This is a genomic window from Burkholderia sp. BCC0405 (assembly GCF_902833075.1).
Lineage (GTDB): Bacteria > Pseudomonadota > Gammaproteobacteria > Burkholderiales > Burkholderiaceae > Burkholderia.
In genome coordinates, this window is sequence record NZ_CADFEO010000004.1 from 57,672 (window position 1) to 112,336 (window position 54,665).

60 protein-coding genes, 1 tRNA gene and 1 pseudogene (2 of these 62 cut by a window edge) are annotated in these 54,665 nt (G+C 66.3%); 19 read left to right on the top strand and 43 right to left on the bottom strand.

Annotated features, from left to right (window positions below; all coding sequences use genetic code 11):
- From ureE to HWX36_RS07530, 6 genes and pseudogenes are all read right to left on the bottom strand, one after another.
- Positions 1–204, bottom strand: the 5' end (the start) of a protein-coding gene (gene ureE, locus HWX36_RS07505) for an urease accessory protein UreE (protein ID WP_175951544.1). Its footprint begins 432 nt before the window's first position; the window shows 204 of its 636 coding nt (coding positions 1–204); its start codon is at positions 202–204; the stop codon falls past the left edge of the window.
- 18 nt (positions 205–222) lie between these two features.
- On the bottom strand, positions 223–1,929 hold the full coding sequence (ureC, locus tag HWX36_RS07510) for an urease subunit alpha (protein WP_175951545.1): 1,707 nt from the start codon (positions 1,927–1,929) through the stop codon (positions 223–225).
- A gap of 35 nt (positions 1,930–1,964) precedes the next feature.
- The gene (locus tag HWX36_RS07515) at positions 1,965–2,270 is read right to left on the bottom strand and encodes an urease subunit beta (RefSeq protein ID WP_175951546.1); all 306 of its coding nucleotides are present in this window, start codon (positions 2,268–2,270) and stop codon (positions 1,965–1,967) included.
- A 10-nt stretch (positions 2,271–2,280) separates the two neighbouring features.
- Positions 2,281–2,583, bottom strand: a complete 303-nt coding sequence (gene ureA / locus HWX36_RS07520; protein WP_006406310.1) for an urease subunit gamma — start codon at positions 2,581–2,583, stop codon at positions 2,281–2,283.
- Between the two features lie 235 nt (positions 2,584–2,818).
- Entirely contained in the window at positions 2,819–3,694 is an 876-nt protein-coding gene (locus HWX36_RS07525; RefSeq protein WP_175951547.1) for an urease accessory protein UreD, read from the bottom strand.
- Between the two features lie 143 nt (positions 3,695–3,837).
- A pseudogene (locus HWX36_RS07530) lies at positions 3,838–4,215 on the bottom strand (ATP-binding cassette domain-containing protein); the annotation flags it as partial.
- Positions 4,216–4,949: 734 nt separating this feature from the next.
- Between HWX36_RS07530 and argP the strand changes: the two are divergent.
- Positions 4,950–5,852 carry an HTH-type transcriptional regulator ArgP gene (gene argP, locus HWX36_RS07535; RefSeq protein WP_175951548.1) on the top strand — a complete coding sequence of 301 codons (903 nt, stop codon included), beginning with the start codon at positions 4,950–4,952 and terminating at the stop codon, positions 5,850–5,852.
- A 58-nt stretch (positions 5,853–5,910) separates the two neighbouring features.
- Here the strand turns inward: argP and HWX36_RS07540 are convergent, their stop codons facing one another.
- Genes HWX36_RS07540 through HWX36_RS07585 form a run of 10 tightly spaced genes read right to left on the bottom strand, consistent with a single transcriptional unit; the run spans position 5,911 to position 17,304 of the window.
- Positions 5,911–6,474, bottom strand: a complete 564-nt coding sequence (locus tag HWX36_RS07540; protein ID WP_175951549.1) for an NAD(P)H-dependent oxidoreductase — start codon at positions 6,472–6,474, stop codon at positions 5,911–5,913.
- Positions 6,471–7,124, bottom strand: coding sequence for a hypothetical protein (locus tag HWX36_RS07545; protein WP_175951550.1), 654 nt, complete (start codon positions 7,122–7,124; stop codon positions 6,471–6,473). The genes HWX36_RS07540 and HWX36_RS07545 overlap by 4 nt, the downstream gene beginning before the upstream one ends.
- A complete protein-coding gene (locus tag HWX36_RS07550; protein WP_175951551.1) occupies positions 7,118–8,419 on the bottom strand; it encodes a homoserine dehydrogenase in 1,302 nt (433 codons plus the stop codon). Before HWX36_RS07550 ends, HWX36_RS07545 begins: the two co-directional genes overlap by 7 nt.
- Positions 8,420–8,427: 8 nt before the next feature.
- Positions 8,428–9,273: a transporter substrate-binding domain-containing protein gene (locus HWX36_RS07555; RefSeq protein ID WP_175951552.1), complete on the bottom strand. Its 846-nt coding sequence runs from the start codon at positions 9,271–9,273 to the stop codon at positions 8,428–8,430.
- Complete coding sequence (locus HWX36_RS07560; RefSeq protein ID WP_175951553.1) at positions 9,251–10,033, bottom strand: alpha/beta fold hydrolase; 783 nt, start codon at positions 10,031–10,033, stop codon at positions 9,251–9,253. Before HWX36_RS07560 ends, HWX36_RS07555 begins: the two co-directional genes overlap by 23 nt.
- Positions 10,033–10,602: a gamma carbonic anhydrase family protein gene (locus tag HWX36_RS07565; protein ID WP_175951554.1), complete on the bottom strand. Its 570-nt coding sequence runs from the start codon at positions 10,600–10,602 to the stop codon at positions 10,033–10,035. The genes HWX36_RS07560 and HWX36_RS07565 overlap by 1 nt, the downstream gene beginning before the upstream one ends.
- Positions 10,599–11,756 (bottom strand): MupA/Atu3671 family FMN-dependent luciferase-like monooxygenase, encoded by a 1,158-nt coding sequence (locus HWX36_RS07570; protein WP_175951555.1) that lies wholly within the window; start codon positions 11,754–11,756, stop codon positions 10,599–10,601. Before HWX36_RS07570 ends, HWX36_RS07565 begins: the two co-directional genes overlap by 4 nt.
- On the bottom strand, positions 11,749–14,769 hold the full coding sequence (locus tag HWX36_RS07575; RefSeq protein WP_175951556.1) for a type I polyketide synthase: 3,021 nt from the start codon (positions 14,767–14,769) through the stop codon (positions 11,749–11,751). The genes HWX36_RS07570 and HWX36_RS07575 overlap by 8 nt, the downstream gene beginning before the upstream one ends.
- 3 nt (positions 14,770–14,772) lie before the next feature.
- Positions 14,773–16,656, bottom strand: a complete 1,884-nt coding sequence (locus HWX36_RS07580; protein ID WP_175951557.1) for a non-ribosomal peptide synthetase — start codon at positions 16,654–16,656, stop codon at positions 14,773–14,775.
- Positions 16,657–16,671: 15 nt separating this feature from the next.
- Positions 16,672–17,304 carry a LysE family transporter gene (locus tag HWX36_RS07585; RefSeq protein ID WP_175951558.1) on the bottom strand — a complete coding sequence of 211 codons (633 nt, stop codon included), beginning with the start codon at positions 17,302–17,304 and terminating at the stop codon, positions 16,672–16,674.
- A 425-nt stretch (positions 17,305–17,729) separates the two neighbouring features.
- Between HWX36_RS07585 and HWX36_RS07590 the strand changes: the two genes are divergently transcribed.
- Complete coding sequence (locus HWX36_RS07590) at positions 17,730–18,086, top strand: TolC family protein (protein ID WP_175951825.1); 357 nt, start codon at positions 17,730–17,732, stop codon at positions 18,084–18,086.
- Positions 18,087–18,193: 107 nt separating this feature from the next.
- On the opposite strand, the gene urtE is transcribed toward HWX36_RS07590, so the two are convergent.
- The 9 genes from urtE to hemN form a co-directional block, all read right to left on the bottom strand.
- On the bottom strand, positions 18,194–18,886 hold the full coding sequence (gene urtE / locus HWX36_RS07595) for an urea ABC transporter ATP-binding subunit UrtE (protein WP_175951559.1): 693 nt from the start codon (positions 18,884–18,886) through the stop codon (positions 18,194–18,196).
- 4 nt (positions 18,887–18,890) lie between these two features.
- A complete protein-coding gene (gene urtD, locus HWX36_RS07600) occupies positions 18,891–19,748 on the bottom strand; it encodes an urea ABC transporter ATP-binding protein UrtD (protein ID WP_175951560.1) in 858 nt (285 codons plus the stop codon).
- Positions 19,745–20,932 carry an urea ABC transporter permease subunit UrtC gene (gene urtC, locus HWX36_RS07605; protein WP_175951561.1) on the bottom strand — a complete coding sequence of 396 codons (1,188 nt, stop codon included), beginning with the start codon at positions 20,930–20,932 and terminating at the stop codon, positions 19,745–19,747. The genes urtD and urtC overlap by 4 nt, the downstream gene beginning before the upstream one ends.
- A gap of 1 nt (position 20,933) precedes the next feature.
- Positions 20,934–22,553, bottom strand: a complete 1,620-nt coding sequence (gene urtB / locus HWX36_RS07610; protein WP_175951562.1) for an urea ABC transporter permease subunit UrtB — start codon at positions 22,551–22,553, stop codon at positions 20,934–20,936.
- A gap of 150 nt (positions 22,554–22,703) precedes the next feature.
- Entirely contained in the window at positions 22,704–24,011 is a 1,308-nt protein-coding gene (gene urtA, locus HWX36_RS07615) for an urea ABC transporter substrate-binding protein (protein WP_175951563.1), read from the bottom strand.
- 415 nt (positions 24,012–24,426) lie between these two features.
- A complete protein-coding gene (locus HWX36_RS07620; RefSeq protein WP_011351193.1) occupies positions 24,427–24,750 on the bottom strand; it encodes a rhodanese-like domain-containing protein in 324 nt (107 codons plus the stop codon).
- 14 nt (positions 24,751–24,764) lie between these two features.
- Positions 24,765–25,418 (bottom strand): protein-L-isoaspartate O-methyltransferase, encoded by a 654-nt coding sequence (locus tag HWX36_RS07625; RefSeq protein ID WP_175951564.1) that lies wholly within the window; start codon positions 25,416–25,418, stop codon positions 24,765–24,767.
- Between the two features lie 104 nt (positions 25,419–25,522).
- Positions 25,523–25,780, bottom strand: a complete 258-nt coding sequence (locus HWX36_RS07630; RefSeq protein ID WP_175951565.1) for a hypothetical protein — start codon at positions 25,778–25,780, stop codon at positions 25,523–25,525.
- Positions 25,781–25,859: 79 nt separating this feature from the next.
- On the bottom strand, positions 25,860–27,251 hold the full coding sequence (hemN, locus tag HWX36_RS07635) for an oxygen-independent coproporphyrinogen III oxidase (protein ID WP_175951566.1): 1,392 nt from the start codon (positions 27,249–27,251) through the stop codon (positions 25,860–25,862).
- Between the two features lie 172 nt (positions 27,252–27,423).
- Between hemN and HWX36_RS07640 the strand changes: the two genes are divergently transcribed.
- From HWX36_RS07640 to HWX36_RS07650, 3 genes are all read left to right on the top strand, one after another.
- Positions 27,424–27,741, top strand: a complete 318-nt coding sequence (locus tag HWX36_RS07640; protein WP_175951826.1) for a YkgJ family cysteine cluster protein — start codon at positions 27,424–27,426, stop codon at positions 27,739–27,741.
- Positions 27,738–28,319 carry a DUF1439 domain-containing protein gene (locus HWX36_RS07645; protein WP_175951567.1) on the top strand — a complete coding sequence of 194 codons (582 nt, stop codon included), beginning with the start codon at positions 27,738–27,740 and terminating at the stop codon, positions 28,317–28,319. Before HWX36_RS07640 ends, HWX36_RS07645 begins: the two co-directional genes overlap by 4 nt.
- A gap of 80 nt (positions 28,320–28,399) precedes the next feature.
- Positions 28,400–29,230 (top strand): undecaprenyl-diphosphate phosphatase, encoded by an 831-nt coding sequence (locus tag HWX36_RS07650; RefSeq protein WP_175951568.1) that lies wholly within the window; start codon positions 28,400–28,402, stop codon positions 29,228–29,230.
- A gap of 114 nt (positions 29,231–29,344) precedes the next feature.
- Here HWX36_RS07650 and trmB read toward each other — a convergent pair whose 3' ends face one another.
- Entirely contained in the window at positions 29,345–30,112 is a 768-nt protein-coding gene (gene trmB / locus HWX36_RS07655) for a tRNA (guanosine(46)-N7)-methyltransferase TrmB (RefSeq protein WP_175951569.1), read from the bottom strand.
- A 134-nt stretch (positions 30,113–30,246) separates the two neighbouring features.
- Positions 30,247–30,321, bottom strand: a tRNA-Gly gene (locus HWX36_RS07660).
- A 367-nt stretch (positions 30,322–30,688) separates the two neighbouring features.
- Here HWX36_RS07660 and HWX36_RS07665 point away from each other — a divergent pair.
- From HWX36_RS07665 to HWX36_RS07675, 3 genes are all read left to right on the top strand, one after another.
- A complete protein-coding gene (locus tag HWX36_RS07665; RefSeq protein WP_175951506.1) occupies positions 30,689–30,862 on the top strand; it encodes a hypothetical protein in 174 nt (57 codons plus the stop codon).
- Positions 30,859–31,764, top strand: a complete 906-nt coding sequence (locus tag HWX36_RS07670) for an Imm72 family immunity protein (RefSeq protein WP_175951570.1) — start codon at positions 30,859–30,861, stop codon at positions 31,762–31,764. The genes HWX36_RS07665 and HWX36_RS07670 overlap by 4 nt, the downstream gene beginning before the upstream one ends.
- Positions 31,765–32,273: 509 nt before the next feature.
- Positions 32,274–32,618, top strand: a complete 345-nt coding sequence (locus HWX36_RS07675) for a cupin domain-containing protein (protein WP_152864713.1) — start codon at positions 32,274–32,276, stop codon at positions 32,616–32,618.
- A gap of 122 nt (positions 32,619–32,740) precedes the next feature.
- On the opposite strand, the gene HWX36_RS07680 is transcribed toward HWX36_RS07675, so the two are convergent.
- Positions 32,741–32,893, bottom strand: a complete 153-nt coding sequence (locus HWX36_RS07680; protein WP_175951571.1) for a hypothetical protein — start codon at positions 32,891–32,893, stop codon at positions 32,741–32,743.
- 226 nt (positions 32,894–33,119) lie between these two features.
- On the opposite strand from HWX36_RS07680, the gene HWX36_RS07685 reads away from it, so the two are divergent.
- Entirely contained in the window at positions 33,120–34,280 is a 1,161-nt protein-coding gene (locus tag HWX36_RS07685) for an enolase C-terminal domain-like protein (RefSeq protein ID WP_175951572.1), read from the top strand.
- Here the strand turns inward: HWX36_RS07685 and HWX36_RS07690 are convergent.
- The 3 genes from HWX36_RS07690 to HWX36_RS07700 form a co-directional block, all read right to left on the bottom strand.
- A complete protein-coding gene (locus HWX36_RS07690) occupies positions 34,266–34,910 on the bottom strand; it encodes a LysE family transporter (RefSeq protein WP_175951573.1) in 645 nt (214 codons plus the stop codon). The two genes, HWX36_RS07685 and HWX36_RS07690, sit on opposite strands and share 15 nt — an antisense overlap.
- A 124-nt stretch (positions 34,911–35,034) precedes the next feature.
- Positions 35,035–35,376: an SMR family transporter gene (locus HWX36_RS07695; RefSeq protein ID WP_175951574.1), complete on the bottom strand. Its 342-nt coding sequence runs from the start codon at positions 35,374–35,376 to the stop codon at positions 35,035–35,037.
- A gap of 130 nt (positions 35,377–35,506) precedes the next feature.
- On the bottom strand, positions 35,507–36,436 hold the full coding sequence (locus HWX36_RS07700; RefSeq protein ID WP_175951575.1) for a LysR substrate-binding domain-containing protein: 930 nt from the start codon (positions 36,434–36,436) through the stop codon (positions 35,507–35,509).
- Positions 36,437–36,605: 169 nt separating this feature from the next.
- Here HWX36_RS07700 and HWX36_RS07705 point away from each other — a divergent pair, with 169 nt between their 5' ends.
- The 3 genes from HWX36_RS07705 to scpB all read left to right on the top strand — a co-directional run bounded on the left by HWX36_RS07705 (position 36,606) and on the right by scpB (position 40,016).
- On the top strand, positions 36,606–37,928 hold the full coding sequence (locus HWX36_RS07705; RefSeq protein ID WP_175951576.1) for an MFS transporter: 1,323 nt from the start codon (positions 36,606–36,608) through the stop codon (positions 37,926–37,928).
- A 61-nt stretch (positions 37,929–37,989) separates the two neighbouring features.
- Positions 37,990–39,213 (top strand): CaiB/BaiF CoA-transferase family protein, encoded by a 1,224-nt coding sequence (locus tag HWX36_RS07710; RefSeq protein ID WP_175951577.1) that lies wholly within the window; start codon positions 37,990–37,992, stop codon positions 39,211–39,213.
- A complete protein-coding gene (gene scpB / locus HWX36_RS07715; RefSeq protein WP_175951578.1) occupies positions 39,210–40,016 on the top strand; it encodes a methylmalonyl-CoA decarboxylase in 807 nt (268 codons plus the stop codon). The genes HWX36_RS07710 and scpB overlap by 4 nt, the downstream gene beginning before the upstream one ends.
- Positions 40,017–40,134: 118 nt before the next feature.
- On the opposite strand, the gene HWX36_RS07720 is transcribed toward scpB, so the two are convergent.
- From HWX36_RS07720 to HWX36_RS07735, 4 genes are read right to left on the bottom strand one after another with little or no spacing between them, the layout of a single operon-like run.
- The gene (locus tag HWX36_RS07720) at positions 40,135–40,674 is read right to left on the bottom strand and encodes a chromate transporter (protein WP_043181677.1); all 540 of its coding nucleotides are present in this window, start codon (positions 40,672–40,674) and stop codon (positions 40,135–40,137) included.
- A complete protein-coding gene (locus HWX36_RS07725; protein ID WP_175951579.1) occupies positions 40,671–41,282 on the bottom strand; it encodes a chromate transporter in 612 nt (203 codons plus the stop codon). The genes HWX36_RS07720 and HWX36_RS07725 overlap by 4 nt, the downstream gene beginning before the upstream one ends.
- 55 nt (positions 41,283–41,337) lie before the next feature.
- Positions 41,338–41,517, bottom strand: coding sequence for a hypothetical protein (locus tag HWX36_RS07730; protein WP_175951580.1), 180 nt, complete (start codon positions 41,515–41,517; stop codon positions 41,338–41,340).
- Positions 41,518–41,576: 59 nt separating this feature from the next.
- Entirely contained in the window at positions 41,577–42,332 is a 756-nt protein-coding gene (locus tag HWX36_RS07735; RefSeq protein ID WP_175951581.1) for a DeoR/GlpR family DNA-binding transcription regulator, read from the bottom strand.
- An 81-nt stretch (positions 42,333–42,413) separates the two neighbouring features.
- On the opposite strand from HWX36_RS07735, the gene HWX36_RS07740 reads away from it, so the two are divergent.
- From HWX36_RS07740 to HWX36_RS07760, 5 genes are all read left to right on the top strand, one after another.
- On the top strand, positions 42,414–43,013 hold the full coding sequence (locus HWX36_RS07740) for an NUDIX domain-containing protein (protein ID WP_175951582.1): 600 nt from the start codon (positions 42,414–42,416) through the stop codon (positions 43,011–43,013).
- The gene (locus HWX36_RS07745; protein WP_175951583.1) at positions 43,010–43,390 is read left to right on the top strand and encodes a DUF4406 domain-containing protein; all 381 of its coding nucleotides are present in this window, start codon (positions 43,010–43,012) and stop codon (positions 43,388–43,390) included. The genes HWX36_RS07740 and HWX36_RS07745 overlap by 4 nt, the downstream gene beginning before the upstream one ends.
- 182 nt (positions 43,391–43,572) lie before the next feature.
- Complete coding sequence (locus HWX36_RS07750) at positions 43,573–44,442, top strand: Sir2 family NAD-dependent protein deacetylase (RefSeq protein WP_175951584.1); 870 nt, start codon at positions 43,573–43,575, stop codon at positions 44,440–44,442.
- A gap of 193 nt (positions 44,443–44,635) precedes the next feature.
- Entirely contained in the window at positions 44,636–45,022 is a 387-nt protein-coding gene (crcB, locus tag HWX36_RS07755) for a fluoride efflux transporter CrcB (RefSeq protein ID WP_175951585.1), read from the top strand.
- Positions 45,023–45,045: 23 nt separating this feature from the next.
- Positions 45,046–45,396 (top strand): DUF190 domain-containing protein, encoded by a 351-nt coding sequence (locus HWX36_RS07760; RefSeq protein ID WP_175951586.1) that lies wholly within the window; start codon positions 45,046–45,048, stop codon positions 45,394–45,396.
- Between the two features lie 8 nt (positions 45,397–45,404).
- Here the strand turns inward: HWX36_RS07760 and HWX36_RS07765 are convergent, their stop codons facing one another.
- Together HWX36_RS07765 and HWX36_RS07770 are read right to left on the bottom strand one after the other, a co-directional pair.
- Positions 45,405–45,968 (bottom strand): YggT family protein, encoded by a 564-nt coding sequence (locus tag HWX36_RS07765; RefSeq protein WP_175951587.1) that lies wholly within the window; start codon positions 45,966–45,968, stop codon positions 45,405–45,407.
- A gap of 75 nt (positions 45,969–46,043) precedes the next feature.
- Positions 46,044–46,973 (bottom strand): DUF2520 domain-containing protein, encoded by a 930-nt coding sequence (locus HWX36_RS07770; protein ID WP_175951588.1) that lies wholly within the window; start codon positions 46,971–46,973, stop codon positions 46,044–46,046.
- Positions 46,974–47,489: 516 nt separating this feature from the next.
- Here HWX36_RS07770 and HWX36_RS07775 point away from each other — a divergent pair.
- Positions 47,490–47,786 carry a hypothetical protein gene (locus HWX36_RS07775; RefSeq protein ID WP_006488565.1) on the top strand — a complete coding sequence of 99 codons (297 nt, stop codon included), beginning with the start codon at positions 47,490–47,492 and terminating at the stop codon, positions 47,784–47,786.
- 124 nt (positions 47,787–47,910) lie between these two features.
- On the opposite strand, the gene HWX36_RS07780 is transcribed toward HWX36_RS07775, so the two are convergent.
- A complete protein-coding gene (locus tag HWX36_RS07780; RefSeq protein WP_175951589.1) occupies positions 47,911–48,579 on the bottom strand; it encodes a LysE family transporter in 669 nt (222 codons plus the stop codon).
- A gap of 68 nt (positions 48,580–48,647) precedes the next feature.
- Positions 48,648–50,204, bottom strand: coding sequence for a UbiD family decarboxylase (locus tag HWX36_RS07785; protein ID WP_175951590.1), 1,557 nt, complete (start codon positions 50,202–50,204; stop codon positions 48,648–48,650).
- Positions 50,205–50,800: 596 nt separating this feature from the next.
- Between HWX36_RS07785 and HWX36_RS07790 the strand changes: the two genes are divergently transcribed.
- Positions 50,801–51,916, top strand: a complete 1,116-nt coding sequence (locus HWX36_RS07790) for a lytic transglycosylase domain-containing protein (RefSeq protein WP_175951591.1) — start codon at positions 50,801–50,803, stop codon at positions 51,914–51,916.
- A 114-nt stretch (positions 51,917–52,030) separates the two neighbouring features.
- Here the strand turns inward: HWX36_RS07790 and HWX36_RS07795 are convergent, their stop codons facing one another.
- The 4 genes from HWX36_RS07795 to ribBA form a co-directional block, all read right to left on the bottom strand.
- Positions 52,031–53,227: a pyridoxal phosphate-dependent aminotransferase gene (locus HWX36_RS07795; RefSeq protein ID WP_039371039.1), complete on the bottom strand. Its 1,197-nt coding sequence runs from the start codon at positions 53,225–53,227 to the stop codon at positions 52,031–52,033.
- Between the two features lie 72 nt (positions 53,228–53,299).
- A complete protein-coding gene (nusB, locus tag HWX36_RS07800; protein ID WP_021157083.1) occupies positions 53,300–53,737 on the bottom strand; it encodes a transcription antitermination factor NusB in 438 nt (145 codons plus the stop codon).
- Positions 53,734–54,252 carry a 6,7-dimethyl-8-ribityllumazine synthase gene (ribH, locus tag HWX36_RS07805; protein WP_011351235.1) on the bottom strand — a complete coding sequence of 173 codons (519 nt, stop codon included), beginning with the start codon at positions 54,250–54,252 and terminating at the stop codon, positions 53,734–53,736. The genes nusB and ribH overlap by 4 nt, the downstream gene beginning before the upstream one ends.
- Before the next feature lie 53 nt (positions 54,253–54,305).
- A protein-coding gene (gene ribBA / locus HWX36_RS07810) for a bifunctional 3,4-dihydroxy-2-butanone-4-phosphate synthase/GTP cyclohydrolase II (RefSeq protein ID WP_175951592.1) crosses the window boundary here: on the bottom strand, positions 54,306–54,665 show its end. The gene runs 783 nt beyond the window's last position; the window shows 360 of its 1,143 coding nt (coding positions 784–1,143); the start codon falls outside the window, past its right edge; it ends in the stop codon at positions 54,306–54,308.

A 54,665-nucleotide genomic window follows, 5' to 3' on the forward strand; every position in this document is an offset into this window, starting at 1 on the left:
GCCATCGTCGGCGACGAGCACGTCGCCGTCGCGCAGGATCGTGCCGCGCGGCAGCAGGACCGCAACGTCCTCGCCGGTGTCGAGCCTCGCCGCGAGGCGGCTCTTGCAGCGGGCGTCGTAGGCGAGCGTGAGCGTCGGCGCGCGCGCGACGAGCGACGCGGCGAGTTTCACGTTCGGGGCAATGCGTTTGTCGAGGGTGCGCATGAAACGAAAAACCGGATATCAGAACAGGAAATAACGCTGCGCCATCGGCAGCACCGTGGCCGGCTCGCAGGTGAGCAACTGGCCGTCGGCGATCACGTCGTAGGTTTCCGGGTCGACGCTGATCGTCGGGCGCCACGCGTTGTGGATCATGTCGGCCTTCGTCACGTTGCGGCAGTTGCGCACGGGCACGATCCGCTTCGCGAGGCCGTAGCGTTCCGCGATGCCCGCATCGGCGGCCATCTGCGACACGAAGGTCAGCGACGTGCGCGCGAGCGCCCCGCCGCGGGCGGCGAACATCTCGCGATAGTGGACCGGCTGCGGCGTGGGAATCGACGCGTTCGGGTCGCCCATCTGCGCCATCGCGATCATCCCGCCCTTGAGGATCATCGACGGCTTGATCCCGAAGAACGCCGGCTCCCACAGCACGAGGTCGGCCCACTTGCCGGGCTCGATCGAGCCGACTTCGTGCGCGATGCCGTGCGTGAGCGCCGGGTTGATCGTGTACTTCGCGACGTAGCGCTTCGCGCGGAAGTTGTCGTTGCGTGCGTTGTCTTCCGGCAGCGCGCCGCGCTGCACCTTCATCTTGTGCGCGGTCTGCCAGGTGCGGATGATCACCTCGCCGACGCGGCCCATCGCCTGCGAATCGGACGACAGCATCGACAGCGCGCCGAGATCGTGCAGGATGTCCTCGGCCGCGATCGTCTCGCGGCGGATCCGCGATTCGGCGAACGCGAGATCCTCGGCGATCGACGGATCGAGGTGATGGCACACCATCAGCATGTCGAGATGCTCGTCGAGCGTGTTGATCGTGTACGGGCGCGTCGGGTTGGTCGACGACGGCAGCACGTTCGATTCGCCGCACACCTTCAGGATGTCGGGCGCATGGCCGCCGCCCGCGCCTTCGGTGTGGTACGTGTGGATCGTGCGGCCCTTGAACGCGGCGACCGTCGATTCGACGAAGCCGCCTTCGTTGAGCGTGTCGGTGTGGATCGCGACCTGCGTGTCGGTGTCGTCGGCGACGGAAAGACAGTTGTCGATCGCGGCGGGTGTCGTGCCCCAGTCCTCGTGCAGCTTCAGCCCGATCGCGCCGGCCGCGATCTGTTCGACGAGCGGTTGCGGCAGGCTCGCGTTGCCCTTGCCGAGAAAGCCGAGGTTGATCGGCCAGCCGTCGGCGGCCTGCAGCATCCGCTCCATGTGCCACGGGCCCGGCGTGCAGGTCGTCGCGTTGGTGCCGGTGGCGGGCCCCGTGCCGCCGCCGAGCATCGTCGTGACGCCCGATGCGAGCGCCTCGTCGATTTGCTGCGGGCTGATGAAGTGGATGTGCGTGTCGATGCCGCCGGCCGTCACGATCAGCCCTTCGCCGGCGATCACTTCGGTCGCGGCGCCGATCGCGATCGTCACGCCCGGTTGAATGTCCGGATTGCCGGCCTTGCCGATCGCGGCGATGCGGCCGTGCTTGATCGCGATGTCGGCCTTCACGATGCCCCAGTGATCGAGGATCACCGCATTCGTGATGATCGTGTCGGGCACGTCGGCGGCCACGCGCTGCGACTGGCCCATCCCGTCGCGGATCACTTTCCCGCCGCCGAATTTCACTTCCTCGCCGTAGGTCGTGAAGTCGCGTTCGATCTCGATCAGCAGTTCGGTATCGGCGAGCCGGACGCGGTCGCCCGTCGTCGGCCCGAACATTTCCGCGTACGCGCGGCGGCTCAAGCGTAGTGTCATGTCGTGCTGTTCCTGAAGAGAAGCGCGGGAGCGGCTCAGAGCGGCCCCATCACCTTGCCCTGAAAACCGTAGACGGCGCGCTCGCCCGCCAGCGCAACCAGCTCGACGGTGCGCGTCTGGCCCGGCTCGAAGCGCACCGCGGTGCCGGCCGCGATGTTCAGGCGAAAGCCGCGCGCGGCCGAGCGGTCGAACGACAGCGCGTCGTTGACTTCGAAGAAGTGGTAGTGCGAGCCGACCTGCACGGGGCGGTCGCCTGTGTTCGCGACCGTCAGCGTGAGCGTTTCGCGGCCCGCGTTCAGTTCGTGCTCGCCGTCGTCGGTGAGGATTTCGCCGGGGATCATGCGGGGTGCCTCACGGAATCGGATGGTGGACGGTCACGAGCTTCGTGCCGTCGGGGAAGGTCGCCTCGACCTGGATGTCGGGAATCATCTCCGGCACGCCGTCCATCACGTCGTCGCGCGTGAGCAGCGTCGTGCCGTAATGCATGACCTCGGCGACCGTCTTGCCGTCGCGCGCGGCTTCCATCAGCGCGGCGGTGATGAAGGCAACCGCCTCCGGATAGTTGAGCTTCAGGCCGCGCGCGCGACGGCGCTCCGCCAGCAGCGCCGCCGTGAAGATCAGCAGCTTGTCCTTCTCTCGGGGAGTCAGTTTCATGAAAGAAAACGTTCAGGAAGGCGTAATTTTTATCGGTGCGCACGCACCGGGTGGACGCGCGGATCATCGTAGCACCGCGCTGTTTTGCGTGCGTCGTGTATCGGTTATGTAAGGAGCAAGGCGCGTGCCATGTGCATGGAACGCAGCGCGATGCGCGCTCGTGGTGCGCGATGCATGAACAACGTGCGGTGTTCGCCGCGACGCCGCGCCGAAACGGTGCGCGGCGCGATCGCGCTCAGGTTTGCCAGAGGCGCAGCGGTCGTGCGTCGACGCCGTGCACGACAGGCCGCAGATGCAGCCAGCAGTCGGTGAAGTAGCGTTGCAGCGCTTCCATCGAGGTCGACAGCGCGCGCACCAGCACGACGCCCGGCGTCACGCAGGTCGCGCCCGCGCGCAGCGTGGCGTCGAACGGCATCCGCGCGGCGAGCGATTCGGCGAGCGCGGCGTCGCACGCGGCGCCGGTGGCCCACAGCGTGCCGTATGCCGGAAAGCCGGCGAGACCCTGCAGCGCGCCCCGCAGCGGGTCGCGTGCATCGAGCAGTGCGCGTTCGGTCCATAGCGGCCGGCCGCCGGCGTCGACGAGCGCCGAAGTCGACGCGATGCGGCCCGCCGACCAGGTTTCGCCGGCCGCCTGCCGGCCGAGCTGCGACGCGTCCCAGCCGATCGCACTGGCGCCCGCGCCGAGCTTGACCGTGAAGTCGAGCGACGCGTGCGTCGCGTCGAAGAACAGGTTGTTCTGCGGCAGCCAGTCGAGTTTTGCGTGTTCGCCGACCGTGATGCCGATGCGCTGTGTCGCGTCCAGCCCGTTCGACTTGTACCACTTGGTCGCGCCGGGCGTCGTCAGCACCGCGTGCGTGCCGTCGCCGAGCGCGATGTCGATGTCGAGCCGGTCGCCGCCCGCGACGCCGCCCGGCGGGTGGACGATCACCGCATGGCAGATCGCGTCGCCTTCCGGGTACAGCGGCCGCTGCACGCGCAGCGGGCCGTCGTGCAGCCGGTGCGCGAGTGTCGTGCGCGCGCCGTGCCGCTCGAAGCCGAGTTCGAGGCGGCCGCGCCACGACTTGGCGACGGCGGGGCGGGACAGCGAGGCGTGGGAATCGGAGGCGGACATCGGCGGCGAGCGGGGAAACGACGGAAACGGGCGCGAAGAACGTGGATGCTACCGGAACAATAATGCAGATGCCGCGTTCGTTGAAAGCGCCGCGTACGGCCGCACCGCGAACCGGCCGCCCGTACCCGCTGCCGTGCCGTGGGTCACACCGCGATCAGTTCGCGCACGCCGTGCGTTTCCATATCGCGTGCGTTGCCGCCCGCGACGATCTCGCCGCGGCTCATCACCCAGTAGCGGTCCGCGATCGAGCGCGCGAAATCGTAATACTGCTCGACGAGCAGCACCGTCAGGTTCGATTCGTCGACGAGCTGGCGCAGCGTGCGGCCGATGTCCTGGATGATCGACGGCTGGATGCCTTCGGTCGGCTCGTCGAGGATCAGCAACTGCGGCTCGCTCATCAGCGCACGGCCGATCGCGAGCTGCTGCTGCTGGCCGCCCGACAGGTCGCCGCCGCGCCGCGCTACGGTGCCGCTTTTCGCGGCGACGACACCCATCAGGCAACGCAGCAGCGTGAGCTTGCCGTCGTCGGCGCTCAGGTGTCTCGATGCCTGCCCAGGTTAGTTTGCTTCCCAAAGTTTTTCCGCAAGTGTCGGGTAATCGATGTGTGTTGAGCTGCCAATAATGGAGGTATGTAATCGAATTGACGCTTTGAAGATCGAGTTTGGGTCTCTGAAATCCAAGACGAATATGGCCGGGTTATAGCGGATCCGAGTACTGCCCCGAATACCACTTCCGCTTTGCACAAGTGGGATGACTCAGTGTGACAGTCTGAAGCACTTTGTGCCTGCAAGTCTGCATGAACTTTTATCGGTGCTCGATCTGCTTCTATATCAAGTTTTCCAGGTGGTTCCTGGTGTCTTGCAATGCGACACCTTGCCGGGAGGTGGTGTTGTCGAATAAATTGTGGAAATCATATTTAATTAATAAAATTGCGCAAGATAAGGTGTTTCATCTATCCTTTGATGGGCCCAATCTTGATTCAATCAATTTATGATTTGCTTCGTCGATTTATGAGGCGGCACCGAATGCGGATGGTGAGGTTTGAAATTAATTGAAATGTTATGTAATTATTTATTTGTATCTATTTGACCTGCAGCGTGGGCGGCATTCAGGATCATTGATCCGTGGGTCTGGTGAGATGCATATTAATCAGCACATTGGAAATCCATTGTGGTCTGCAATGTTGAGTTTGGTTGAGATGTAACGAGATGTAAAAATTAATGTAATGCTAAAGATGTTCACGAGGGGTGCGATCATGCTTGATCGGTTTCAACTAGAAGCTTTTGCGACTGTAACGGAATACGGGAGTTTCGAGCAGGCGGCCAATGCGCTCAACATTACCCGAGGCGCTGTATCGCAGCGTATCAAGACGCTGGAGGAAGCGCTTTCCACCGTGCTGCTGGTGCGCGAGCGACCTCCAACGCCAACCGCTGCTGGCGAAATCGTGCTGCGGTACGTGAAAACCTTGCGCTTGCTTGAGCACGATGTGTACGTCGGCCTGAAGCTGCGCACGTCGCGGCACAAACGTACGCCCATCGCGATTGCCGTCAATTCGGATTCCCTCGCAACGTGGTTTGACAGGTGCTCGGAAGCGTTGCTCCAGCAACTGCCCGTGGCGCTGGAGATCAGCGTCGACGATCAGGGCCATACGCGGCACATGCTGACGCGTGGGGATGTCACGGGCTGCATTTCCACTGAATGCCAGTCTTCGCCAGGTTTCAACGCTATTCCGCTCGGTGCGATGACGTACCGGTGCGCTGCCGCGCCAGCGTTCGCACGGCACTATTTTCCGCGTGGGCTGACCCTGCATGACGCGAAATCGGTGCCGGCGGTGCTCTTCAATCGCAAAGACTCACTCCACGACACTTTCCTGAAATCGATGTTCGGCGTGGAGCTGAAACAGTTTCCGCGCCACTATTTCCCATCGCCCGCCGCGCTGTTGAGCGCGATCCGAAGCGGCAACGGATACGGTCTCATTCCCGTGCAGCATGCAGAAGTACTGCTAAAGAATGGCCAGCTCGTCGATCTCGCGCCGGGGGGCGGACTCTCCATTCCGCTATTCTGGCATCACTGGCAGCAGGAGCCGCCGCTGGGGCGGCAAGTCACTGGCTTCGTGGTGGAATTTGCACGCACGGCGCTTGATCAGGCCGGGCGGTAATACGCGGCCCCTGGCGAAGTATAGGAAGCCAGCGCGCATCGATCTAGGGCAACGCTGATCAAGGCTGCGCGGATCTGCCGTTGAATGGGCCCGGCGCAGGGGGGCTTGCTGGTGCAATCTGTCGCAGCAGACCGGCAACAACAGAATCGGCTTGCGCCAGTAGATCGTTCGACCAGCGGCCGTTACGCGTATCCCTGTCCTGCGGGCATACGGCCAACTGCTCCACGACGGCCGGCACATGCAGTGAGCGCAGCACATGACGCATGGCCGCCAGGGTGGCCATGCCGCCCCGTGGACTACCTGAGGCCGCAACCAGCGCGGCGGGCTTGCCTGCGACGAGCGTGCTGTCGAGATGATCGAGGAGATTCTTCAGCCCTGCACTGAAACTGCCGTGATATTCCGGGCTCCCGATTACAAGCGCACAAGCGGAGTCGACTGCCTGACGCCAGACGCTCAGATCGGCAGACGCACCATTGTCCAGTCCATAAAAGGGCAGGTCGAGTGTGCCCACGCACACGCGTTGTGTCGAGTAACCGAACTGCAGCAATCGCTGTTCGATTAGGCGCAGTGCTTGGCTGGTCTGCCCTTCGGAGCGCGGGCTGCCGCAAATGATGAGGATCATAATGCGAATCCAGCACGTCGCAGTTTGGAGGCCAGGTTGAATCCCCGTGTCCACGCGCGCCGCTCCTGCACCTGCGGATCGCTCAGCCACGCTGAAGCCGCCGGACTTTCCAGCATAGCCCGTATATGATCTTCGCTTTGCACATCGAACAATTCGTTCATGTCCAGCACCAGGGTCGCGGCGGCAACAGATGCCACCGCGCCATGCCTGTCGTCGTCGAGCGCGCTGCGCAGTCGATGCGCCACGTGTGCGATCGTACTGGCGTCCGTTTCATCGGCACGAAGCGGGGCACTGATGTCCTGTCGGCATAGTGTCAGCAGGCCGCCGCACGCGTCCCGGGCGCGGGCTCGCGCGGACGGCTCGCCGGGCCAGACGCCCGCGTGCGGAAACTGTTCGTACAGCGTCTCGATGATCGTCAGCAACTGGGCGAGGGTTTGCGTGCCCAGACGTACTTCCGGTGGCCGGTGCGTGATCGCGGCTGGGGCGGCATGAGGTGCCGGGGCTTGCGCCGCCAACAGTGCTGGCATGCCAAGGCGATGGCAGATCAGCCAGAGCGGAAACGACCATAGCAGGCTGTCGTCGGGCCGCACATGGATGAGCAGCGCATTGCTGTCCGACGTGTGCTGGTTCGAGAATGCCTCGCTCAGCATCCGCAGTCATCCAGAACGGGAAGCACGACCACGGAATGCCCCGGGCCAGCGGCATCCTGGAGCTGGGGCAGCGTTTTGAGCAGCCGTTCCTCGGAGACCGGGTGAGTGATGACGACCAGGTCCGTCAACTCGCCCTGTGTGGCGTCCTGAAGCAGCGAATGCGCCGAGATATTCGCAGTGGCCAGCACGCGGCTGACCTTGGCGAGCGTGCCCGCGCGGTCGTCGAGGCGAAGCCGGACGTAGAACGCTTCCACGAGGTTCGGTTTCCCGCAGGCCGGAGCCACCGCAGGCGCGGCGTTGCGAAAGCCCATGTTGTAGGCGCCGCCGCCCACGTTGGGCCCGCTGCCGTTGGCCAGTTCCAGAAGATCGGCGAGCACGGCGCTGGAAGTCTGTTTGCCGCCTGCACCCGATCCATAGAGGAACGCCGACCCAAGCAGGTCGCCTTGCAACGCGATGCCATTCATCGAGCCGCCCACCAGAGCCAGCATCGAACGGTTCGGCACCAGGGTTGGTCGCGCGCCGATCACCATGCCATCGTCCACGCGCTTCGCCTGCGCGATGAGCTTCACCTGATGCCCGAGTCGTTTCGCGAATTCGATGTCTTCGCGCTCGATGTCCGTGATGCCCTTGAAATCGACCCTCGCGAAGTCGATCGGCACGCCAAAGGCCAGCGACGCCAGCAGGGTGATCTTGTGAGCGGCATCCTCGCCGTTGATGTCCAGCGTGGGATCGGCCTCGGCATAGCCGCGGCGTTGCGCTTCGGCGAGCGCCGTGGCGAAGTCCGCGCCGTGCTCGCTCATTTGCGATAGCACATAGTTGGACGTGCCGTTGAGGATGCCCACTACCGACGAAATCCGGTTTGCCGCCGCTGCCTCGCGTAGCGTCTTGATGATGGGTATCGACACTGCAACAGCGCCTTCGAACAGCACCCGGCGCCCGGCGTGCGCGGCGGCGGCCATGATCTCCGCGCCGTGGCGGGCCAGCAGCGCCTTGTTGGCGGTGATGACATGTTTGCCCTGCGCGAGGGCGCGCAGCACCAGTTCGCGTCCGATCGATACATTGCCGGTCAGCTCGATCACCACGTCCACGTTCGGGTCTTCCACCAGGGCGCGCGGATCGTCGTCGATCTGGCAGCCGATCGGCACGCGGCCGTGCGCTCGCGATGGAGTGCGTGTGGCGATTCGGACGAACTCAATCGGCGAGCGAGCCTTGGCGAGGATGAGATCGTGGTTGGCCAGGAAGCTCTCGATGGTGGCGGCGGCCACGTTGCCGAAGCCGAGGATGCCTGCTTTCATGTACTTCCTCAAGGATGACTGATAGGGGTTATGCAAAGTTGTCCGGCGCCCAATTCAGGCTCCGGACGGATAAGGTGAGGGAGTTGTCGATCGAAGTCCAGGCCCAGGCTGAACCCGAGACCCGGCAGCGGACGGTCGAACCAGGGAGCGTAGCGACGGACGAAGTCGGGCGCTTCCAGTACGGCGCCGAGCGCTTGGCCCACCGCCTCATGGAACGTGCGATCTCCAGGCCGCATCATGAAACCATAGTGCTCACCGCCGAAACGTTCCTCGATGAGCGTGACGCCGCCCTGGCGAGAGCGGAGCATCAGACCGGCCAGGATGACCTCATCCGCCACGATGCCGTCGATCTGGCCGTCTTCGAGAAAGGCGTCGAAGGCTTCGCCGATGCTTGGGCGGCCAACGAAGTGCGGGGCGCATCCGGGAGCGCTTGCGTCGAGCAGCGCCCGATGGCTGGTCGAACCGGTGATGCCCGTGACTCGGATCGCGCGTGTGCCCGAGAGCGAACGTTCGCCCTTCAACGCCACGCGATGCACAGTATGAAAGATGGGGCGGCTGAAAGCGACATGGCGTTGGCGCTCTTCGGTAATCGTGGTCGAGCCGCACTCGATGTCGATCGCGCCGCTGATCAGTAGTTCGGTACGGGTCGTCGAGGTGACTTCGACGGGCTGGATGCGCAACGGCGTACCCAGACGTACGGCTAGCGCGTCGGCCACCTCGGTCGCTAGTGCGACGGAATAGCCGATCGGCCATTGTTCCTGCGTCGTGTACGAAAACGGCGGGGTATGCCGCTGGAAACCCATGCGGATCTCGCCGCGCAGGCGCAAGTATTCAAGCGTCGGGGCGGAGTGCATGTCGGCATTCCTTGTCGAGAAGTCGGCGCAACAGTGCGAGTGCGGGCGCGGGCCGCGCGCATAGTTCGAGATGCCCGCCTGGCAGCGTGTGAAGCGTGAATTGTCCGGTGATCAAGGCTTGCCAGTGCAGCATGTCCTGCGGGTGCACCAACTGGTCCGACTCCCAGCCGAGGCCGTGGACAGTCAGCGGCAGCGGTCCCGGAAGCGGGCGCTGGGATTCCCTTCGCATCCATGCGATGTCGGCGTCCAATGTTGTGCTCAGTATGGCCTGCATCTCGGGATCGTCCAGCACAGACGGCCAAGGTTCGCCGAGGCTGGCATACCACGCGGGGAGATTGCCCGGACGCCACAGACTGACCCGGGGAGGCACGTTGGGCACCTGAGCGGAAATTACCAGCCGGCAATGCCGGCCGTGGCGTTGCCAGAGGGCGGCCGCTACCCACCACGCGAGGGTACCGCCCATGCTGTGTCCAAAGAGGACAAGGTCCCGGTGCCCGGTGCGATGCAGGGCGGCCGCAATCTCGTACGAGAGCGCTGGCAAGGTGTCGTCGAGCCGTTCCGCATAGCGGTCTTCCCGGCCCTTCAACTGCACGAGGGCGAGATCTGCGTGGAGCTCGGTTTCGGCGGGCCAGCCCGAGAAGCTCGATGCACCCGCTCCCGCGTGGTGGAAGCAGACGAGGAGGCGGGGCCGTCCGCTTTCGTGTGCATTCCCACTCACGCGAAGCAGCGATCGATCCCGCCTGCTGCTATGCAGACCCATCACCGGACACCACCTGCGCGCCGAGACTCCAGCCTGATCTCGTCAGGCCGCAAGGGATGCAGATCGCGGCGATAGGCCTCGGCCAGATCCTGATATTCCCTCGCGGTGTCCCGCAGCCCTCCGATGTCACTGACGCCAAGCGTCATCAGCACGCGAGCCGGATTCCCGGAGATTAGGCTGTTGTCGGCAAACGGGGGACCGGCACCCAACTGCGAACCGGCTGTAACGAGACTGCATGAGCCCACCTTCGACCCATTCAGCAGGATCGCGCCGATGCCAATGACGGAATGCGAGCCGACGTCGCAGCCGTGCAGCATCACGCCGTGTCCGATCGTCACGTTTTCTCCAAGTGTGAGCGGATATCCAGGGTCTGCGTGGAGCATCGCGTGCTCCTGGATATTGCTGCCCGCGCCAATCAGAATGCGGGCCTTGTCGCCACGGATGGTGACCCCAGGCCAGATGCTGACACCCGGCCCTATCTCGACATCGCCGATGATGACGGCATCCTCGAAAACATAGGCATCGGGGTGAATTCGGGGGCGCAGCCCCTGAAATGCGAAGAGTTTCATTTCTGTCGATGTTCGATCAGTTGCGACAGCAGGCGCAGGCTGTCGAGCACGTGGGTCTTGTCGAGGCCGAAGTCCACGAGGCAGGCTACTTCGTCCACACCCATGCGGCAGAAAGCTTCGAGCCGCGTTTGCACTTCCCTGAGATCGCCAATCAGTGAACTCGTGTTGACGTAACGCGAGAAGACCATCTCGACGAAGTCGTCGCGATCGTCGCCCAGGCTTTGGAGCGTGCGCACCTTGTCGTTGGCGTCGGCTTGATTGGCGCTCTGATGCTGGGAAACGAACGACTTCAGGTACTCAGTCAACGCCGGGCGCACCCGCTCGATGGCGCAAGACGCATCCGTATCGACATAGGTGTGCAGCATCAGGGAAACGGTGCCCGTTTCCGGATCCCATCCGGCCGCTTTACGTGCCGCGCGGTAGATTCCGATGCGGCGCTCCAGGTCTTTGGGGCCGAAATTGATCAGCGCGCTCAGCACGTTGAAGCCGCTGCGGCCGGCGAATTCCCACGCTTCCTCTCGCTGCGACGTGGTGAGCCAGACCGGCAACTCCGGCTGCACCGGCCGTGGATAGGTCACGATCGCATGAGGCTCGCCGAAGGCGTCTGGGCGCTCGATGGGCTGACCTCGCCACGCCGCGCGCACCTGCTCAAGATAATCATTGACGATATCGAATTTGTTCTGGAAGTTTTCTGGTTTGAGCACGAAATCCCTCACGTGCCAGCCGGGTGCGATGGCGATGTCGACTCGGCCGTTCGACAACTGATCGACGACAGCCCACTCCTCCGCCACGCGCAGTGGGTCATGCAGCGGCAGGTTGATGCTGCCGGCGCGCAGGCGTACGCGCTGCGTTACGGTGGCCAGTGCCGCCGCGAGCAGCGCGGGATTCGGATAGGCCCCGCCGACCTCGGTGAAGTGCCGCTCCGGTGTCCAGATCGCGTGAAAGCCCGCTTCGTCCACGTACCGGGCGACATCTAGCAGTAGCTCGTAAGGCCCTAGCCCGGAGATGAGTCCGGAAAAGAAAATGACGCCGAGGTCGGGCAGGGCGGCGCACGAAGGGGCCGCCCTGCCCCCGACCTGGGCGGCTCCGAGGCGCTGGAGCCTGGCGGTCAGCCGCGCCAACTGGTCGCAGGACAGCGCGGTGGACTCAGACACTGGCAGACTCCTGAAGCAGTTGACGGGCGATCTCACGTGAGATCGCGGCGATTGAGCTGTGCTCATAGAAGCTTCGCAACGGAATTTCCACCCCGAAAGTTTCCCGCAGTCGATTGACCAGTTGGATGGCCAGCAGGGAATTGCCGCCAAGTTCGAAGAAGCTGAGTTCGGTGCTGAGTTCCGTGCCACCGAGGAATGTTTTATAGATGCCGGCGACGGGGCCTTCCACGGGATTTGACTGGTCGGCATCGACTGTCTGATTCGCTGGCCGTACACCGTTCGCATCGGCGCCATCCGTTGCTGCGGAAGTTTCCCCGGAAAGCTCGGCGCAAGACGGACGGACCGGCTCCGGTTCGATCGACCTACCTTGGCGGCGCGGCTGGAAACCGATCACTGGCTGCACCCAGTGGGTGTCCCGTGCGAAGGGATACACGGGCAGCGAGATCTTCCGCCGACTGTCCGCATGCGGCTCGATGTCAATGTCTGGCGACCGGGTCCAGCCTAGCGCGACCGCCTCCAGGAAATGCGCGTATTCATCGTCGATGCTGGCCATCGCTGGCACGATCACCGCTTCGCGGGCAGCGCTCTCTCGCAGGTTGCCGCGAAGCAGATTGCCCATCGCATGGCCGTGTCCGATCTCGATGAAATGACGCACCCCAAGACCGACCAGCGTGTCCACCGATGCAGCGAACTGAACCGTGCGGACCAGATGGTCGGACCAATACACAGGGTTGCGGTACTCGTACTCGGTAAGCAGTCGGCCCGTGATGTTGGAGACGATGGGCGTGCGCGCAATGCCGAAGTTCACCTCGCGTAGATGGTCGAGGAATGTGCGAGCAGCAAGCGACATCATGGGCGAGTGAAAGGCATGCGAGGTTTTGAGCCGCTGATGTGCGAGACCGCGTGCTCGCGCCAGCGCCTCGGCTTCCTCGATGATCGCGAGCGACCCCGACAGCACATATTGCCGCGGCGAATTGTGTGCTGCGAGTGCGAGCCGCCCAGCATCGAGCATCAACCGGAACGGCTCCAGATGTTCTACGCTGAGCATCGCTCCAGGTTCGCAGGCCGCCATGACGCGTGCCCGCGCTGCTACAAGGGCGCCAGCCGCCTCCAGATCGAAGACGCCGCTGATCGAGGCCGCCACCACTTCGCCGAGACTGTGTCCCATGAGGTAGTCAGGCCGGAGGCCGCTATTGATCAAGGCTTGCGCGAGTGCGTACTCGACAGCAAAGATCAGCGGCTGGGCGACTTCTGTCGGAAGCAGCTCAGCCTCGGATGTGGCCTGCCACAGGCAGGCGTGCAGGCGGGTTTCGCCAGCTGGATCCAGCGCATGGACCGCGTGCTCCAGATGTTCTTGGTACGCGGGCCATTCCGCAGCCAGGGCGCGGCCCATGCCCAGCCGCTGCGTACCCTGTCCGCCAAACACGAAGGCCAGTAGCGGCGGCCGGGCGTGACGACTGCGCAGGAAGTCGCGTGAGCGCAGCCGCGTGGCCGCCTCCGAGGCGTGCCGTGCGACCACGGCGCCGCGCACTGGCAAAAGCGTGCGGGCCACCCGGGACGTGTAGGCTGCATCGGCAATCGAGGTTTCGAGCGCCGCCTCGAACTGGTCGGCAAGCAGCCCGGCCAGCCGCTCAAGGGCCTCGTCGGATCGGGCCGAGAACGTGAACAACTGCGCACGGCTGGCGCTGGCTGGTGCAGCCCGCGGCATTGGGGGCGCACTGCGCAGCACGAGGTGGCAGTTGGTCCCTCCCATGCCGAAGGCACTCACGGCCGCGTAGCGGGTCCGGCTCATGTCCAGTTGAAGCTGGCGGTCTGCGACGAAGAAGCGCGACCCATCCAGTTCCAGTTGCGGATTCACGCGCTGCAGATGCAGGGTACTGGGTACGATACCGTTCCTGAGCACGAGGGCGGTCTTGATGAGGCCGATGATTCCCGCAGCGATGTTGAAATGGCCAAAATGACCCTTCAGCGAGCCGATTGCGCAAGGCGTGCCCTCGGGACCGTAAGCCTGACGGATGGCCTCGATCTCGATGGGGTCGCCGAGCACGGTTCCGGTGCCATGCGCCTCGATGAACTGCATCTCGCCAGGCGATATGCCCGACACTGCCAGTGCATCGGCGAGCACGTCGATCTGGCCGCCCACGCTGGGCGCAGTGAATCCCACCTTCTTCGACCCGTCGTTGTTGATCGCCGACCCGGCGATCACGGCTACGATGTCGTCGCCGTCCTCAACGGCGTCGCGTAGCCGCTTCAACAAAACGAGGCCAAGACCATTGGTAAAGATGGTGCCGCGCGCGTCGGCGTCGAATGGACGGCACAAGCCATCGGGTGATAGCACGCCGTCGGTCTGGTACTTGTAGCCGGCATGTTGGGGCAGGCGGATGTAGACTGACCCCGCAATCGCCTGATCGCATTCGCCTAGTAAGAGACTCTGCACCGCGCTATGGACTGCGACCAGGCCGGTCGAGCAGGACGTCTGGACGTTAACGCTCGGGCCTTGCAGATTCAGCTTGTACGATATCCGGTTCGCCAGAAAATCCTTGTCGTTGCCATGGCGGACCAGCATTTCGCCTAGCGCATCGACCAACTCGACTTGCTCCAGCACGCCGAATAAGTATGAGCTGAAGCCCGAACCCGCAAAGACGCCAATGCGCTGCCCGACACGGGCGGGATCGACGTTACCACGGTTGAGCAGGGTTACGGCGGCTTCCAGCATCATCCGCTGCTGCACGTCGAGTACGTCGGCCTCGCGAGCGCTCATATCGAAATAGGCGGCATCAAACTTGTCGACATCCTCCAGAATGGCGGCGCGCTTGACGTAGTCGGGATGCGATCGCAGCTCCGGCAATACACCGGCGTCAGCGAGCTGGTCGTCGCTCAGATCCTGAATCGTGCAGCGGTTTTCCAGCAGGAGTTCCCAGAGCTTGTCGACGTTGTCGGCACCGGGAATACGGCATTCCATCGCGACAATGGCGATGTCGTTTTCGTGATTTTCGCAGTCAGTGAATGTCATAATTCAAGCCTGAGCGTCTGGGTTATGACGCTCGCTCCGTTGCAATTCCAATTGTCGGGTGCGGCGATGGCGCGCACTCAGGGTGTGAGAACGCACGGTGTGCGGCGTCGCATGCGCTCGCGGCGTTGCGGCGGTGCCGGGATCCGCGTCGTTAGCCAGCATGGCGGCTTGCGAGGCGAGCGTAGCGTGCTCGAAGAGCCGCACGATCGGAAGCCGGATCTGGAACGTCTCTTCGATGCGGGCGTGCAGTTCCACGATCGTCAACGACGTGCCGCCCGACTCGAAGAAGTTGCGATGCTGATCGACCAAGTCCGCTCGCAGTACCTCTCTCCATAGCGACTCGAGCCGTTCCGTGGCAGTTGTGCCGGTTGAGCGAAGCAGCGATGGCACGGGCGACGGCGGTGGACTCGCCGCCGCCAGACGAGACAACTCTGTCCGGTTGAGCTTGCCATTGGGCAATCGGGGCAATGCGGGGAGTGTCAGGATGCGCGACGGCACCATCGCGGCTGGCAGGAGTTCGCGAAGATGAGTCATCAGGCGAGCGGCGACCTCCTGCGCAGCCTCGAGGACGGCCGCGATTCCGCGCTGGTAGCCCGCCCCCGTCGTGCAGACAAAGACGTCCCGAACGCCTGGAAACGAGACGATCGCGGACTTCACTTCCAGCAGTTCGACGCGCACGCCATTGATTTTGACCTGGTCATCGAGACGGCCGCGGATTTCGATCTCGCCATCCGCCTTGCGCAGGCCGAGATCACCGGTGCGATAGACGCTGCGGGCAGGTCCGCCGGAAGGCCGAAAATCCACAAACGGCGCGAGCAGGCCTGCTTCATGCACGTAGCCGTGCGAACGCCAGGGTGTCTCAATGCAGATTTCGCCCACGACTCCCTCAGCGCAGGGACGTAATTGTTCGTCGAGAATATGCGTTGCCGATCCGGGAATCGGATGGCCAACAGGCTGAACGCCATCGAGTGGTTGCGAAGGCACGCGCTTGAAATGCTTCGCGAGCGTGGTTTCGGTCGGACCGTACAGGTTGACGACTTCGCACGCTGGAAAGCGCGTGTGCCATCGCCGCACGAGCACGCCTTCCAGCGGCTCGCCAGCGAAGAAGGCCAGCCGCATCGAGGCGATTGCTGGACGCGCGGGCGCGCTGTTGATCCAGTGGTTGGCGACCGAGGGCACGACGTGTACGGCAGTGATGACATGCGCTTCAAGAAAATCGAAGAGGTCGCGCGCGCCTAGGTGGCGATCACCGGGAATGCACAAGGTTGCACCATTGACAAGTGGCGTGAAGGCGTCCCGCAACCAGACGTCGAATGACATATTGGTCAGATGTGCGAAGCGATCATCCGGTCCAATGCAGAACTCATGGCCCTGCCACTGCACGAAGTGAGACAGACCCTGGTGGCTGCCGAGGATAGCCTTGGGGCGCCCAGTTGATCCCGAGGTGAACGCGATGTAGGCGTGGTCGGTGTCGATGGCCGCGAAGCGGGCCGGTGACGCTTGGGCCAGTTCGAATTGCGTCGCCGCGCCGCAGCGTATCGTCACGGTGGGCGGGACGCTGCCGACCATCAGGTGTTGGCGCTCCTCCGGCAGCTCGTCGTCGATATTCATCAGGACGCAGCCGTGCGAGCAAACGGCCAAAGCCGCCACGATGGTTTCGACGCTACGATGGCCCACGACGGCGACGACGCTGCCGGGCGCGACGGCCTGCGCCAAGCGAGATCGCATCGCGTCAATCCGTTGCGCCAGCACGTCGTAACGGACGGCCTGCCCGGGCTCCTCGATGGCGACCCGACCGGCGTATCGTTCGCAGCTCTGGCGCACCAGTTCGTGCACTGCATGCAACACGGATGGTTCATGCACATGCGGATCGGGATGATGGTTCATGGAAAGGCTCATAGCTCAGTCGACCACGCGCTGGAATGTCGCCAGCACGACGGCTGCCAGCATGAACAGCGAACCAAAGGTCTTGTTCAGCATCGAGACGTGCCGCTCGGTTTTTAGGTAGATGAGTGCCTTCGAGGCAAGCCCCGTATAGCCAGCCATTACCACCAGGTCGGTGAAGGCGAAGGTGAGCGCGATAGCGAGGTACTGAGATGTCAGCGGGGCGTTCGAGTCGATGAACTGCGGAATGACTGCCAGCATGAATAGGTAACACTTCGGGTTCACCGAGTTCAGTGCAATGCCTTTTCCAACGAGCTCGAGGACGCCGATCTTCGGCGCGTCCGAGCGCGAAACATGGATCGGCGAGCCCTTGGTTCGCCACTGACCGAATCCAAGGTAAAAGAGGTAAGCCACGCCAGCCCACTTGATGATATTGAACGTTATGGGCGAAGCCTGAATCATCGCGCCAAGCCCCACCACAACCGCGAAAAATACCGCCCAGAGGCCGAGCACCAGTCCAACGACGCCCAAATACCCACGCTTGAATCCATAGTTCAGCCCGTTGGTCATGGAAAATACGGAACCCGAACCAGGCGATAGCGAGAAGATCCAGGAGGCGAGAAAGCAGGTAATCCAGGTGTCGATTTTCATGGCGGCAGTTTTCTAAAAATAGGTGAAGCGATTGGGCCGTCGAACGCGATATAGCCTGCCGGACCGCCAGGATGGAGTCCGGGGCGTTTCAACGTTTCTGGAGGCAGTGTTTTACTGAGTTCGGCTTCTGTCCGGGCCGTGAGGGGCGGTTTGCGGACGTATCCGCGTAATCCGGTAGCTCAGGCAACAATCCTATCAATGCGGTGACGCGGCAAAGCGAGAGTCAAACACTTTAGTTGGCGGTGAATTTTTCTATACATGCCACGTCGGTGCGCGGCGCCATGCAGCCCGGCAAGCTTATGGCGTCGAACGGTCGCAAGATGGCCGTGCCGGTCTCGCCAAGTTGCACGAAAACTCTGGTCAGCTAGGTGCATCAGGCCGCCGCATCGCTGTCTTGCCGGCAGGGCAGCAGCGCAAGCGGAGAGATGACGGCAACGGTGATTTCGATCGAGAGGCAGCGCGAATTGAGGAATCGGCAGCGTAGGGTACGAGACGTATGGAACGCCTACCCGACGCTTCGTAGCTCGATGCACAATCTTGAGCATAACGAAACGCTGTTATCGATAGCCCGGCGTTCGCACGATGCTGCGGAGCATCGATATTGGATCGGCGGTGGGAGCATTATCGAGTTGCTGAATGCCCAGTTGACACTTGCAGGAGCGAAGCGGCAGAGGATCCACGCACTGGCAGATTGGCGATCGGCGCGGCTTCAGTTGGCGGCGAAGCTGGGCAAGATCGGAATGTGGCGCTTGGGCAGCAGCGATGCTGCAGCAGCAATTTGATCAAGTCTCGTCAAAGTAGATCGCTGCCGATAAGTCGGCAGATATCCCTATCGGCAAGGGGGCCGTCGGGAGCGCGCCGTCGGCGTGCTTTCCGCGCTCCCCGGACGCTACACCGCGATCAGTTCGCGCACGCCGTGCGTTTCCATATCGCGTGCGTCGCCGCCCGCGACGATCTCGCCGCGGCTCATCACCCAGTAGCGGTCCGCGATCGAGCGCGCGAAATCGTAATACTGCTCGACGAGCAGCACCGTCAGGTTCGATTCGTCGACGAGCTGGCGCAGCGTGCGGCCGATGTCCTGGATGATCGACGGCTGGATGCCTTCGGTCGGCTCGTCGAGGATCAGCAACTGCGGCTCGCTCATCAGCGCACGGCCGATCGCGAGCTGCTGCTGCTGGCCGCCCGACAGGTCGCCGCCGCGCCGCGCGCGCATGTCCTTGAGCACCGGGAACAGGTCGTAGATGCGGTCGGGCACCTTCGACGGCGCCTTGCGGCTCGCCGCGCCGACGAGCAGGTTTTCCTCGACGGTCAGCCGCGGAAAGATGTCGCGGCCCTGCGGCACGTACGCGAGCCCGGCCGCGACGCGCGCATACGGCGGCAGCGCGCCGAGCGCCGTGCCGCGCCACGACACGCTGCCGCTCTTCGCGGCGACGACGCCCATCACGCAGCGCAGCAGCGTGCTCTTGCCGACGCCGTTGCGGCCGAGCAGCACGGTGAGCTTGCCGTCGTCGGCGGCGAGGTTCACGTTGCGCAGGATATGGCTGCCGCCGTAGTACTGGTTCAGTGCTTCGATCTTCAGCATCGCATCATCGTCCGAGATAAGACTCGATCACCGCGTCGTCGCGCTTGACCTGGTCGAGCGTGCCCTGCGCGAGCACCGCGCCTTCGGCCATCACCGTCACGCGACCGGTGTCGCCCGCGAGCGCCGCGACGAATTCCATGTCGTGCTCGACGACCATCATCGAGCAGGTGCCGCGCAGCGTGTTCAGCAGCTCGGCGAGCTCCATCGTCTCGTGGTCGGTCATCCCGGCCGCCGGCTCGTCGAGCAGCAGCAGCGCGGGGCGCTGCATCAGCAGCATGCCGATTTCGAGCCGCTGCTTCTGCCCGTGCGACAGTTCGCCGGCCGCGCGGAATGCGTGGCTCTCGAGGCCGATCAGTGCGAGCGTCTCCTCGATCTTCGCCTGCGCGGATCGGTCGAGCCGCGCGCGCAGCGACGCGAGCCAGCCCTTGTCGGTCTGCATCGCGAGCTCGAGGTTCTCCCACACCGGATGCTGTTCGAACACGGTCGGCTTCTGGAACTTGCGGCCGATGCCCGCGCGCGCGATCTCGGGCTCGTTCATCCGCGCGAGGTCGAGCGTCTGGCCGAGAAACACCTTGCCCGCGTCGGGGCGCGTCTTGCCGGTGATCACGTCCATCATCGTCGTCTTGCCGGCGCCGTTCGGGCCGATCACGCAGCGCAGCTCGCCCGCGTCGATCGCGAGCGACAGCTTCTTCAGCGCACGGAAGCCGTCGAAGCTCACCTCGATATCCTCGAGGTAGAGGATCGTGCCGTGCGACGTGTCGATGCCGGGCGGCACCACGCGCCCCATCGATGCGGTGCCGCTGACGGCCAGCAGTTCGTCCTCGGGCGGCGGCGTGAATTGGTAGAGGGCCGTTCCGTTCATGCGCGTTTCCCCTTCGCGAGCACGGTTTCGACGAGGCCCATGATCCCGCGCGGCAGCAGCAGCGGCACGAGCACGAAGATCAGGCCGAGGAAGAACAGCCAGTATTCGGCGAAGTACGCGGTAAACAGGCTCTTCGCGCCGTTCACCGCGAACGCGCCGACGATCGGACCGATCAGCGTGCCGCGCCCGCCCACTGCGACCCAGATCGCCATCTCGATCGAGTTGCCCGGCGACATCTCGCCGGGGTTGATGATGCCGACCTGCGGCACATACAGCGCGCCCGCGATGCCGCACAGCACGGCCGACACGGTCCACACGAACAGCTTGTACGCGAGCGGGCTGTAGCCGAGGAACATCAGCCGCGTCTCGCCGTCGCGCACCGCGGTGACGACGCGCCCGAGCTTGCTCGTGACGATCGCACGCGCGGCGATGAACGCGAGCACCAGCGTCGCGAACGTCAGCAGCAACAGCACCGTGCGCGTGCCGGGCGACGTGATCGCAAAACCCGCGATGCGCTTGAAGTCGGTGAAGCCGTTGTTGCCGCCGAAGCCCGTCTCGTTGCGATAGAACAGCAGCATCGCGGCGAACGTCATGGCCTGCGTGATGATCGACAGGTACACGCCCTTCACGCGCGAGCGGAACGTGAAGAAGCCGAACACCCAGGCGAGCACGGCCGGCACGAGCACGACCAGCAGCAGCGCCCACGCGAGATGCTGCGTGCCGCTCCAGTACCACGGCAACTGGTGCCAGTCGAGGAACACCATGAAGTCGGGCAGGTCGCTGCCGTACTTGCCGTCGCGGCCGATCTCGCGCATCAGGTACATGCCGATCGCATAGCCGCCGAGCGCGAAGAAGAGGCCATGGCCGAGGCTCAGGATCCCGCAGTAGCCCCACACGAGATCGAGCGCGAGCGCGGCGATCGCGTAGCACATCAGCTTGCCGGTGAGCGTCATCGCGTACGCGGACAGATGGAACGCGCTCGACTCCGGCGCGACGAGCGCGGCGAGCGGCACGCCGATGCCGATTGCGACACACAGCGCGATCAGCGCGAGCCACGCGCGCCGCGACAGCAGCGCGGGGCGGGGCGGCAAGCCGAGCGCGAAACCGTCGGCCGCGCGTGCGGCGGCAGCCGGCTGCGACGCATCAGCGGCCGGGTTCGACAACGAGTGGGTGAATGAAGTCACGTCAAGCCTCCGCGCTGCGGCCCTTCAGGGCGAACATGCCCTGAGGACGTTTCTGGATGAACAGCACGATCATCACGAGCACCGCGATCTTCGCGAGCACGGCGCCCCAGAACGGCTCGATCGCCTTGCTCGCGAGGCCGAGCCCGAAGCCGCCGAGCACGGTGCCGGCGATCTGGCCGACACCGCCGAGCACGACCGCCATGAACGAATCGATGATGTAGTTCTGGCCGAGGTCGGGGCCCACGTTGCCGATCTGCGACAGCGCGCAGCCGCCGAGGCCCGCGATGCCCGCGCCGAATGCGAACGCGTACATGTCGACGCGCGCGGTCTTCACGCCGACGCACGCGGCCATCCGGCGGTTCTGCGTGACGGCACGCACGAACAGGCCGAGCCGCGTCTTCGTCAGCACGGCCCACGCGACGAACACCACCGCGAGTGCGAACGCGAGGATCGCGAGCCGGTTGTACGGCAGGATCAGGTTCTGCATCACGGTCACGCCGCCGCTCATCCACGACGGGTTCACGACCTGCACGTTCTGCGCGCCGAACAGCATCCGCGTCGCCTGGATCAGGATCAGGCTCACGCCGAAGGTTGCGAGCAGCGTCTCGAGCGGGCGGCCGTACAGATGGCGCAGCACGAGCCGCTCGAGCACGATGCCGACAAGCGCGGCCGCCGCGAACGACGCGGGCACCGCGACGAGCGGATACCAGTCGAACGCGCCGGGCGCGTAGCGCTGGATCAGCGTCTGCACGACATAGGTTGCGTACGCACCGATCATCAGGAATTCGCCGTGCGCCATGTTGATCACGCCGATCAGCCCGTACGTGATCGCGAGGCCGAGCGCGGCGAGCAGCAGCACGCTGCCGAGCGACAGGCCGGCGAACAGGGTGCCGACGATCTCGCCGCGGCGCTGCAGCGTGTGCAGTGCATCGAGCCCTTGCTGCGCGGCGTCGCGCACGCGCGCGTCGGGCTCCGCATAGCTGCCGTCCGCGTTCTTCGCGACGAGCGGGCGGAGTTGTTCGATCATGTCGAGGTCGCGGCGCGCGGCCACCACCTGCACGGCTTCGAGGCGCTTCGCCGGATCGGCGTCGTGCAGCGCGGCGATCGCCCACAGTGCGTCGAGGCGGCGCTTCAGCGCGGGATCGGTTTCCTTTGCGCGCGCGCGGTCGATCATCGGCTTGAGCGCCGGGTCGGGCGACTTCAGCAGCGCGTCGATCGCGTCGCGCCGCGCGGCGACGTCGGGCGATGCGAGCGCGAGGCCCGACAGTGCGCCCGCGATCTTCGTGCGCAGCAGGTTGTTCAGCATCACCGGCTGCGCGTCTCCGGCCGGCGTCGCGGCCTGCGTGAGCGCATCGTGCGCGGTGTCGCCGGCCTGGATCAGCAGGCGGCCGTCGCCGGTCGCAAGCGCGTCGCCGGTCGACAGCGCGTTGAGCAGCGCGACGGCGCGCGGATCGGAGTCGGCGGCGAGCCGTTCGATCGCGGCCGTCTTCGCGTCGAAGTCGTCGCCGGCGAGCGCGGCGGTATCGGTGGCCGTCAGCGCGAACGCGGCGCGTGGCAGCCCGCCCGCGAGGGCGGCGCACGCGACGATCGCGACGGCGGCTCGGCGAAAGCGTGTAGGCATCGGGAAATCCTGTCGGGCGTGGGGAAGCGAATGCAGGCGGCGATGCGCGAGCGCGTGCGGTTCGTCACGGCAAGCGCGACCGGCGCATCGGTATCGGCATCGGTGTGCGAGCGGCGCGTCGCGCGTGAGGCGCGACGCGCCCACCCCGCATCAGGCCAGCGCCGCGCGCTGCCGGCGCAGGAACGCCGGGATCGAGCTGACGACGTCCGGCTTGCCCTGGTTGCCCGCGATGTACGGGCTCCACGGCTGCGCACGCACCGCGGTCTTGGTCTTCCACACGACGTTGAACTGCCCGTCGCCACGGATCTCGCCGATCATCACCGGCTTGTGCAGGTGATGATTGCCGTCCATCGTGAGCGTGAAGCCCGACGGCGCGGCGACGGTCTGGCCGATCATCGCGACGCGCACCTTGTCGACGTCGGTGCTCTTCGCCTTCTCGACGGCCTGCTTCCACATGTGGATACCGACGTAGGTCGCTTCCATCGGGTCGTTGGTCACGCGCTTCGCGCCGCCCGGCAGGTTGTTCGCCTTCACCCACGCGGCGAACTGGTCCTTGAACTTCGTGTTGGTCGGGTTCTTCACCGACATGAAGTAATTCCACGCGGCGAGGTGGCCGACGAGCGGCTTCGTGTCGATCCCGCGCAGCTCTTCCTCGCCGACCGAGAACGCGACGACCGGCACGTCGGTCGCCTTGATCCCCTGGTTGCCGAGCTCCTTGTAGAACGGCACGTTCGAGTCGCCGTTGATCGTCGAGATCACGGTCGTCTTGCCGCCTTGCGAGAAGGTCTTGATGTTCGCGACGATGGTCTGGTAGTCGCTGTGGCCGAACGGCGTGTAGACCTCCTGGATATCGGCGTCCTTCACGCCCTTCGATTTCAGGAACGCGCGCAGGATCTTGTTGGTCGTGCGCGGATACACGTAGTCGGTGCCGAGCAGGAAGAACCGCTTCGCGCCGCCGCCTTCCGCGCTCATCAGGTACTCGACGGCCGGGATCGCCTGCTGGTTGGGCGCCGCGCCCGTGTAGAACACGTTGCGCGACATTTCCTCGCCTTCGTACTGCACCGGGTAGTAGAGGAGGCCGTTCAGTTCCTCGAACACCGGCAGCACCGACTTGCGCGACACCGACGTCCAGCAGCCGAACACGCACGCGACCTTGTCCTGCGTGAGCAACTGGCGCGCCTTCTCCGCGAACAGCGGCCAGTTCGACGCGGGATCGACCACCACCGGCTCGAGCTTGCGGCCCATCACGCCGCCGTTCTTGTTGATGTCGGCGATCGTCATCAGCGCGGTGTCCTTCAGCGACGTCTCCGAGATCGCCATCGTGCCCGACAGCGAATGCAGGATGCCGACCTTGATCGGGCCGGTGCCCGCATCGGCCGCGTGTACGAACGGGCTCTTGCCCGCGAGCGCGAGTGCGCCGGCCATCGAACCGAACTTCAACAGACTGCGACGTTTCATCGGGTTCCCCTTGACGTGTTGGATATGCGTGCGCCGCGAAGGCGTCGGCCAAGGAGTAACGCAAGGCATGTGCCAGTCGTGCGGATGCACGTCCGGCGTGCCTGCGCGGGGTGGTGCGTGGCGTCGGGACGGTGCGCATGACGCGTCGTGCAGCATGCCCGGTCCGTCGCGGTGCAGGTTCACGGGCGTAAATGGTGCACGGTCTGGGTTCCCCGTTCCGGTGCCTGCACCTGCACATGGTGCGGGAACGGCCGTGCGCCATGACTTCGCGCCACGATCGACGACGCCGAGGCAAACCGGAGCGGGAAAGAGAAACGGGCGCGCCATGCGCGCCCGTTCGGCGGATCAGTGTGACCGGCGGCAGGGGGCCGGCCGGTGCGGCGGCGCGTGATGCGCCGCCGGCAGGATCAGTAACTCAGTAACGCGGCACGGACGGATCGACGTCGCGCGACCACGCGTCGATCCCGCCTTGCAGGTTGTACAGCTTCGTGAAGCCGCGCGATTCGAGGAACATGGCGACCTGCGCGCTGCGCATCCCGTGATGGCACACGCAGACGATTTCCGCTTCATCGTCGAGCTCTTCGCTGCGCGCGGGAATCTGCTGCATCGGGATCGACACGCTGCCGGCGATGTGCGCGGTCGCGATTTCCCACGGTTCGCGCACGTCGAGCACGACCGGCGCGGGGCGCGCCTTGTCGCCGAGCCATTCCGCGAGCATCGCGGCCGTCAGGATCTGCATGGTGGCTCCGTCGCTCAGAACTTGAAGCGCGACGGCTCGATCGCGTTGACGAGGTGGTCGATGTACGTTTCGAACACGTCCGCGACGCGGTACTGCTTGTCGTCGATGCGCGTGATGATCTGCGCCTTCATCACCGGACGGCCGCCGACGAATGCCGCGAGGCGGCCGCCGACCTTCAGTTGTTCGAGCATTTCCTGCGGCACGGCGGGCAGGCCGCCCGCGACGCAGATCACGTCATACGGCGCCTTGCCGGCCCAGCCGCGCGAACCGTCGCCGAGCACGACTTCCGCGTTGGTCACGGCGTCGTTGCGCAGGTTGTCTTCCGCGAACTTCGCGTTGGTCGGATCGATCTCGACGGCCGTCACGTGCTGCGCGCGGTGCGCGAACAGCGCAGCCAGGTAGCCCGAGCCGGCGCCGATGATGAGCACGTTCTCGTGTTTCTTGACCGTCAGCTCCTGCAGCACGCGCGCTTCGACGCGCGGGAACAGCATCTTGCTGCCGCCCGGCAGCGGGAGTTCGAGGTCGGCGAACGCGAGATCGCGGTATTCGGCCGGAACATAGTTTTCACGCTTGACGATCGACAGCAGGCCCAGGACGTCGAGATCCAGCACGTCCCACGGCCGGATCTGTTGTTCGATCATGTTGAAACGCGCGTTTTCGATATTCATGGTGTGGTCACGCAGCCGAGTCGGCCATCAGCGGGGATAGAGAAACTTCGTGATTGTACCAAACGGGGCGGCCGGGAAGCCTTCAGGCGGCCTGCAACAGACCTTTACCCCTTGCTCTTCTTGATCTGCGCCTCGAACGCGAGGTCGAGCTTGCTCGCCTTGCGCGGCTTTTGGGGGCCGAATTGGTCGACGAACTTGACGAACTCGTCGAGTGGCAGCGGCTCGCAGCGCTTTTCGGAGGCGCCGCCGGAGCGGTCGACGAGATAGAACAGGCCGCCCGCCGTCGCGACGGCCGCGAATTGCGGGTTGCCGGAGCGGGTCTTCAGACGTTCGACCGCGTGGGTCGCTTTGGTGGTGCGCATCGTGCGGATTCTGGCGGGGCGTAAGCCCCACACTGTATCAAACCGGCCGCCCGCGTGCGGCCGGCCGGGGCCGCCGAATTCAGACCGTGCGCGAATAGCGCTGCTGCTGCGCCTGGCCGAGATACGCGTCGAATGCCATCGCGATGTTGCGCACGACCATCCGGCCGGCCGGATGGATCGTCAGGCGGTCGGCCGCGATCGTCAGCAGCCCGTCGCGCTCGAACGGGCTCAATGCGTCGAGTTCGCGCGCGAAATGATCGGCGAAGCGGATGCCGTGCGCGGCCTCGACGTGCGAGAACGGCAGGTCAAGGTTGCACATCAGTTGCGTGATCACGTCGCGGCGCAGCCGGTCGTCGGGCGTGAGCCGTACGCCGCGCGCGATCGGCAGCCGGCCCGCGTCGAGCGCGGCGCCGTACGCGGGCAGGTCTTTCGCGTTCTGCGCGTAGACGTCGCCGACCTTGCCGATCGACGACACGCCGAACCCGACGAGGTCGGTATCCGCACGCGTGCTGTAGCCCTGGAAATTGCGCTGCAGCGTGCCGTTGCGCTGCGCGCGCACGAGCTCGTCGGACGGCCGCGCGAAGTGGTCCATCCCGATGTACACGTAGCCGGCCGACGTCAGCATGTCGATCGCGAGGCCGAGCAGCGCGATGCGCGTCTCCGGCGGCGGCAGTGTCGCGTCGTCGATCTGACGCTGCATCTTGAACAGGTGCGGCATGTGCGCGTAGCCGAACACCGACAGACGGTCTGGCGCGAGTTCGATGATCGTTTCCAGCGTGCGTGCGAACACGGAGACGGTCTGGTGCGGTAGCCCGTAGATCAGGTCGACGCTCACCGAATGAAAGCCCGTCGTGCGCGCGGTGGAGAGCAGGTCGGCCGTCATCGCGAGCGGCTGGATGCGGTTGATCGCCTGCTGCACGACCGGATCGAAATCCTGCACGCCGAGGCTCAGCCGGTTGAAGCCGATGTTGCGCAGGTGGACGAGCGTCGCGGGCGTGGCCGTGCGCGGGTCGATCTCGATCGAGAATTCGGCGTCGGCGTCCGGCGCGAGCGCGAAGTGCTCACGGGTGGCCGCCATCAGCTCGGCCGTTTCGTCGTCCGACAGGAAGGTCGGCGTGCCGCCTCCCCAGTGCAGCTGCGTGACCGGGCGCGCGGGATCGAACAGCGCGGCCTGCAGCGCCATCTCGCGCTTGAGCTGGTCGAGATACGGGCGCGCGCGGCGGCGGTTGTTGGTCGCGATTTTGTTGCAGCCGCAGTAGAAGCACGCGGTGTTGCAGAACGGGATGTGGAAGTACAGCGACAGCTCGCTCGACGACGCGCCGGGGTCGCTGGCCGCGCGGACATAGTCGGCCGGGTCGAAATCGTCGCGGAACTGCAGCGCGGTGGGGTAGGACGTATAGCGCGGCCCGTTCGCGCCGTACTTCGCGAGCAAATCGGGACGGAACATTGTGTCGGCAGAACCGGAACGCATGGTGGTCTCGCGCTTTTTAGATGCTTTCGAGTATATAAACGCGCGATTGGACTGCATTGTGTAATAACGTCGCAGCCGGCGATGGCACAATGCGGGGTGGGGCTGCCGGCACCGCGTCCGGTTGCCGCACCGTTTTTTGTTGTTCGTTCGAGAGAGCCGCGTGTCCGTCGAAATGCCTGTCCGCCCGGCGCCCGCCGATGTCCCGCCGCCGCATGCGTGCCGCGAGGGCTGCGGCGCGTGCTGCATCGCGCCGTCGATTTCCAGCCCGATACCGGGCATGCCCGACGGCAAGCCGGCCGGCGTGCGCTGCGTGCAGCTCGGCGACGACCTGCGCTGCCGGATCTTCGGCCGCCCCGAGCGGCCCGCGTGCTGTTCCGGGTTGCAGCCGGCAGCGGACATGTGCGGCGCGTCGCGCGACGACGCGCTCGCGTGGCTTACGCGTCTCGAGGCCGCGACGCGGCCGTCGCAACCAGGAGAGTGTCCAGCATGACCGTACCTTGCGCGCCCGGCCGGCGCCGTTTTCTCGCCGCAACCGTCGGCGCCATCGGCGTGACGCTCTCGCTCGCCGCGTGCGCGTCGACGTTCCCGTTCATCCCCGATCACTACACGTTCTCGCGCGGCGACGTGCAGAAAGCCGTCGCGCGCAAGTTCCCGTACCAGAAGACGGTCGCGCAGGTCGTCGACGTGTCGCTCGCGAACCCGGCCGTCAACCTGCTGCCCGACCAGAACCGCGTGGCCGTGCAGCTCGACGCCCATTTCGCGAGCCCGTTCCTGCGTGCGCCCGTCAGCGGCAAGTTTACGGTGTCGGGCCAGCTGGCTTACGACGCGCCGAGCCGCTCGGTCGTGCTGAAGTCGCCGGCCGTCGACAGCCTCGCGCTCGACGGCGACGCGCAGATGTACGCGCAACAGGTCGGCGCGGCCGCCGGCCTGCTCGCGACGCAGTTGCTGACCAACTATCCGATCTACACGTTCAAGCCCGAGCAACTGCAATTTGCCGGGGTGAACTACGAACCCGGTACAATTACGATTCTTACAAACGGCATACGCGTGGCGATCGTCGAAAAATGACGACGAACCGCGCTCGGCCGTAGGGGGTCGCGCGCGAGTGAGTGGCCCATTCATTCGACCATTTCGGAGTTGGGCCACGGATGGACTGGATCCTGATCTGCAAGGCTTTGATCCTCGGCGTCGTCGAGGGGCTGACGGAATTCCTGCCGGTGTCGAGCACCGGCCACCTGATCGTCGCGGGCAGCTTCCTGAATTTCAACGATTCGCACGCGAAGACGTTCGACGTCGTGATCCAGTTCGGTGCGATCCTCGCGGTCTGCTGGGAATACCGGCAGCGGATCGCGTCCATCGTGTCCGGGCTGCCGAGCCGGCCCGACGCGCGGCGCTTCACGCTGAACGTCGTGATCGCGACGATTCCCGCGATCGCGCTCGGCCTCCTGTTCGAGAAGAAGATCAAGGCCGTGCTGTTCTCGCCGGTGCCTGTCGCGTTCGCGCTCGTCGTGGGCGGCGCGATCATCCTGTGGGCCGAGGCGCGGCAGCGCGAGCGCAGCGAACCGCCGCGCGTAGTGTCGGTCGATGCGCTGACGCCGCTCGATGCGCTGAAGGTCGGCATCGCGCAGTGTTTTGCGCTGATTCCCGGCATGTCGCGCTCGGGTTCGACGATCATCGGCGGGATGCTGTTCGGCCTCGACCGGCGCGTCGCCACCGAATTCTCGTTCTTCCTCGCGATTCCGATCATCTTCGGCGCAACGCTCTATGAAACCGTCAAGGACTGGCAGGCGTTCACCGTCGATTCGCTCGGCCTGTTCGCGCTCGGCCTCGTCGCGGCGTTCGTCAGCGCGTTCGTGTGCGTGCGCTGGTTGCTGCGCTATGTCGCGACGCACGATTTCACGGTGTTCGCGTGGTACCGGATCGGGTTCGGGCTGTTCGTGCTGCTGGTCGGGTACAGCGGCTGGCTGAACTGGGCGTGATGCGGGCGCCGGTGTCCGGCGCGCTTCTATAAGCAAACGGCCCGATCGGCAGATGCCGGTCGGGCCGTTTTGTCTTTCGGGGCGGTGCGACGTGCGCCGCCTCGGCGGAAGGGCTCAGCCTGCGCGCTTGCGGAACACCAGGTCCCACACGCCGTGGCCGAGCCGCAGCCCGCGCCGTTCGAACTTCGTCACCGGGCGGTAGTCGGGGCGCGGCGCATAGTCGGCGGCCGTGTTTTCGAGCGTCGGCTCCGCGCCGAGCACTTCGAGCATCTGTTCCGCGTAGTTCTGCCAGTCGGTCGCGCAGTGAATGTACGCACCGGGTTTCAGGCGCGACGCGAGATGCGCGACGAGCGGCGGCTGGATCAGGCGGCGTTTGTGGTGGCGCGCCTTGTGCCACGGATCGGGGAAGAAGATGTGCACGCCGTCGAGGCTTTCCGGCGCGAGCATGTGCTCGAGCACCTCCACCGCGTCGTGCTGGATGATGCGGATGTTCGTCAGATCCTGCTCGCCGATCAGCTTCAGCAGCGCGCCGACGCCCGGCTCGTGCACCTCGACGCCGAGGAAGTCGTCGCCTGGGCGGTTCGCGGCGATTTCCGCGGTCGATGCGCCCATCCCGAAGCCGATCTCGAGGATGCGCGGCGCGCTGCGGCCGAACACCGCGTTCCAGTCGGGCAACGCCGGCGCGTACGGCACCACGAAGCGCGGGCCGAGTTCGTCGAGCGCGCGGCGCTGGCCGGTCGACACGCGGCCGGCGCGCGTCACGAAGCTGCGGATGCGGCGGTGGTGCAGCGGATTGACCGCGTCGGTGCCTTCGGCGGCTTCGTCGGGAATGGTGTCGTCGTGCGGCGGCAGGCCGGCTTCGTTCGGATCGTCGTGCATCATCGGTGACAGAGAAAAGCTGTGTTGCGGGCGAGGGCCCGTTGCGCGCGGCAGTGCGCCGGGGGAACCGGCATATGGTACAAAAAAGCCGCCTTCGACGAGGCGGCTCATGCGCAGGCTGCGATGCAGCCGGAAAGTGGAGCGGGCGATGGGAATCGAACCCACGTCATCAGCTTGGGAAGCTGAGGTAATGGCCATTATACGACGCCCGCAGAACGCGCAATTCTACAGGGGTTGGGGTGGGGAAGGCAAGCGGGAGGTTTCGGGCGGTCGTAGCGAGACTGGCATGGCTCGATACTGGAGCGGTGGCGTCGCTGGCGGTGCCGGGTTTACGGGATCGGCCATCCACGCCGAGGGCACCCGCTTCGGCGCGCTGTAATCGGAGCGGAATTTCAACGGCCCAACGGATGGGTCGAATACGCTTCTCGAGCGATTCGCGTTTGAACGCCTGGTTCGATATATTGCTGGCCTCGGCGGCCGACATTCTCATGACTTGTCGGCCCCGCTACGATTTCGGCGATATAACCGGGGAGCCGTTCCATTGAGAGCGCGAGCCACCGTGGGCTTGCAATAAATACGATGACGCTGTGGATTCAGCAGGCGAACAAGTCTTATCTGCCAGTCAACGGATATATCCATACGGCGCGCAGGCTGGCCGAGCGCGAGCGATCGGCCAAGATCGGACACGAAGGTTATGCGCGGAGAGCGCTAGCCGATGGCGGCAAACAATCGACGGACGAACAGGTTCCATGATGTTGAATATTTTGACCATGACCCCCGAGCAGGAACGGGATGCGCGAGCAAAGGCGTTTTATCTGCTCAAGAAATGGACGAGTGTCACGTTCCTCGACTACGCGGTTGGACTATATCGGGACTTTCTCGGTGCGTATGCAAAACAACTGGACACACCGAGCCCAAATCAGGTGGAGCTCGAGGAAGCCTACTCACATGATTTCTCGGGGGCACTGGTGCGCATGGATCTGGGCATCGATGCATTGCGCCGAGGTCTTGACAAACGAGCAGCATACGACGCGTTGGTTACAGGAAGCCGGCAAGGTGGCGACCTGTTGTTTGGACGGAGTGCGCTTGAAATCGGTCGTAGATACGATCCGTTTTTTCATTCACTGGGACTGAAGGACACCAACTTTTCGGATCCGGTGTACGCCACCGGGTTCGCGGAGGGCGTGTGGATCGAGAGATTGATTTGCTACGCGCTCAAGTGCACGGTCGGATTCGATTTTTCCGAATACCTCACCTATGGCAAGCGTGCCGACGGCGGCACTCGCGTGTTCACGCATTGGACGTATGAATCGTTGTTCCAGGATCCGTTATTTCCTGCCTGGCGATATTGGCCGCCCGGTCGCAGCTATCCCGCAGAGCTTCCTCCCTGTCCGCCGAAGAACGAATCAGCAAGCGGCGAGATTGACAGCGATCAGGAGATTCCTGTCGAGGGTATCTGGGAGCCGTGGTTTCCGGCCGGCAAGGTGGGCTGTCCGAGCTACTTCCTCAAAGGCAGTATTGCCCACAAGTACCTATTGGAAGGTACCAACGACGAACATGTGGTGCGCTGGCGGCTTCTGTGGGAAGACAAGCGCTACCGGGATGGCAGCATTCCGGCGGAGGAGGAAACTTACCTCCCCAAGCCCGTCGTGTAACCGAGGCTACGGGGGGCTGCCCGGAGAGCCTTGTCCGCGCACCGGTTTCCGTTGTTCATGAGGGGACAAGTCGTGTCGATCCCATACGTGACCTCGGGCGGCTTGCGGAGGTCGAGATGGAGCCAGTTGCAGGGATGTGGAACGCTCGAACCGAGGGTTGCCTGGCCGTTGTGGGATGGCCTGTATCGCGGGGATAGTCGTCGCACGGACTACATCAAATGCCCCAACGATTTTCCACCACTGACCATTGATCAGATTCGCGACCTGGCTACGGCAGTTCGCGAAGATTTCGGCGGCAGGAGGATGCGGATAAAAGCGCGGTCCATCGACGCATTTTGCCCGATTGGTTGAACCCGCAAACCTGGGGCCATTCCACCCGAGCCAGAGGGAAGCGCGCTTGCAGACGAGCCGGTGTCGAAAATAGACGAGTCGGTGTCGGAAGCATACAAGCCCCAGCAACGCTTCCGAACTAACGTGACGGATCACTTACCCGATCGTTTGGAGCTGACATGTCCGATTTCATCACCGTTTTGCGCGAAACCTGTCCGACGCCGGTCCTTGATGCGACCAAGTGGAAGCGCATCGGCGGCGATCCGCACACCGTGAACCTCAACGCCTACGTCTCGAAGGACGGCAGCAAGATCATGGGTACCTGGATCTGTACGCCGGGGAAGTTCGAGGTGAACTACGAGAAATGGGAGTACTGCCATTTCCTCGATGGCTACTGCATCATCACGCCGGAAGGCGAGGAGTCGGTGCACCTGAAGGCCGGCGACGTATTCGTGATCGAGCCCGGCATGAAAGGGACGTGGGAAGTGGTGGAAACGGTGCGCAAGTACTTCGTTTTTGCCTGAGCGGGTTGATCGGTTCGGCCTGCGCAACAGGCGCCGGTCGTTCCGGCGCATTGAACCGCACCCTTCGGCCGATACCCCCGAATAGGGATCGCTGCCGGGATGACCCGCGAGGAATTTCGCGCTCAATAGCACTCGTTCCGGTCCGGAAGCAACGCGTCGAGCGTGGTCGCATGCTCGGCCGGGTCGGCCATCCCGCCGCTCGCGCCCTCGATCGACAGCATTGTGACGCGGCGTTGCTTGGGGCCTGCCGTCAGGCCCGTCTCGCGAACATTCATGCTCCAGTGCCGGGCGTGCTGTTCGACGAACCGCGCGTCGCAGGCAGCGATCGCATCCGTACGCCGATACGATGCGGCGCGATTCGGACGCCGCCGGTCGGATTGCAGGACGGTCGCGAGCCTGCGTGACTTCGCGCATGCGCCTATGATGCAGCGATCCGGCAGTCGCACCGGCCGCCATGCGAGCATGACCCGCGCACACCGAACGTTTCCCGGAACCCCGCCCATGCGCATCACCGCGATCCACGAACAAGCGATTCCCGTGTCCCGCTATGCCGATCCGGCGATCCCGTCCGGCGGGCTGACGACGAGTGTCGTCGCGGTCGTCACCGACGTCGTGCGCGATGGCCGCCCGGTGACGGGCTATGGCTACGCGTCGATCGGCCGTTTCGCGCAGGGCGGCCTGATCCGCGAACGGTTCGCGCCGCGCCTGCTGGCCGCCGCCGACACGCTCGCCGACGAAGCCGGCACGAACCTCGATCCGTTTCGCGCATGGCGCTCGATGATGGCCGGCGAGAAGCCCGGCGGACATGGCGAACGATGCGTCGCGGTTGGCACGCTCGACATGGCGATCTGGGATGCCGCCGCGAAAATCGCCGGCCTGCCGCTCCATCGCTTTCTCGCCGACCGGCTTGAACGCACGGCCGCACCACGCGTGCGCGTGTACGCGGGGGGCGGCTACCGCTATCCGCATGACGACCTCGCGCGTCTGTCGGACGAGATACGCCGCATCGCCGATCTGGGCTACACGCACGCGAAGATCAAGATTGGAGGCGCGGATCCTGATCAGGACCGCAGGCGCATCGAAGCGGCTGCCACGCAACTGGCTGGCAGTTCGCATCTCGCGGTCGACGCGATGAACACGTACGATGCGACGACCGTCGAAGCTGCCGCCGCGATGCTCGCGCCGTTCGATCTCTGGTGGTTCGAGGACATTTGCGATCCGCTCGACCTGCCGCTCCAGGCGGATCTCGCCGCGCGCTACGCACCGCCGATCGCGGCCGGCGAAGCGTTGTTCTCGCTCGCGGAAGCCAAGCTGCTCGACCGCTACGGCGGCCTGCGTCCCGAGCGCGACGTGCTCGTGTTCGATCCGGTGCATTGCTACGGGCTGCCGGGCTATCTGCAGATCGTGGATCACTTCGCATCGCGCGGCTGGCGGCGCGACGCATTCTGGCCGCACGGCGGCCACCTGTTCTCGCTGCACGTCGTCGCCGCGCTCGGGCTCGGCGGCGCGGAAGTCAGTCCGTTCGCGTTTCGTCCATTCAGCGGACTGGCCGATGGCGCAAGCGTCGACGCCGGATACACACGGGTACCGCAGGCACCGGGCATCGGCTTCGAACTGCATGCCGGCGCAAACGACCTGTTTCGCACGTTATCGAGCCGCTGATGCCTGAAGCGCGTCGATCGCGAAACGCACCGCGAAGCCGAGCATCATCGCCGCGACGAAGAAATCGAGCACGCGCCATGCGAGCGTCCGGGTGAACCACGCACGGCACGCACGTGCGCCATAGGCGAGCATCAGGAACCACACGAGCGAAGCCGCCATCGCACCGAACGCAAACGGTGCCCGTGCGGCCGGCATGCGGCTCACGATCATCGTGCCGAGCAGCAGCACGGTGTCGATCCACGCATACGGGTTGAGCAATGAGACGGCGGCGGTCGCGAGCACCGTGCGCGAGAGCGTGGGCTCCTTGCCCGTGTGTGGGCCATCGACGGGCCCGGGTTGTCGCCGCCAGATCGCCGAGCGCAGCGCGACCAGGCCATAGCCGGCGAGATACGCGATGCCGGCCCACAGCGCGGCCGACACCACGCCGGGATGTCGCGACAGCAGCGATGACAACCCATGCGCGCCGAGCGCGATCAGCAACGCGTCGCTGCCTGCGCAGACGAGGGCAATGGAAAGCAGATGGGGGCTCGAGAGCGAGCGCTTGATGACGAACGCGTCCTTGGGGCCGACCGACGTGAACAGTCCGGCGCCAAGCAGCAGGCCTTCGACGAAGGCAGAGGTGTCGAGCACGAGCGGGCCGACAACCTCTTAAGCTGAACCGGTGATGGTTACGATGCGAGCAACGTTAAGGGGTGTCGGGGGAGGTTGTCAATGCCCCCGGTGCCCGCGTGCCGGCAACCGGCGGGGATCACGGTCAGCGCGTCGCCGCTTCGCCGAGGTTGAGCGCGACGAGCGCACAAACGGTCAGCGCGATGCCGGCGAGCTTCAGCGACGACACCGATTCATCGAAGCAGACAATGTCGATCACGGCCGTGGCCGCGGTGCTGGCGGCGGCCCAGCTCGCATACGCGAGCCCCATTTCGAGCCGCTTCGTCGCGAGTGCCATCAGCCAGACCGCGCATGCGTAACAGACGACAGTGAGCGCGGAGGGGAGCGGGCGGGAAAAGCCGGCCGAATATTTCAGGCCGACGGAGCCAAGTACTTCGGCGAGGACACTGGCGCCCAGCAGAAGCCAGGCAGACTGGAACGGGGACACGAACGGCCTCCTTCCCCCGACGCTTATACCGAGCGGCGAGGAGGAGCGGAGGTGTCAGCGGTACCCAGGATGAACGGAGCTTAGTACGCGCGGCTTCGCAGCACAAGTCACGACGCACGCGGCGCTCCAGTCACGCACGGTCGGCCTGCCCGGCCGCCCACTCCGGCCGCTGCCCGAGCGTGTCGAACAGCCGGACGATCTCCGCCTTCACCTTCTGCACCGCGTTGCTGACGAGCGCCGTATCGTGCCAGCACAGCGACAGGTCGCGCGCGAACAGCCGGTGCGCGACCGTCGACAGCTTGAGCTTGCGCTCCTCGATCTCGACGTGTGCAGCCGTCCACGGCAGGATCGTCACGCCGAGCTGCGCCATCACGGCCGCGAACAGCAGCCCGGTCGAGCTTGCCTCGAAGCTGATTTCGTACGACAGCCCAGCCTCGCGCATCGCCCAGTCGACACGGTTGCGGATCGTGTTCGGCGCGCTCGGCAGCACGAGCGGCATCTGCGCGATCGCGTCGAGCGGCACGGGATCGTCCGGCACCTGGAACCCGGGCCACGTGATCAGGTACAGCGTTTCCGTCAGCAGGCGGTGGATCGCGATGCCGCGCGTGTCGACCGCGTCGACGACGATCGCGAGATCGAGCCGCGCGCGTTCGAGCAGCGTGTCGAGATCGGCGCTCGGCGCCTCGATCAGCTCCAGCATGATGCCCGGATAGCGGTCGCGCACGGCGCGGGCGAGCGGAATGGCCAGCACGCGCGCGGTGCTCGACGGCATGCCGACCGTCACGCGGCCCTGCGGCGTGTCGGCATCGCGGCGCAGCAGCTCGCGCGTGCCATCGGCCTGGCGCAGCAGTTCGAGCGCGTGCTGGTACAGCGTGCGGCCGGCGGCGGTCGGCGCGACGCCGCGCACGCTGCGTTCGAGCAGCTGCATCCCGAGATCCTGTTCGAGATTGCGCATCTGCTGGCTGACCGCCGGCTGCGCGACATGCAGCGCCTCGCTCGCATGCGTGACGTTGCCGTATTCGACGACCTTCACGAAATAGCGCAACTGCCTCAAGTCCATCGCCGCCCCTCCCGATTCGAGCCATAAGCGAATCCGATCGAGCGAGATGAATATCATATTTTTCTGTGATCGATGGTGTTTCTATACTCGTCTCACACAAGAGCCAGCGTGCCGGCCATTCCGGACCGGACGCGGCAAAAGCGCCGGTCCCGCCGGCAAGGAGACGAAGATGTTCAAGGCGATCGACGCGCCGGCGGCCGGCGCGAAGCCGCGGCGCACGCCGCTCACGCGCGAGCAGGTGAAGGGCTTCTGGGCCGTGTATGCGGGCTGGGTGCTCGACGGCGTGGATTCGGTGATCTACGCGCTGGTGCTGATTCCCGCGCTGACCGAGCTGCTGCCGGCGTCCGGCATCGCGGCGACGCCCGCGAATCTCGGGATGTACGGCTCGATCCTGTTCGCGCTGTTCCTGATCGGCTGGGGGCTGTCGTTCATCTGGGGGCCGCTCGCCGACCGCTTCGGCCGCGTCCGCACGCTCGCCGCGAGCATCCTGATCTACTCGGTGTTTACCGGCGCGGCCGCGTTCGTGCACGACGTGTGGGCGCTGGCCGCGTGCCGGCTGATCGCCGGGATCGGCGTCGGCGGCGAATGGGCGCTCGCGGGCACCTACGTCGCCGAGAGCTGGCCGGAGGACCGCCGCAAAATGGGCGCCGGCTATCTGCAGACGGGCTACTACTTCGGCTTCTTCATCGCGGCGTGCCTGAACTACACGATCGGCGCGACCTACGGCTGGCGCGCGATGTTCCTGTGCGGCCTCGCGCCGGCGCTGCTCGCGGTGTTCACCGTGATGCGCGTGAAGGAGCCCGGCCAGTGGCGCCGGCATGACGCCCGCGACGGCGACGCGGCCGACGCGCGCCGCGCACATCCGCTGCGCGAGATCTTCGCGCCGGCCTTCCTGCGCCGCACGCTGACGAGCGCGAGCCTCGTCGGCGTCGCGATCGTCGGGCTGTGGGCCGGCTCCGTCTACGAGGCGAGCGCGGTCAGCACGCTGGCGGCGCGCGCGGGCATCGATCACATCGGTGCAATGCGGCTCGCATCGATCGGCGCGGCGATCCTGTCGTGCGCGACGATCGCAGGCTGCCTGGTGGCGCCGTGGCTGTCCGAACGGCTCGGCCGGCGCACTGCGCTCGGCGTGTATTTCGCGGGCATGGCCGCATCGATCGTGTTCGCGTTCGGCTGGGCGTTCTACCAGCCGAACGGGCTCGCGGCATTCATGGTGTCGCTCGCGTTCCTCGGCTTCTTCGGCGGCAATTTCGCGATCTTCTCGCTATGGCTGCCCGAGCAGTACCCGACGCGCGTGCGTGCCACCGCGTTCGCGTTCAACGCGTCGGTCGGCCGCTTCATCGGCGCGGGCGTGAACTTCCTGCTCGGCGCCGCGATTCACGGTTACGGATCGCTCGGCGTGCCGGTTGCATGGACCGCGGCCGTGTTCGGGCTCGGCATCCTGATCCTGCCGTTCGCGGTCGAAACGCGCCACCAGACGCTGCCCGAATGAGCGGCACGCCGCGAACGCCCGGCAACCAGCCACACCCAGTCATCAATATCAGGAGTCCGGAATGCAGGCATTACAAGGAATCAGGGTCGTCGATCTGAGCCGCGCGCTGTCGGGGCCGTTCTGCTCGATGGTGCTCGCCGATCTCGGCGCCGACGTGATCAAGGTCGAATCGGGGCCGCACGGCGACATGAGCCGCGCATGGGGGCCGTTCGATCGCGGCGTGAGCACGTACTACCTGTCCTGCAACCGCAACAAGCGCGGCATCTGCGTGGATTTCCGGCAGCCGGCCGGACTCGACGTCGTGCGGCGGCTGATCGCGCAGGCCGACGTCGTGATCGAGAATTTCAAGGCCGGCACGATGGACGCGATGGGGCTCGGCTATTCGGCGCTGAGTGCACGCGACCCGCGGCTCGTGATGGGCAGCGTCACCGCGTTCGGCCCGCGCGGCCCGTTGCGCGACTGGCCGGGTTTCGACCAGATCGCGCAGGGCTATGCGGGGTTGATGAGCCTCACCGGTTTTCCCGACGGCGAGCCGACCCGCACGGGCACCGCGATCGGCGATCTCAGCTCGGGGATGTGGGTCGCGACCGGCGTGATGGCCGCGCTGTACGAGCGCGAGCGCACGGGGCGCGGCCAGCATGTCGGCACGTCGCTGCTCGAAAGCCTGGTTTCGCTGCTGAGCGTGCACGGGCAACGCTACCTCAGCCTCGGCGACGTGCCGCGCCGCACCGGCAATGCGCATGCGGTGATCGCGCCGTACGGCGTGTTCGAGACGGCAGACGGGCCGCTCAATCTCGCGCCGATCACGACCGACATGTGGCTGCGGCTGTGCCAGTTGCTGGATCTGCCCGAGCTGCCGAACGATCCGCGCTTCGCGACCAACGACGCGCGCGTCGCGCACCGCGACGAACTGAAAGCGTTGCTCGAAAGCCGGTTGCGCACGCGCGGCAAGCGCGAATGGACGCAGCGTTTCGTCGACGCCGGGCTGCCGGCCGGGCCGATCAACACGCTCGATGAAGTATTCGACGATCCGCAGCTCGCGCATTGCGGGCTGGTCGAGCCGGTTGCGCATCCGACGCTCGGCACGCTGCGCCAGGTCGTCACGCCGCTCGGCGGGATGGGTGACGCCGTGCCGGCGCCGCGCACGCGCCATGCGCCGCCGCTGCTGGGTGAGCATACGATCGACGTGCTGCGCGAAGCGGGCTATGGCGACGACGCGATCGACGCGCTGCTGGCCGAGCGCGCGATCTTCCAGGCGGAAGCAGTGACGGAGGCCGTGCAATGAACGACACGAAACACGACGGCGCGTCGCGCGTGACGGTCGATATGGCTGGCGAGCGGATCGCGCGGGTGCGGTTCGCGAATCCGGCGCGACGGCATGCGCTCGACGCGCCATTGCTCGATGCGCTCGTCGCGCGTCTCGACGCGCTGGCCGGACACCGTCCGCCACCCGTCGTGATCCTGTCGAACGACGGCAGCGGCGACGTGTGGAGCGCGGGGCACGACCTGCGTGAACTGGCCGACGATCGCGATCCGCTTGCGTACGGCAAGCCGCTCGAACGGGCGCTGCGGCGCGTGCGGACCTATCCGGGCGCGGTGATCGCGGCGGTGTCGGGCTCGGCGTGGGGCGGGGCGGTCGATCTCGTGATGAGCTGCGACCTGGTGGTCGCGGCGCGCGACGCGCGTTTCGCGATGACGCCCGCGAACATCGGTCTGCCGTATTCGACGAGCGGCCTGCTGCGCTTCTACGACAATCTGCCGATCCACGTGCTGAAGGAGATGTTCTTCTGCGCGCAGCCGCTCGATGCGGAGCGCGCCGCGCATCACGGGCTCGTGAACCGGCTGGTTGACGCGGGTGGGGTCGACGATGCGGCGCTCGACGTCGCACGTACGATTGTCGCGAAGGCGCCGCTCGCGGTGCACGCGGTGAAGGAGCAGTTGCGCGTGCTGCAGGACGCGCGGCCATTGCCGGCCGACGCGTTCGAACGGATTGCCGAGCTGCGCCGGCAAGCGTGCGAAGGCGCGGATTTCGACGAAGGGCTGCGTGCGTTCGCGGAACGGCGCGCGCCGGTGTTTCGCGGCGTCTAGTCGATGGGGTGCACGAGCCGGGCGAACCGGCGGCGAGAAGTGCGCGGACGTGCTCGCGTCGCCGCGCGGGTATCGGATGCTTGGTTCGCCGCCGCCTTCGCGAACGCGTCGCCGCGTCTCACATGCCGAGCGCGTGCACGCCGACGAGCAGCAGCGCGCCGATCGCGATCAGCAGCAGCGCGTGAACGCGCGTATACATCACGCACAGCGTCGACGCGACCGCGATCGCGCGCGCGGCCCAGCCGCCGTCGAGCGCCTGCAGCAGCACCCACACCGACGCGAGGATCATGCCGGCCGCGACCGGGCGCAGGCCGGCTTCGAGCGCGATCTGCCAGCGCGCGCCCTGGTGCCGCCGCCACAGATGCGCGACGCCGTAGATCAGGAACGCGGTCGGGCCGAACAGCGCGAGCGTCGCGATCACCGCCCCCCAGAAGCCGGCCACCTGCCAGCCGATCAGCGTCGCCAGCAGCGAGCCGGGGCCCGGCGCCATCCGCGCGATCGCGAAATCGTTCACGAATTGCGTGGCGGTCATCCAGTGATGCACGTCGACCACTTGCCGCTGGATGTCGGCGATGATCGCCTGTCCGCCGCCGATCGTCGCAATCGACAGCGGCGCGAACACACCGAACAGCGCGGCATAGCGTTGCGATGCGGTCATGGCGAGTCGCTCCCGGCCGGCGTCGCGGCCGCGCGGCGATATTCGAGCGCGACGCTCAGCGTGCCGCCGGCCAGCACGGTCCATACGAGCGGCCAGTGCAGTACCGCAACCGACACGAAGGTGAGCGCCATCACCGCGAACGGCAGCGCGCGGCGCGGCAACCGGCGCACGGCGGTGATCGCCATCGAGATCGACAGCCCGATCGCCGCGGCCGCTGCGCCGGCGAGCGCGACATGCGTGAGCGCAAAGCGCGTGAGGGTCGAGAACGCGATGCCGAACAGCACGATCAGCACGGCCGGCGGCGCGATGATGCCGGTGAAGCCGGCCACCGCGCCGCGCCATCCGGCGAGCCGGTAGCCGATCCAGATCGCGAGGTTCTTCACGTTGACGCCCGGCAGCGCCTGCGACAGCGCGAGGCCGTTGAGGAACGCTTCCTCGTCGAGCCAGCGCCGCTCGTACACGAAGTCGCGCATCATCCGCCCGCTGAGCCCGCCGCCGAAGCTGGTCAGGCCGATCTGCGAGAACGCTATGAACAGCGCGAGGACGCCGGGCGGCGGTGCGTCGCCTGCTGGCGGTGCAGGTGAGGTGGCGGCGGAGGGCGGGGGCATCGGGTGGGCGGCGCGTGGCGGTTGGGCGATCGCCCATGTTAGCAAGCGGACCCTGTCAGCACGCTGACATGGGCGCGGCGGCGACGCGATGAAAGGGCGCGGCCGAGTCGACGGACGCGTTCCGGCGCATCCGCGCATCCGGCACATCCGGCGCATCCGGCGCATCCGGCACATCCGGCACATCCGGCACATCCGGCACATCCGGCACATCCGGCACATCCGGCACATCCGGCACATCCGCGCATCCGCACATCCGCACATCCGCACATCCCTCGTGAGCGCACCCCGTCGCCGCTATGCGCGCACGACCGTCACCCCTGCCGCCTCGATCGGCTTCGTCAACGCGGCGTCGGTTTCCTTTTCGACCACCACGGTATGCGCCAGCGTGATTTCGCCGATCACGAACTGCGACGCCGCGCGCAGCTTCGACTGCGACGCGAGCACGACCGTCTCGGCCGCGCGTTCGGCCAGCGCGCGCTTGATCGCCGCTTCCTCGAAATCGCCGGTGCTGAGCCCCGCGACCGGATGCACGCCCGTGACACCCATGAAGTACAGGTCCGCATGGATGCGCGCAATGCCTTCCATCGCCGCTGCGCCGACGGCGACGATCGAATGCTTGTAAAGCCGCCCGCCGATCAGGATCACGTCGATCGACGGATGTGCGGCGAGCGCCACCGCGACACTCGGGCTGTGCGTGACGATGGTCGCGCGCAGGTCGGCCGGCAACTGGCTGACGAGCAGTGCGGAAGTCGTGCCGCCGTCGACGATCGCCACCTGCCCGGGCGCGATCATTTCCGCGGCCCGCCGTGCGATGCGCCGTTTTTCGGCCGGCTCGAGCGCCTCGCGCTGCGCGAACGGCGCAACGGCCGGCGACGCCGGCAGCGCGCCGCCATGCACGCGCTGCAGCAGGCCTTCGGCCGCGAGCTCGCGCAGGTCGCGGCGGACCGTGTCTTCGGACACGCCGAATTGCGCGCTCAGCTCGACCGCCAGCACCTGGCCGTCGCGCGCGAGTGCGTCGAGGATCGCTTTCTTGCGTTGTGTCGTCAGCATCGTGATTGCACGAATCTTCTTGAAGTTGCACGAATATGCACGTTACCATGGGCGCCGTCTTTTGTCGAACGGGAGGCTGGGATGGCTGCAACGCGGGACCGTGTCCGCATCGTCGATACGACGGTGCTGTCCGATGACTGGTATGTGCTGAAGAAGGTGACGTTCGATTTCCTGCGCCGCGACGGAACATGGCAGCGCCTGAGCCGCGAGACCTACGATCGCGGCAATGGCGCGACGATCCTGCTGCGCAAGGCCGGGACGGGCGATGTGCTGCTGACGCGGCAGTTCCGGATGCCGGCGTTCGTCAGCGGGCACGACGGCATGCTGATCGAGGCCGCTGCCGGCCTGCTCGACGACGCGACGCCCGAAGCGCGCATCCGCGCCGAGGCCGAGGAGGAAACCGGTTTTCGCGTGCGCGGCGTGCGCAAGGTGTTCGAGGCGTTCATGAGCCCGGGCTCGGTGACGGAGAAGCTGCATTTCTTCGTCGGCGAATACGATGCGTCGCTGCGCACCGGCGACGGCGGCGGCGTCGCGGAAGAGGGCGAGGATCTCGAGGTCGTCGAGATGCCGCTGCAGGCGGCGCTGGACGCGGTCGAGCGCGGCGAGATCGTCGATGCGAAGACGATCATGCTGCTCCAGTACGTCGCGCTGCGGGAAACCGCCGGCGTGGGCCCGGCATGACGCCGCTGCTCGTGCTGGTCGCCGGCCCCTATCGCAGCGGCACGGACGGCGACCCCGCGCGCATCGCTGCGAACCTGCGCCGGCTGGAGGAGACGGCGCTCGCCGTGTATCGCCGCGGGCACGTGCCGATGATCGGCGAGTGGGTGTCGCTGCCGCTCGCGGTCGCGGCCGGGTCGCGACAGGTCGGCGACGCGATCAGCGAGGCGTTCCTGTACCCGGCCGCGCACCGGCTGCTGTGCCGCTGCGACGCGGTGCTGCGTATCGACGGCGCGTCGCGCGGGGCGGACGCGGATGTCGCCCTCGCGCGGCAGCTTGGCAAGGCGGTCTATTTCGCGGTCGACGACATTCCGGTCGCACCGCACGATTCGGATAGCTGAGCAGACGGGGGGCGCCCGGTCGCGGCGCCTCAGGCTGCATCCTGCATCGCCCGGCCGCCTGTATCGCCCACGGCCGGGCGAGCTCGCGTCGTGCCGTTGCATCGCGCACGCCGCGCTGCACGCGATCCGGCGTATGATCGCGACGCCACCCGCGCACCGCTCGACACTACCGCCGCCGCATCATGCCGTTTTCCGATTCCGCTGACTCCACTGCTGCTGCTGCCGCGCAACTGCCCGACGATCTCGTCGCCTCCGCCGTTGGCGCGCTCGCGCGCGCCGACGCGTTGCTCGTGACGGCCGGCGCCGGTATCGGCGTCGATTCCGGGCTACCCGATTTTCGCGGCACGGACGGGTTCTGGCGCGCGTATCCGGCGCTGCGCCACGAGCGTTTCGAATTCCACGAGATCGCATCGCCGCACGCGTTCCGTGCGCGCGCGCCGCTTGCGTGGGGCTTCTACGGGCACCGTCTCGCGCTCTACCGTGCGACGGTGCCGCATGAGGGCTTCGCGATCCTGCGCCGCTGGATCGACGCGATGCCGAACGGCGGCTTCGTCCTGACGAGCAACGTCGACGGCCAGTTCCAGAAAGCCGGCTTCGATCCGGCGCGGATCGTCGAGATCCACGGCTCGATCCACGCGATGCAGTGCCTGCGCCCCTGTTCGGACGACACGTGGGACGCGGCGCCGTTCGTGCCGGACGTCGACGAAGCCACCTGCCGCCTCGTCGGCGACATGCCGCGCTGTCCGCACTGCGGCGGCCTCGCGCGGCCGAACATCTTGATGTTCGGCGACACCGGCTGGCTCGGTGCGCGCTACGACGCGCAGCAGCGCGCGCTGGAAGACTGGATCGCGCAAGCCGGGCGGGTCGCGGTGGTCGAGATCGGCGCGGGCACCGCGATTCCGACCGTCCGCCTGCTGAGCGAACGGCTCGGCGCCGACGTGATCCGCATCAACGCGCGCGAAGCGCATGCGCGCCGTGCGGACGTGATCGGCTTGAAGGGCGGCGCGCTGGCGACGCTGAGCGCACTCGACGCAGCCTGGCAATGCGCGTGAGCCTGCGGACGGGCGAGGCGACCTGAGCCTGCGGGCATCCCGCCGGCGGTTGCCGTTGCGGGGTCGCGGCGAATCCGCATACAGTTCAGCGTATGCCGCCCGCGCCCGCGCAGTAAGCGTCCGGGATCGGACATCGCCCGGGCAACCGGGGGCCGGCGGCTGACTCCAGCCGCCTCATCGATCGGGAGTGGCCTTGTTCTATTCGATCGTCGCGATTTTCGTCGGCGCCGGGCTCGGCGCGTTGCTGCGCTGGTTCCTGAGCCTCGCGCTCAACGACTTCTTTCCCGCCGTGCCGCTCGGCACGCTTGCCGCGAACCTGATCGGCGGCTACGTGATCGGCATCGCCGCCGTCGTGTTCACGACCCGTGTCGGCCTGCCGCCCGAGTGGCGGCTGTTCGTGATCACGGGCTTTCTCGGCGGCCTCACGACGTTCTCGACCTATTCGGTCGAAGTGATGACGCATGCGGTGCAGGGCGAATTCGGATGGGCGTTTGCGTTGGCTGCCCTACACTTGACTGGATCGTTCGCGCTGACGGCGCTCGGCATGTGGACCGCGCGCGTATGGCTCGCGGCGGCCTGAGCGTGCCGCCATCGGAGGGTGCGATGGACAAGATCTTCCTGCGCTTCTATGTGCACGAGAAGCATCGGCTGCACTGGAAACCGCTATGGGAATGGCTGTTGGAGGAGGCGAACCGGATGGGCGTCGCGGGCGGTTCCGCGTTTCGCGCGATGGCCGGGTTCGGCCAGCATCGCGTGCTGCACGAGGATCGCTTCTTCGAACTGCAGGGATCGCTCGCGATCGAGATCGAATTCATCGTCACCGAGGACGAGGCGCAGCGCTTGCTCGACCGGCTGTCGCACGAGAAGGTGCGCGTGTGCTACGCGATGATGCCGGCGCGCTTCGGCGTGATCGACACGCTCGGCGCACCGCCGGCGCAAGAGCCGGCGGCGTAGGGGGGGCGTCAGATGCCGAATATCGTCAGCGACACGGCGGCGCGCGTGACGATCATCAGCAGCACCTGCACGATCACGAACAGCAGGATCGGCGACAGGTCGATGCCGCCGAGGTTCGGGATGATGCGGCGCAGCGGGTTCAGGAACGGCGCGGTGAGCTGGTAGAGGATCGGCATCGCCGGCGAGCGCGGGTTGAGCCACGACAGCAGCGCCATCAGGATCGTCATCCAGATCACGAGATTGAGCGCCCACTTCACGACGGTGAGCAGCGCGACCACGACGAGCGTCGCGATCACCGACGCCGGGTCGAAGCCGGCCATCACGACCATCAGCACGACGTAGACGAGCGCGGTGAGCAGCGCGGCGACGACGCTGGCCCAGTCGATGCCGCGCACGCTCGAGATCACGCGGCGCAGCGGCAGCACGAGCCAGTTGGTCGCCTGCAGCACGGCCTGCGTGACGGGGTTGTACGGTGGCACGCGGACGGCCTGCATCCAGACGCGCAGGATCAGCGCGGCGCCGAACAGCGTGAAGACGGTATTGAGCAGAAAACGGGCGATCTCGCCGAACATCGTTGGCATCCTTTTTATACAGTCGGTAGCGTGCGGCCGCCAACGCCGGATGGCGGCGCATCGGCCGACACCTTATCACGCCTCGTCTCGCGACGGGGAGGGGGGCGCGGCGGTGCGCGCGAGCGACGTTTCGACGGCGTCGGCGAGCGCCGCCAGCGACGCCGGCGGCGTGGCCCGCTGCGCCGCGAGCGCGACCGCGCGGCGCGTCAGCAGCGCGTACAGCGTCGCGTGATCGCCGCCGCGCGCTTCGAGCAGTGCCAACTGGCGTTCGACGATACCCGTATCGCCGCGCGACACCGGGCCGGAGAGCGCGTTCGCGAGCCCCTTGTCGCGTGCGGTCTCGATCGTGCCGGCGAGCATCGGCAGCAGCGCGCGCAGCGCGGCGTCCTCGTCGAAGCCGAGGCCGCGCCACAGCTCGACCGCTTCCGCCAGCCCGCACAGCGCGAAGCTCGCCGCATAGTGCGCGGCCGCGTGATAGAGCATCCGGCCGCCGGCCGGAATCGACAGCGGATGGCAGCCGAGTGCGGCAGCAAGTCGCATCAGCGTCGCGTGCAACGCGCCGTCGGCTTCGATCGTGACCGAGCAGCCGTCGATGCGGGCGAGGTCGGCGTCGGCGCCGCCGAACAGGTAGAGCGGATGGAAGCCGCCGGTGGCCGCGCCTTGCTGCTTCGCCGGATCGAGCAGTGCGACCGCCGACGCGCCGCTGCAGTGAACGACGGCCTGCCGCGCCGCGCGCGAAGCATCGAAGTGCAGCGCCGCGGCGGTCGACGCGAGATGATCGTCGGGCACCGTCAGGAAGATCAGGTCGGCGGCGTCGGCGACCTGCTGCGGCGTGTCGACCGCCTGGCAGCCGTCGATGCGCGCGGCGAGCGCCGCGGCAGACGCGGGCGTGCGGCTCGCGAGCGCGACGACCGGAAAGCCGGCCCGCGCGAAGCGCTGCGCGACGCAGCGCGCGAGACGGCCGGCGCCGATGAAGCCGAGGCGGGGTGTGTCGGGGAGGGACATGGCAGCGGGCGTAAGCGAAAACGAAGCAAGCGCCAGTATCGCAGGAATGACGGCGGGGCCGCGCAACGGCTGGTTCCATGCAGGCAGGTGCCTGACTGACCGGTACGCGGCGCGATATCGTGCGTGTATCGGCGCCGGGCGTCGCGGTCGATGCACGATTCTATAATCCGACCCCAAAACATATCGCACCCGTATCCGGCTTGAAATGTCGGCATCTTGTCTCAAATTTGTAATCGTTCATTACGGTTGCGTGCCTGTTGTGCGCGCCGTATCCGGTAAGACTGACCGGCCATGACGTTGCGACCCGACTCCTCGGACGGAATCGCGCGGCCCGCAAGGGTCGCCGCAGGCGCTGCAAGCCGCGCCGCACGGCGGCGCCGGCCGCTTGCAATTGCAATTTGCAACAAATGCACGACACGTGAGGGGCGGGTTTTCGCTACATTGCTTCCATGCGACGTGCATGCCCGCCGTTGCCGACAGGGGCGCATAAAATACCGCTCCAGCAGGAGAATCGAAGTGAAAAAGCTCATTCCGTTCATTGCCGCCGCCGCGCTGGGCCTGGGTGCCGCAAGCGCTGCGCAAGCTCACGTGTCGATCGGGGTCGGCATCGGTATTCCGGTCGCGCCCGCGTATCCCGTCTATGCACCGCCGCCGCCCGTGTACTACGCGCCGCCGCCCCCGCCCGTCTATTACGCACCGGCGCCGGCCTACTACGCGCCGCCGCCCGCCGTGGTCGTCGGGGGCTACTATGGCCGTCCGTACTGGCGTCATGGTTACGGCGGCTGGGGCCATCACGGCTACTGGCGTCGCTGATTCGCGCCGCGCGGCCAGACCGCGCATGGCAAAACGGCGCAACGTCCCGAATGGGGCGCTGCGCCGTTTTTCTTTTGGGGCCGCCGCCTGACACCGTCGCGCGGCCCATGCAGGCCGGCCTCGATTACACCGCGCGCACGATCAGGTCACGGTAGCCGCCGACGATCACGCTGTACGAGAAATACGCGAACAGCAGCGCCGACGCGATGTGACACGCGCGCATCAGCCCGGCGCCCGCGCGCTTGCGGCCCTGGCTCGCGAGCGTGCACATGAAGAGCGTCCACGCGAGGCCGCCGAGAAAAAAGCCCGACAGGAATACCGACGCGGTGGCCGGTGTGGTCGCGCCGGCTTTCGCGATCAGCGCGCCGCCGACCGCCGCGAACCACAGGATCGCGCTCGGCGACGACATCGCGAGCAACATTCCGCGCAGGAAACTGCGCCGTGCGCTGGCGCGCGGCAGCGGCGCGTCGTCGGCATCGTCGCCGGTCGCCTTGGCGGGCGTGAGCGCTTCGCGCGCCATCTTCCACGTGAGGAACAGCAGTACCGCACCGCCGCCGATCCACACGATCCAGCGCACCGGTTCGAACTGCAGCAGCACGGCCATCCCCGCGAGTGCGAGCGCCGCGTAGACGAGGTCGCCGACGCACGAGCCGAGGCCGAGCCAGAAGCCCGGCCGGAAGCCGTGCGACAGCGTCAGCGACAGCATCGCGACGTTCACGAGGCCGATGTCGAGACACAGCGACAGCGACAGAAAGAAACCGTCGGACAGCATGGAGGCGGGCGGAAAGATCATCTGCGTTGTTCTTGTGGCGATTTGTGGCAGTGGCACGCCATGGGCCGGCAGGCGCCGGCCGCATGGCGTCAGAGGCCGATCTCCTGCCAGAGCCGGTCGACGCGCGCCTTCACGGCCGTATCCATCTCGATCGGGCGGCCCCATTCGCGGCTGGTCTCGCCGGGCCACTTGTTGGTCGCGTCGAGCCCCATCTTCGAGCCGAGGCCGGCAACCGGCGACGCGAAGTCGAGATAGTCGATCGGCGTGCTGTCGACCATCACGGTGTCGCGCACGGGGTCGACGCGCGTCGTGATCGCCCAGATCACTTCCTTCCAGTCGCGGATGTTCACGTCCTCGTCGACGACCACGATGAACTTCGTATACATGAACTGCCGCAGGAAGCTCCACACGCCGAACATCACGCGCTTCGCGTGGCCCGCGTAGCTCTTCTTCATCTGGACGATGGCCATCCGGTAGCTGCAGCCTTCGGGCGGCAGGTAGAAGTCGGTGATCTCGGCGAACTGCTTCTGCAGCAGCGGCACGAACACTTCGTTGAGCGCGACGCCGAGCACCGCGGGCTCATCGGGCGGCTTGCCCGTGTAAGTCGAGTGGTAGATCGCGTCGCGCCGCATCGTGATGCGCTCGACGGTGAACACCGGGAACCACTCCTGCTCGTTGTAATAGCCGGTGTGGTCGCCGTACGGGCCTTCGAGCGCGTGCTCGTAAGCGGCGGACGCGTTGCCGGCCGGGCGCGGCGGTGCGCCGGCCGGAGCGGGGGCGGGCGCGCCTTCCTGCGGATAAATGAAGCCTTCGAGCACGATCTCCGCGCGCGCCGGCACCTGCAGCGTGTCGACGCCGGGCGTCAGGCACTTCGCGAGCTCCGTGCGGCTGCCCCGCAGCAGGCCGGCGAACTGGTACTCGGACAGCGAATCGGGAACGGGCGTCACCGCGCCGAGCGTCGTGGCCGGATCGGCGCCGAGCACGACCGCGACCGGATACGGCTTGCCGGGGTTTTGCAGCGCGAATTCGCGGAAGTCGAGTGCGCCGCCGCGATGCGCGAGCCAGCGCATGATCAGCTTGTTGCGGCCGATCAGCTGCTGGCGGTAGATCCCGAGGTTCTGCCGCGGCTTGTTCGGCCCGCGCGTGACCGTCAGGCCCCACGTGACGAGCGGCCCCGCGTCGCCGGGCCAGCAGGTCTGGATCGGCAGCCTGTTCAGGTCGACGTCGGCGCCTTCCCAGACGATCTCCTGGCACGGCGGCGACGACACCGACTTCGGCGCCATGTCCCACACGGCCTTCGCGAGCGACAGCAGCTTGCCGGCGTCCTTCAGGCTCTTCGGCGGATCGGGTTCCTTCAATGCGGACAGCAGGCGCCCGAGATCGCGCAGCGAATCGAGCGCGGCGTCGTCGCCCGCATCGACGCCCATCCCGAGCGCGACGCGGCGCGGCGTGCCGAACAGGTTGCCGAGCACCGGGAAGTCGTAGCCGGTCGGTGCATTGAACAGCAGCGCGGGGCCGCCGGCGCGCAGCACGCGGTCGCACAGCTCGGTCATTTCGAGCACGGGCGACACGGGCTGCGTGACGCGCCGCAGCTCGCCGAGCGCCTCGAGGCGCTGGATGAAATCGCGTAAGTCTTTGTATTTCATGAAGAAGGTCCGGGCCACCCGCAAAGCGGGCAGCGATGGGCGGGCGCAGCGGCCGGCTGCGACCCCGAATCGACCGACGATTTTACCCGCGCCGCCGCATGCCCGCCCGGCGGAGAAAAAAGTCGACTGCGCGCAAACCCCCTACGGCACGGGGATTGCGATCTGAAGAGTGCTGGTAAATTACTTTTTGTTATGATTTCAATGTTTTATAGTGTTGACGATCTATAAAACCCTGCTAGAATCCGCTCACATTGGCTGCAGGGTAAAAGGCTTCGAGCCGCCAATCACCGATCTTTGACGCAGCGCGTCACCGTCCGCCGAATCCTGCACGGCGTATCCGACGGCCTTAGTCGTAGTCTCAGCCAGCGCCACCAGACGCTGGTTTTTTGCGTGGGTGCCACCGCGTATGCCCGCCTCGCCCAGTGTGCGAAGGTGCCGGCCCTCTTACACCGTGGCCTCGAACGGTACTTATACCGTTTCCCCGATGCCTGCACGCCCCAACCAAAGCGTGCGGCGTCGTGATTCCGCGGCGCGTTACCTGTCTCGCCTTCGAGCTGAGCGAGCCGCACGAGTCATGTTCATGGGAGATGATCTGAATGAACGCTTGGTTATCGTGGCGTCCTAGCGAGCAGCATGCGCAATTCGTGCGCAGCATGCTGCGTCGCGGGACGCGTGTCAGTCACCATCTATTCAGCGTTGTCGGCTGTCTCGCTGTCGCAGTTGCGCTCGCACTGTGGCTGCTGCCAACCGTCCGCGGCACGCTCGCCGCGAAGCTGATGCCGGTCGTATCCGCGGCCGTGCAAGCCGGTCCGGCCCGTCTGCTGACCGGCCATCCGCTGCCGAACTTCGCGCCCGCCGGCGCGCGGCCGCAGCAGGAAGACAGCCCCGAAACGGACGCGCTTGCGGTCGGCCTCGACGTCGCACCGGAAGCCACCGCGCAGCAGGGCGATGCCTCCGATCCGGCCCGCAACGGCCCGTCGCCCGTCGCGCTCGCCAAACTGATTCCGACCCAGCGCGTGGCGGCCGATGCGCGTGACGACCGTGCGCTCGCATCGAATCGCGAACAGGCGCTCGTCGCGACCTACCTGTCGCGCCGTTACCGCGTCGCACAGGAGCCGCTCGGCCAGCTCGTCAAGGCGGCGTTCCAGACCGGCCGTGACGTCGGCCTCGATCCGCTGCTGCTGCTGTCGGTGATGGCGATCGAGTCGGGCTTCAACCCGTACGCCGAGAGCGGCGTCGGCGCGAAGGGCCTGATGCAGGTCATGTCGAAGGTCCATTCCGACAAGTTCGAGTATTTCGGCGGCACCGATACCGCACTGCAGCCGCTCGCGAACCTCCAGGTCGGCGCACTCGTCCTGAAGGACTGCATCGCACGTGGCGGTTCGCTTGCGAACGGCCTGCGCTTGTACAACGGCTCGACGAACCCCGACGACAACGGCTACGGTTCGAAGGTGATGGCCGAGCGCGGCCGCCTGCGCGACGTCGCGCGTGGCCGCAGCGTGTCGATCAATGCGCCGCAGGCGCCGGCGAAGCCGATCGTCACGGCTGTTGCGGTGACGGCAGCCTCAGGCGGCGCAAAGCGCGTACATGCGACGCTGGAAACCTCGACGTCGGCGAAATCGACGGCATCGAAGGAAGCCACGCCGCAGGACGACGCGAGCGTCGATACCGCGAACAAGTCGCACGGCGACCATTCGGAGCTTGGCGCGTAACGTGCGGCGGTAACGTACCGCACGGCTGCAGCCGGCAGGAGATGAAAAAGGCACCCGGTCCGGGTGCCTTTTTGTTTCTGCCGTGCGCGGAATGGCCGCCGCACCGGCCGCGTGTCAGTGCTGCCCGAACAGTGTCGCGAGCCGGTCGACCGCCTCCTCGAGCCGAGAGTAGGCCGTCGCATAGGACAGGCGGATATAGTCACGCGGTGCATGGACACCGAAGTCCATGCCGGGCACCAGCACGACCCCCGCGTCGTGCAGCATCGCCGTCGTGAGCGCGGCGCTGTCGCCGGCCGCCGGGTGGGCGACGCCGCCGCAGTGCGCATACACGTAGAACGCGCCGTCCGGCATCACGGGCACCGTGAAGCCGAGCCGTTCGAGCGCCGGCGCGATGAAGTCGCGGCGGCGCTTGAATTCGAGCCGGCGTGCTTCGTAGATGTCGAGCGCGGCCGGCTCGAAGCACGCGAGCGCCGCGTGCTGCGCGAGCGCGGACGGGCAGATGAACAGGTTCTGCGCCAGCTTTTCGAACGTGCCGACCAGCGCGGGCGGCACGACCAGCCAGCCGAGCCGCCAGCCCGTCATGCTGAAATACTTGGAGAAGCTGTTCACGGTGACGACGTCGTCGCCGAACGACAGCGCCGACACGGGCGCCGCGTCGTAGCTGAGCCCCTGGTAGATCTCGTCGACGATCGTGAAGCCGCCGCGTGCGCGCACGGCCTCGACGATCCGCTTCAGCTCGTCGGGTTCGAGCGACGTGCCGGTCGGGTTCGACGGCGACGCGAGCAGCACGCCGCGGGTGCGATCGCCCCAGCGCGTGCGGACGTCGTCCTCGGTGAGCTGGAAGCGCGCGTCCGGGCCGCTCGGCACGAGCACCGCGCGGCCCTCGGCCGCCGCGACGAAGTGTCGGTTGCACGGATACGACGGGTCGGGCATCAGCACCTCGTCGTCACGCCCGACGAGCGCGAGGCACGCGAGCAGCAGCGCGGCCGATGCGCCGGCCGTCACGACGATCCGTTCCGGACTGATCGTGAGGCCGTAGGCGCGCGCGTAGTGCGCGGCGATCGCCTCGCGCAGCGGTGCAATGCCGAGCGCGCTCGTATATTGCGTGACGCCGCGGCGCAGCGCGGCCGCGGCCGCTTCGACGACCGGCTCCGGCGCAGTGAAATCCGGCTCGCCGATGCCCATGTGGATAACATCGCGCCCGGACGACTCCAGACGCTGTGCCTCCTTCATCAGTTCCATCACGTAGAAGGGCTGGATCGCGTCGACGCGTGCGGCGAGTCTGACGAGCGAATCGGTGGCGGTATTCATCGGGAGGGCAGGGCGAGGGGGCGGGGCAAAAGAAAAAACGGGCGCATGCGCGCCCGTTCCGGATCAACGGTATCAGCCGTTGCGGCGCGCCTGCGTTTCGGCGGGGCGCAGCTTCGCGGCGAGCTTGTCGAGCACGCCGTTCACGTACTTGTAGCCGTCGGAGCCGCCGAACGTCTTCGCGAGTTCGACAGCTTCGTTGATGATCACGCGGTACGGCGTTTCGACGTGGTGCGTGAGCTCGAACGTCGCGATCAGCAGCACGGCGCGTTCGACCGGCGACAACTGGTCGATCGGACGGTCGAGCGACGGCGTCAGCGCTTCGACGAGCGTGGCGTGCTCGCGGATCACGCCGTGCAGGATCGCGTCGAGCAGCTCCTTGTCAGCCTTGTCGTAACCGAGCGCGCCGCGCAGTTGCGCGTCGATCTCGCCGGAGGACGCGTTCGACAGCAGCCACTGGTACAGCCCCTGCGTCGCCAGCTCGCGCGATTGTCGGCGGGCGCTCTTCTTCATGCGCGCTCCTCTTCGTCGTCTTCGTCTTCCTCTTCGTCCTCGTCGTCGTCGCCGAGCTGGTCGAGGGCCATCGTCAGGTTCGCCATCTCGACGGCGACGCGTGCGGCGTCACGACCCTTTTCGGTCATGCGCGCGACGGCCTGCTCGTCGTTTTCGGTCGTCAGGACCGCGTTCGCGATCGGCAGGTTGAAGTCGAGGCCGATGCGGGTGATGCCCGCGCCGCTCTCGTTCGACACGAGTTCGAAGTGGTAGGTCTCGCCGCGGATCACCGCGCCGAGTGCGATCAGCGCGTCGAACTGGCCGCTTTCCGCGAGCTTCTGCAGCGCAAGCGGGATTTCCAGCGCGCCGGGCACCGACACGAGCAGCACGTCTTCACCGGTGACGCCGAGGCGTTCCAGTTCCTCGACGCACGCGTCGGCGAGGCCGTTGCACACCGGCTCGTTGAAGCGCGATTGCACGATGCCGATACGCAGGCCGTCGCCTTCGAGATTCGGTTGGTATTGTCCGATTTCCATGATCTTGTCCGTGGTGTGGATGAACGGTTATAGGGCGAAAGCGCCGTGGCGGGTTACGCGTGGGACGCCGGGCAGGACTTGGCTTCGGCGCCGGGCATCGGGATGAAGCCCGTGACTTCCAGGCCGTAGCCGGACATGCTGCCCAGCTTGCGCGGGTTCGACAGCACCTGCATCTTGCCGACGCCGACATCGCGCAGGATCTGCGCGCCGATGCCGAACGTCTTGAAATCGACCGGCCGGCGCTTGAGCGCAGCGGCCTTTTCTTCCTCGTCGAACGCCTTGAAGACGTCGATCAGGTGTTCCTTCGTGTCGCCGCAGTTGAGCAGCACGATCACGCCGAGGTCGCGCTCCGCGATCTCGCGCATCGCGGCGTCGAGCGTCCACGAGTGCGTCGACACGCCCGTTTCGAGCAG

Coding starts and splice junctions, on each gene's coding strand:
- HWX36_RS07745 (WP_175951583.1), top strand. CDS start 43,010: ATGACGCCGCTGCTCGTGCTGGTCGCCGGCCCCTATCGCAGCGGCACG.
- HWX36_RS07580 (WP_175951557.1), bottom strand. CDS start 16,656: ATGAACCATCATCCCGATCCGCATGTGCATGAACCATCCGTGTTGCAT.
- trmB (WP_175951569.1), bottom strand. CDS start 30,112: ATGATGCACGACGATCCGAACGAAGCCGGCCTGCCGCCGCACGACGAC.
- HWX36_RS07645 (WP_175951567.1), top strand. CDS start 27,738: ATGACCGTACCTTGCGCGCCCGGCCGGCGCCGTTTTCTCGCCGCAACC.
- HWX36_RS07770 (WP_175951588.1), bottom strand. CDS start 46,973: ATGTCCCTCCCCGACACACCCCGCCTCGGCTTCATCGGCGCCGGCCGT.
- HWX36_RS07540 (WP_175951549.1), bottom strand. CDS start 6,474: ATGATCCTCATCATTTGCGGCAGCCCGCGCTCCGAAGGGCAGACCAGC.
- HWX36_RS07590 (WP_175951825.1), top strand. CDS start 17,730: ATGACGGCAACGGTGATTTCGATCGAGAGGCAGCGCGAATTGAGGAAT.
- HWX36_RS07785 (WP_175951590.1), bottom strand. CDS start 50,204: ATGAAATACAAAGACTTACGCGATTTCATCCAGCGCCTCGAGGCGCTC.
- HWX36_RS07735 (WP_175951581.1), bottom strand. CDS start 42,332: ATGCTGACGACACAACGCAAGAAAGCGATCCTCGACGCACTCGCGCGC.
- nusB (WP_021157083.1), bottom strand. CDS start 53,737: ATGAAGAAGAGCGCCCGCCGACAATCGCGCGAGCTGGCGACGCAGGGG.
- HWX36_RS07620 (WP_011351193.1), bottom strand. CDS start 24,750: ATGCAGATCCTGACGGCCGCGATGCTCGCGGAATGGCTCGGCGACAAG.
- HWX36_RS07765 (WP_175951587.1), bottom strand. CDS start 45,968: ATGTTCGGCGAGATCGCCCGTTTTCTGCTCAATACCGTCTTCACGCTG.
- HWX36_RS07545 (WP_175951550.1), bottom strand. CDS start 7,124: ATGCTGAGCGAGGCATTCTCGAACCAGCACACGTCGGACAGCAATGCG.
- HWX36_RS07680 (WP_175951571.1), bottom strand. CDS start 32,893: ATGAATGTTCGCGAGACGGGCCTGACGGCAGGCCCCAAGCAACGCCGC.
- HWX36_RS07700 (WP_175951575.1), bottom strand. CDS start 36,436: ATGGACTTGAGGCAGTTGCGCTATTTCGTGAAGGTCGTCGAATACGGC.
- HWX36_RS07795 (WP_039371039.1), bottom strand. CDS start 53,227: ATGAATACCGCCACCGATTCGCTCGTCAGACTCGCCGCACGCGTCGAC.
- urtA (WP_175951563.1), bottom strand. CDS start 24,011: ATGAAACGTCGCAGTCTGTTGAAGTTCGGTTCGATGGCCGGCGCACTC.
- HWX36_RS07675 (WP_152864713.1), top strand. CDS start 32,274: ATGTCCGATTTCATCACCGTTTTGCGCGAAACCTGTCCGACGCCGGTC.
- HWX36_RS07640 (WP_175951826.1), top strand. CDS start 27,424: ATGCCTGTCCGCCCGGCGCCCGCCGATGTCCCGCCGCCGCATGCGTGC.
- HWX36_RS07585 (WP_175951558.1), bottom strand. CDS start 17,304: ATGAAAATCGACACCTGGATTACCTGCTTTCTCGCCTCCTGGATCTTC.
- HWX36_RS07760 (WP_175951586.1), top strand. CDS start 45,046: ATGGACAAGATCTTCCTGCGCTTCTATGTGCACGAGAAGCATCGGCTG.
- HWX36_RS07740 (WP_175951582.1), top strand. CDS start 42,414: ATGGCTGCAACGCGGGACCGTGTCCGCATCGTCGATACGACGGTGCTG.
- HWX36_RS07625 (WP_175951564.1), bottom strand. CDS start 25,418: ATGAATATCGAAAACGCGCGTTTCAACATGATCGAACAACAGATCCGG.
- argP (WP_175951548.1), top strand. CDS start 4,950: ATGCTTGATCGGTTTCAACTAGAAGCTTTTGCGACTGTAACGGAATAC.
- HWX36_RS07710 (WP_175951577.1), top strand. CDS start 37,990: ATGCAGGCATTACAAGGAATCAGGGTCGTCGATCTGAGCCGCGCGCTG.
- urtD (WP_175951560.1), bottom strand. CDS start 19,748: ATGAACGGAACGGCCCTCTACCAATTCACGCCGCCGCCCGAGGACGAA.
- HWX36_RS07725 (WP_175951579.1), bottom strand. CDS start 41,282: ATGCCCCCGCCCTCCGCCGCCACCTCACCTGCACCGCCAGCAGGCGAC.
- HWX36_RS07555 (WP_175951552.1), bottom strand. CDS start 9,273: ATGCACTCCGCCCCGACGCTTGAATACTTGCGCCTGCGCGGCGAGATC.
- urtE (WP_175951559.1), bottom strand. CDS start 18,886: ATGCTGAAGATCGAAGCACTGAACCAGTACTACGGCGGCAGCCATATC.
- HWX36_RS07665 (WP_175951506.1), top strand. CDS start 30,689: ATGACGCTGTGGATTCAGCAGGCGAACAAGTCTTATCTGCCAGTCAAC.
- HWX36_RS07705 (WP_175951576.1), top strand. CDS start 36,606: ATGTTCAAGGCGATCGACGCGCCGGCGGCCGGCGCGAAGCCGCGGCGC.
- ureA (WP_006406310.1), bottom strand. CDS start 2,583: ATGAAACTGACTCCCCGAGAGAAGGACAAGCTGCTGATCTTCACGGCG.
- HWX36_RS07565 (WP_175951554.1), bottom strand. CDS start 10,602: ATGAAACTCTTCGCATTTCAGGGGCTGCGCCCCCGAATTCACCCCGAT.
- HWX36_RS07790 (WP_175951591.1), top strand. CDS start 50,801: ATGAACGCTTGGTTATCGTGGCGTCCTAGCGAGCAGCATGCGCAATTC.
- scpB (WP_175951578.1), top strand. CDS start 39,210: ATGAACGACACGAAACACGACGGCGCGTCGCGCGTGACGGTCGATATG.
- HWX36_RS07515 (WP_175951546.1), bottom strand. CDS start 2,270: ATGATCCCCGGCGAAATCCTCACCGACGACGGCGAGCACGAACTGAAC.
- HWX36_RS07780 (WP_175951589.1), bottom strand. CDS start 48,579: ATGATCTTTCCGCCCGCCTCCATGCTGTCCGACGGTTTCTTTCTGTCG.
- HWX36_RS07650 (WP_175951568.1), top strand. CDS start 28,400: ATGGACTGGATCCTGATCTGCAAGGCTTTGATCCTCGGCGTCGTCGAG.
- HWX36_RS07720 (WP_043181677.1), bottom strand. CDS start 40,674: ATGACCGCATCGCAACGCTATGCCGCGCTGTTCGGTGTGTTCGCGCCG.
- HWX36_RS07525 (WP_175951547.1), bottom strand. CDS start 3,694: ATGTCCGCCTCCGATTCCCACGCCTCGCTGTCCCGCCCCGCCGTCGCC.
- ureC (WP_175951545.1), bottom strand. CDS start 1,929: ATGACACTACGCTTGAGCCGCCGCGCGTACGCGGAAATGTTCGGGCCG.
- hemN (WP_175951566.1), bottom strand. CDS start 27,251: ATGCGTTCCGGTTCTGCCGACACAATGTTCCGTCCCGATTTGCTCGCG.
- HWX36_RS07575 (WP_175951556.1), bottom strand. CDS start 14,769: ATGACATTCACTGACTGCGAAAATCACGAAAACGACATCGCCATTGTC.
- HWX36_RS07670 (WP_175951570.1), top strand. CDS start 30,859: ATGATGTTGAATATTTTGACCATGACCCCCGAGCAGGAACGGGATGCG.
- HWX36_RS07550 (WP_175951551.1), bottom strand. CDS start 8,419: ATGAAAGCAGGCATCCTCGGCTTCGGCAACGTGGCCGCCGCCACCATC.
- ribH (WP_011351235.1), bottom strand. CDS start 54,252: ATGGAAATCGGACAATACCAACCGAATCTCGAAGGCGACGGCCTGCGT.
- HWX36_RS07560 (WP_175951553.1), bottom strand. CDS start 10,033: ATGGGTCTGCATAGCAGCAGGCGGGATCGATCGCTGCTTCGCGTGAGT.
- urtB (WP_175951562.1), bottom strand. CDS start 22,553: ATGCCTACACGCTTTCGCCGAGCCGCCGTCGCGATCGTCGCGTGCGCC.
- HWX36_RS07630 (WP_175951565.1), bottom strand. CDS start 25,780: ATGCGCACCACCAAAGCGACCCACGCGGTCGAACGTCTGAAGACCCGC.
- HWX36_RS07750 (WP_175951584.1), top strand. CDS start 43,573: ATGCCGTTTTCCGATTCCGCTGACTCCACTGCTGCTGCTGCCGCGCAA.
- HWX36_RS07685 (WP_175951572.1), top strand. CDS start 33,120: ATGCGCATCACCGCGATCCACGAACAAGCGATTCCCGTGTCCCGCTAT.